The organism is Rhizobium sp. Leaf306, assembly GCF_001423425.1.
GTDB classification, from domain to species: Bacteria; Pseudomonadota; Alphaproteobacteria; order Rhizobiales; family Rhizobiaceae; genus Neorhizobium; species Neorhizobium soli.
The window spans coordinates 1-53,906 of the sequence record NZ_LMNX01000009.1 but is presented as its reverse complement, the minus strand read 5'-3'; the positions used below and the strand labels follow the sequence as shown (position 1 = coordinate 53,906).

Below are 53,906 nucleotides of genomic sequence, written 5' to 3'. Positions count from 1 at the left end.
CCAAGAGCCAAACCGTAACCCGGCCCCAATCAGCATCTGCCAATCTTTTTAGGTTTTCACCGAAACGAAGAAGTCCGTCGCTAGCAGCGCCGCCGCCCTCGTTCAGTGAGCGGGTTATAGATCCCACCCCCAGTTCAAGTCAACAGGCCTAGTCGCAAAAACTTCAATAAAAATGCAAGTCGTTGAATTAACGCAATAATTCGCCTTTTAAAGCGCAAGGAGGCTTTCAGGGCCCGGTTTCCCGAACTCCAATCCGTCTGTCGCTCCCCTTGCGGACCACGGATCGCTGGTTCCGGCTTCCTCACCTCCTGCGACGCATCTCCATCCCGGCAATCGCCTTGTGCCGGCGCGGAAAAACATGGCATAGCCACAGCTCGGATTGATATCATCGAGGCCTTGCAAGCCGCCTCTATATAGAGAGAGCCATGACCGTGCGCGTATTAGACGAAGCCTTCATCGCGGAACTGCCAAACTACTATCGCGGCAAGGTGCGCGATAACTACGATCTGCCTGACGGTTCGCGCATCATCATCTCGACCGACCGAATCAGTGCTTTCGATCGGATCCTGACGGCAATCCCGGATAAGGGGCACGTGCTGACGCAGACTGCCCGCTACTGGTTCGATGCAACGGCCGATATCTGCCCCAACCACGTCATCTCCTATCCGGACCCGAATGTCGTCATCGGCAAGCGGCTGGATATCCTGCCCGTCGAGATCGTCGTGCGCGGCTACCTCGCCGGCACGACCGGCACATCGCTTCTGACACTCTATAAGAAGGGTCAGCGCCGCATGTATGGTCTCGAGCTGCCCGACGGGCTGAGGGACAACCAGGTCCTGCCGTATCCGGTGATCACCCCCACCAGCAAGGCATTCGACGGCGGTCATGACGAACCGCTGACGCCGGATGATATCATTGCGCAGGGACTGCTGACGGCCCAACAGTGGGAAACGCTGTCGCGCTATGCGCTGGCATTGTTTGCCCGCGGCCAGGAGCTTGCGGCAAAACGCGGCCTCATACTGGTTGATACGAAATACGAGTTCGGCACCGACACGGATGGTACAATCATTCTCGCCGACGAAATCCACACGCCCGACAGCAGTCGTTACTGGATTGCCGACAGCTATGACGACGCCTTTTCAACCGGCGGCCGTCCAAAAAGCTTCGACAAGGATTTCATCCGCTCTTGGGTGGTCGAACGCTGCGATCCCTACAAGGACGATATTCCGGAAATCCCGGCCGATCTGATCGAGGAAACGGCCAAGGTTTACCGAACCGCGTATGAAACGATCACGGGCGCGCGTTTCGTGCCCGATGAGAGCGGCGAGACGGTGCTGGCGCGCATTCGCAAGAACCTCGAGCCGTATTTCGGTACTTGATCAGCAGCAGTCTCCGGGCGGTATCGGCGGCACACACTTGAGGACATCGTGCGAAGACCAAGGCGCAAGGCGGAAGAGACAAAAGCGGATATCCTGACAGCCGCCGAAGCGTTGCTCAGGAAGAAGGGTTTTGCCGGCTTTTCGATCGCCGACCTTGCAGCCGAATTGCAGATGTCGCCCGCCAATGTCTTCAAGCACTTTCAATCCAAGACGGTGCTTGCGGATGCAATCTGCGACCGGCACACCACCAGGATGATCGGTCGCTTCGACGCGAAGGACGATTCCGTCCCGGCGCCGGCGAGGCTGGGGCTTGTCGCGCGCCGCCTGATGGACGCGCATCTGGCCGATATCAGGGATAATCCGCTGTTTTTCGAAATGCTGGCCATGATGGCAAGTACCGACCTGCCCAGCGGCCGGCATTATCGAAAGCTCATTGAGGATCTCTTCGAAAGCGTCGTTCGCCACGGCTTCGAAACCGGGGTCTACAAGTCCGCACCGGAAAGTACCATCGGGCGGAGCGTTGCCCCTTGCTTTGCAGGGGTCCTCCACCATGTCTTTCTTATACATGCCGACGAGGCGGAGCTGCATGCCCGCTGCGACGGACTTGTCGAACTCGTGAATGCTGCACTGCAAAGCCCGCTTGCAAAGTGACGATAAGTGAATTACGTCACTTCGAGGCTGGGCTGTGGCGGTTCCGCCCCTTGCCATGCTTCCTCCCGCTTCTTGTGGGTTAACCTGTCCCTCCCGAGGAAATCCGGTTCTTCGGAATGCGCAACGACCGGCCCTGGATCCAACGATGACCCGTCGCAAACTGCTTCTCCCCCTCCTTTTCACGGTCTTGCTCGCCTCCTGCAGCGATTCCGATCAGCAGACCGCAAACGCTCCAGCCGGCGGCGCACCTCAGAAGCCGCCGCAGGCCGTCAGTGTCGTCGTCATGCAAAAGGCCGAGCGGCCGATTACCTCGATTTTGCCGGGCCGCGCCGTTGCATTCCAGACGACCCAGATCAGGCCGCGTGTGACCGGCGCCATTCGTGAGATCAGCTTCAAGGAAGGAAGCGAAGTCAAGGCGGGCGACATCCTCTATCAGATCGAGGACAATCTTTACGAGGCGACCGTCGCGCAGGCGAGAGCGAGCCTTTCCAAGGCCGAAGTCAGCATCCCGGCCGCGCAGGCAAACCTCACCCGCTACGAGCGGCTGGTCAACAGCGGTGCGACGCAGATCGAATATGAAAATGCGAAGGTCACCCTGCTGCAGGCCCAGGCCGATGTGGCGCAGGCGCAGGCCGCTCTGCAATCGGCCGAGATCGATCTCGACCTGACCAAGATCAGGGCGCCCTTCGATGGCGTCACGACCATCTCCAATGTCAGCCTCGGCAATATCGTCACCGCCAACCAGACCGACGCGCTGTCGACACTGCGCAAGCTCGATCCGATCTATATCGATCTCATCGATTCCAGCACCAATCTCCTGGAGCTTCGTGCAGCCTTTGCGTCCGGCCGGGTCACCGGCGATCCGCGCAACGCCGAGATCCGATTGCGGTTGGAGGACGGCAAGGCTTACGAACCTGCCGGCAAGCTCGACATGTCGGAAATGGCTGTCAGCGAAACCACCGGCACGTTTCAGATCCGTGCCGTGTTCCCCAACCCGGACAATATCGTTCTGCCCGGCATGTATGTGCGTGCGACGGTGACGCTTGGCAACGAAAACGGCTATCTGATCCCGCAGCGTGCCGCGACCCGCAATGCCCGTGGTGAACTGACGGCGAAATTCGTTGGCGCGGATAACAAGGTAGAAACGCGGACCTTCACGGTGAGCACCACATCCGGCAACAACTGGCTGGTCACCGACGGCATCGCGGATGGCGATCGCCTGATCGTCGACGGGTTCCAGTGGATTGCCGACGCCGCCGCCGTCCAGCCTGTCGAAGTCACGGTCAACGAGCAGGGATTTACTGTCGAGAAGCCGAAGGTTGATGCGCCGAAGCCGTAGAGGTTGAGGTCCGCATCCCGCAACAACGCGAAGAACGCCGCCCCGAATACGGCAAGGAACAAGTGAATGGCCCATTACTTCATCCGGCGGCCCGTCTTCGCCTGGGTTATTGCGATCGTGATCATGCTCGGTGGTGCGCTTGCCATCACCACGCTGTCGATCTCGCAATATCCGGATATCGCCCCGACCACGGTGCGCATTTCTGCCAGCTATAACGGCGCCAGCGCCGAAACCGTCGAGAAATCGGTGACGACGATCATCGAGGACGGCATGACCGGTCTCGACGATCTCACCTACATGAACTCGTCGTCGTCAACGGGACGCGCGACCGTCACGCTGACATTCGGCAACTCGATCATGCCTGATATCGCCCAGGTTCAGGTGCAGAACAAGTTGCAGCTGGTACAGTCGCAGCTGCCTGACGTCGTGCAGCAGTCCGGCATCGAAGTCTCTCGCTCCACCTCCAGTATCCTGATGGTCGGCGCGCTTGTGTCGTCGGACGGCAAACGCAGTTCGGTCGATCTCGGCGACGTGTTCTCGACCCAGATCGAAGATCAGGTGAAGCGCCTGGAAGGCGTCGGCAGCATCAATATCTTCGGCTCGGGCTATGCAATGCGCGTCTGGCTCGATCCCTTCAAGCTGCAGAAATACCAGTTGACGTCGGCCGATGTCACATCCGCGATCGAAGCGCAGAATACCCAGGTGTCCGTTGGTTCGCTCGGGGCGCAGCCCGTGTCGGAAGGTCAGCAGCTCACCGTCACCATGACAGCCCAGAGCCAGCTGACCACCGTCGACGACTTCGAGCGGATCATCCTCAAAGTCGGACAGGACGGCGCAACAGTCAGAATATCGGATATCGGCCGTGTCGAGATCGGCCAGGAAAGCTACGGAGGCAGCTCCCGCTTTAACGGCAAGCCGGCGGCGGGCTTTGCGGTCAACCTCGCGACAGGCGCCAATGCGCTTGATACCGCCGAAAGGGTAAAAACCGCCCTCAACCGGGTCGAGCCGACGCTTCCCGAAAATGTCAGCATCACCTATCCCTACGACACGACGCCGTTCGTCGAGCTGTCGATCGAGAAGGTCATTCACACGCTGATCGAAGCGATCGTTCTGGTGTTCGTGGTGCTTCTGGTCTTCCTTCAGAACCTGCGGGCAACGCTGATCCCCATGGTCGCCGTTCCGGTGGTGCTGCTCGGGACCTTCGGCATCCTGGCGCTGACGGGCTATTCGATCAACACGCTGACCATGTTCGCCATGGTGCTGGCGATCGGCCTTCTCGTGGATGACGCGATCGTCGTCGTCGAAAACGTCGAGCGCATCATGGACGAGGAAGGTTTGTCGCCGCTCGAGGCGACCGAAAAGTCCATGCACGAAATTACCGGTGCCATCATCGGCATCGCGCTGGTTCTGACGGCCGTGTTTATTCCGATGGCCTTCTTCGGTGGGTCGACGGGCATCATCTATCGCCAGTTCTCGATCACGATCGTCTCCGCGATGCTGCTTTCGGCCGTGGTCGCGATCGTGCTGACGCCGGCGCTTTGCGCGACGATCCTGAAGCCGGTCAATCACGAGAAGAAGAACAAGGGTATCGGCGCCTGGTTCAACCGCGGCTTCGACAAGACGACAAACGGCTATGTCGGATCGATCGGGTATCTTCTGAAGCGGCCGCTGCGCGTCATGCTTCTTTTCGCACTGATTGTCGGCGGTTGCGGTCTGTTGTTTTCAAGGCTCCCCAGCTCCTTCCTTCCTCAGGAAGACCAGGGCGTTCTGATGGTGCTCGTCCAGACTCCGAACGGTTCGACGACCGCCAGAACCGAGGAAGTGGTCAAGCAGATCGAGTCCTTCTTCCTCAACGACGAGAAGGACAGTGTCGCTTCGGTGTTCGGTGCGATGGGCTTCAGCTTCAACGGCACCGGCCAGAACAATGCGATGATCTTTGCCAAGCTCAAGGATTTCGACGTTCGCACCGAGCCGCAGCAGGAAGCGGCCGCCGTTGTGCAGCGGGCTCAGCGCCATTTCTTCGGACTGCGTGACGCGCAGGTGTTTGCGCTTCTGCCACCAGCAATCCAGGGCCTCGGCAATTCTAGCGGCTTTTCGATGTACCTTGTCGACAGCGGCAACAACGGCAATCCCGCTTTGACGAGCGCATCGCAGCAGCTGATGCAGATCGCCGGCAGCAACCGCAATATCGGCTCGCTGCGCAGCAACTCGCAGAGAACTGAAACGCAGCTGCAGATCCTGCTCGACCAGGAGAAGCTGGGTGCGATGGGTGTCGACCTCGCTTCGGTCAATTCGATGCTGACCACCATCTTTGCCGGTCGCGACGTCAATGACTTCACGCTCGAGAACAAGCTGAAGCCCGTCTATGTGCAGGGTGATGCGCCTTACCGCATGCAGCCGGAGGACCTCAAATACTGGTTTGCCCGCAACACCGGCGGCGAGATGGTCCCGTTTTCGTCCTTCAGCACCGTCCAGTGGAACACGGGCACGCCGCAGCTTGCGCGGTTCAACGGCGTCAGTGCCATATCGCTTGACGGCGCGACCGGCGCCGGCGTCAGCACCGGTCAGTCCATGGACGAGATGGAGAAGCTGACTGCGGCATTGCCGGGTGGCTACTCCGTGGCCTGGCAGGGCATCTCCTATCAGGAACGGTTGTCTGGCTCCCAGGCTCCCATGCTTTACGGCCTGTCCGTTCTGATCGTATTCCTCTGCCTTGCGGCACTTTATGAAAGCTGGTCGATTCCGTTCTCGGTCATTCTCGCGGTTCCGATCGGCGTCCTTGGCGCATTGGCTGCAGCCTATCTGCTTGGCCAGTCGAACGACGTCTATTTCAAGGTCGGTCTTTTGACGACGATCGGATTGGCGGCGAAGAACGCCATCCTGATCGTCGAATTCGCCAAGGATCGTCAGGAGACAGGTATGGGCGTGCTCGAAGCGACCCTCGAGGCCGCAAGATTGCGCCTCCGTCCGATCATCATGACGTCGCTCGCATTCATTCTCGGCGTGGTACCACTTGCGATCGCAACGGGTGCCGGCTCTGCCGCTCAGAACGCCATCGGCATCGGCGTGCTGGGTGGTATGCTTTCTGCAACACTGCTCGGAATTTTCTTCGTTCCGTCCTTCTTTGTTGTTGTGCGCCGGTTATCAAAGCGTGAAAAACAAGTGAAGACAGTGTGAATCTGTTAACGGATTGCCAGCATCGAATCGCCGCTCGTCTGAGCGGGAGGCTGTGCAGTGATTTGCTCCGCTGTTCGCGGGGCCCCATTCTTAAGCGTTTCGGGACAAAGATATGACATCCATTCGCGTAGCCGCCCCTCTCGTCATGCTCCTCCTTTCCGGCTGCGTGGTCGGACCGAACCATCAGGCGCCGGAAGTGTCCCTTCCTTCGAAGTTTGCCGAGGGTGCGCAGACGAGCAATGGCGACGTTTCCATGAAGGCTTGGTGGACGGCGTTTTCCGACACGCGCCTGAACGGCTACATGCAGACGGGCCTGTCGCAGAACCTCAGCGTTCTTCAGGCCCTGGAACGCATCAATCAGGCCCAGGCGTCCGTCGTCAGTGCCGGCGCCGGCGGTCTTCCGTCGCTCGATATCGATGCGCAGGGCGAGCGCAGCGGCACGAAGGACATCGGCGGGCGGCTCGGTCCAACATCGACCGCACCGCAATCATCCGCCGTCGGTGGAGCCAGCGCGTCCTGGTTCCTGGATCTGTTCGGTCTCTACCGCCGCAGCAAGGAATCGGCTCTTGCCAGTCTCGACGCCGCCTATGCAAGCGTCGACGTTGCGCGCCTGAGCCTGCTTTCGCAGGTTGCCGCAGCCTATATCGATGTGCGCTACTATCAGGAGCGTATCGCGATCACCAAAAAGAACCTCGGTTCTCGCCGTGAAACGCTTGATCTCACCAAGCTTCAGCTGGAAGCCGGTGCTGCCTCCAGACTGGATGTTGTTCAGGCCGAAGGTCTTGTAAACTCGACACTGTCAGAGCTGCCAGGTCTCGAGACCCAGTATCGCACCGCGGCGCATCGCATCGCGACGCTTCTCGGCATGCCAGCGTCCACACTGCTTCCTGAACTGCAGCGCGGTGCCCGCCAGCCGGTCGCCCGCTACAGCACCAAGACCGGCATTCCCGCCGACCTGATCCGCAATCGACCTGACATTCGTGCGTCCGAACGGCAGCTTGCCGCAGCAGTTGCGCAGATCGGCGTTGCCGAAGCACAGCTCTATCCGGCGATTACGCTCGGTGGCTCCATTTCGCCATCCTACACCCGCGTTGCCGGAAGCGGCGAAAGTGGCATCCTGTCCTGGTCCTTCGGTCCGGCCTTGTCTCTTCCGATCTTCGACGGCGGCGCCCTGCGTGCCAACGTCAAGTCGTCCGAATCGTCAGCCCGCGAAGCCTATCTGTCCTGGAAGCAGACGGTTCTCGATGCCGTCGAGGAAGTCGAGAACGCGCTTGCCGCCGTTGCCCGCGATGGCCGCACCGTGGCAGCGCTCCGTGCGACCGTGAAATCCTACGAGGAAGCTCTGCAGCTCGCAACCGCCAGCTATCGTGATGGCGCCTCCTCGCTGCTCGACGTTCTCGACGCGCAGCGCGAAGTCTCCACCGCCCAGGCAAGCCTGGCCCAGGCCGTACAGCAGATGGCGCAGGACTATGTCTCGCTCAACGTCGCACTCGGTGGCGGTTATGCCTTCGGATCACCGACGGCGCAGGTGGCCTCTGCCAAGCTGGTTCTGAAAAACTAAACAGCGAAACAGGATGGACCGGCCGGTTCGCCGGCCCTTTCCTTCTCGCGGGATCGCCAGACAACAAAAAACCTCCGAAGCCTGCGGCTCGGAGGTTTTTTTTATGCTCGAATGAAGCCTGATGCTTCGATCAGTTCTTGGCGCGCTCGACGTAGGAATTGTCTTCCGTGGCAATGACGACGCGGGTGCCGGTATCAACATGCGGCGGAACGGCCGTGCGGATGCCGTTCGACAGGATCGCCGGCTTGTAGGAGGACGATGCTGTCTGTCCCTTCGTGACCGGCTCTGTCTCTACGATCTCGAGCGTGACGTGACGCGGCAGCTGCAGCGCGAGCGCGATGCCTTCATGCATAGACAGGACGCAGGTCATGCCTTCCTGCAGATACGCCTTCTGGTCGCCCATCGTATCCACGTCCACGACGATCTGATCGTAGTTTTCCGGGTTCATGAAGTGGAAGCCTTCGCCGTCTTCATAGAGGAACTGGAAGTTGACGTCTTCGACGAAGGCGCGCTCGACCTGTTCCGTGGTGCGCCAGCGTTCCGACACCTTCACGCCGTCAACGATGCGACGCATGTTGACCTGGGTCACCGGAGTGCCCTTGCCGGGGTGGAAGTTCTCGGCGGTGAGAACCACATAGAGCTTGCCGTCGACGTCGATGACGTTACCCTTGCGGACGGAAGATGCGATGACCTTGACCATTTGAATTCCTTGTTGGCGTGCCGGCTTGTAACTGCCGGGAATGCGTCGTAGAGGACCGGGCGATAACCGGCCTGAAGGACGGATGATCTGTTTTCCGGGCAACTACCGCAAAAACGCGCAAAGTGGAAGCCTTGCGGGCAAGAACCCGCGAAGAAAGCCGAAATGAGCCTGTTTCACTCCGAAGCCCGATCTGCCCCGTGGTGGACACCGGAAAGTCACGCCGACCGGCGTCCTTTCCTGATGGGCCGCAACGCGCTTCAAACGGCGCTGCGGGGTTTCTTCGGCAAGGCGGATTTTATCGAGGTCGACACAGCGACCTTGCAGGTATCGCCCGGCAACGAAACCCACCTTCATGCTTTCGCGACGCAAGCGCTGACGATCGACGGCCGCGCAACGCCACTCTACCTGCACACTTCGCCGGAATTTGCTGCAAAGAAGCTGCTTGCGGCCGGCGAGAAGCGCATATTCACCTTCGCGCATGTCTATCGCAACCGGGAGCGCGGACCGCTGCACCACCCGGAATTCACCATGCTGGAATGGTACCGGGTTGGTGAAAACTACGAGCAGCTGATGGCCGACTGCGCCGACATGCTGAAGCTTGCCGCCGAGACCACGGGAACGAAGCAATTTTCGTTTCGCGGCATGCAAACCGACCCCTTTGCCAAACCTGAGATCGTGACGCTGGCGGAGGCGTTTCTCCGCTACGCCGGGATCGACCTGCTTTCGTCCGTGCAAACCGATGGCGCGACCGATCGCGACGCTCTCGCGTCCGAACTCACCCGCACCGGCCTCCGGGTTTCAGAGGACGATACCTGGGCGGATCTATTCAGCAAGGTCTTGGTCGAGAAGATAGAACCCCATCTCGGTCAGGGTAGCGCGACGATCCTCTGCGAATATCCCATCTCGGAAGCAGCCCTCGCCCGACCCTCGGCCCGCGATCCCCGCGTTGCCGAACGCTTCGAGCTCTACGCATGCGGCGTGGAACTGGCGAATGCTTTCGGCGAACTGACCGATGCGGCCGAACAGCGCCGCCGGTTCGAGCACGACATGGCGGAGAAAGCGCGCATCTACGGCGAGACCTATCCGATCGACGAGGATTTCCTGTCAGCGCTTTCGATCATGCCGCAGGCAAGCGGCGCAGCGCTGGGCTTTGATCGCCTGGCGATGCTCGCAACCGGCGCGACCCGTATCGACCAGGTCCTGTGGGCGCCCGTCGCCGAGGTTCTGCCGTGAGCGTGGCGCGTACCTTGAAAACGCCCGAGGAACTGGCCGATGCAGGTCTGATTGCGCAAGACCGTCTCGACGGCATCCGTGCCGTCGCCGGCAGTTACGCGATCGCGCTGACGCCGACGGTCCTCTCGCTGATCGACCCGACCGATGACGCCGATCCGATTGCACGACAGTTCGTGCCCGACGCGGCCGAGCTTGTCGGCACACCGGACGAACGGGCCGATCCGATCGGCGACGCGGCGCATAGTCCGGTCAAAGGCATCGTCCACCGCTACCCGGACCGCGTCCTTCTGAAGGCCGTGCACATCTGTCCTGTTTATTGCCGTTTCTGCTTTCGCCGTGAAATGGTTGGCCCGCAGGGGGATGGAACGCTTTCGCCGGACGAACTAACGGCCGCGCTCGACTACATCCGCACTCATGAGGAAATTTGGGAAGTCATCCTGACCGGCGGCGATCCGCTTGTCCTGTCTCCGCGCCGGCTTTCCGTGATCATGGTTGGATTGGCTGAAATCGAGCATGTTAAAATCGTGCGCTTTCATACGCGCGTGCCGGCGGTCGAGCCCGAGCGGGTGGATGCGCCGATGATTGCGGCGCTGAAGGAAAGCGGCAAGACAATCTATGTGGCGCTCCACGCCAACCATCCCCGCGAAATGACTGAGGACGCGCGGGCTGCCTGCGCAAGGCTGGTTGACGCCGGCTTTGCGATGGTCAGCCAGACGGTCCTGCTCAAAGGCATCAACGACGATCCGAAAGTGCTCGGCGACCTGATGAAGGCTTTCGTCGAAACGCGCATCAAACCCTATTACCTGCACCATCCGGACCTGGCGCCAGGCACAGGCCATTTCCGGATCGATATCGCCGAGGGCCAGCGAATCGTTTCGGCTCTGCGCGGCACCATTTCCGGACTTTGCCAGCCGACTTACGTGCTTGATATTCCAGGCGGCCACGGCAAGGCGGTCATCGGCGAAAGCGCTGCGCGCCCTGAAGGCGGCTGCTACTCCGTCAGCGATTTTCGCGGCAACGAACACACCTATCCACCGACGTGAATTGCGTCCGCGTTCTGTGATTCACGTGAAATATTGACGGCTTACCGCCCGCAGGAAGCATTTTCCGACATCGCTTTCAAAAGCGTTGCCATCTGCGGCTTGTCGACCGTGCGAACCGGCTGGATGTTGAGGATCTCGTCTTCCGGCCACCAGTCACCGGCTGCCCAATAGGCCCAGCCCAGCCACGCATCCGGGTTGCTCTCGACGACCTTGACCATATCGACCAATGCCGACTGGCATTCCGGCTGGCGCGGAACGGCAAATTCACCCAGCAGGCCGCGCCGGTTGTTCTGCTTCAACCAGGTGCCGACGTCGGAGAGCGCCTTGACCGCATCGGCGGCACGCGAGCATTCGTCATTCTTGCCGGAGAAATCCTGATCAAGATACTGGTGCACCTCGAAAACGTAATTGTTCTGCGGGTCGACGATCGCCGACATCGCGGCAGCGTTGGTGGTGCCGTAATCGCCGGCAGACCAGCTATGGGCGCCGGTCCAGGCCGTGCCGGGAACAAGGATCAGACTGGCGGACCCGGCCTGCCGGATGGCCGCGATCGCACCGTTGGCGGCGGACACCCAGTCTTCGGCTGCAATACCATGCGGTTCGTTCATCAGACCGAACGCAATGTCTGCCTCTGTGCCAAACCGTACCGAAAGCCTGCGCCAAAAGTCGGCGAACGCGCTTTGCGGAACGTTGTCCGTCCCGATCAGATCACCCTTGTAGCGAGCGTAGTTGTGCGGATCGAGAATAACGACCATCCCGGCTTTGCGTACAAGCTCGACAGTAGCCGCAAGCCGCTTGGCCTCAGCCCGATCGAACGACGCATAGAGCTTGGGCTGCAGCCTTTCCCATAGAAATGGCAGCCGAACGGCTGTGAAGCCCTTGCTTGCAAAATAGCGGATCGTTTCGGCGGAAGGGTAAGTGTAGCCTTTACCGTAGGCATCGCCAACCTTACCGAATTCGGCACCGGCGAGATTGATGCCCCGCATACAGGTCGTGGCAGCGGAAACCGGCTGCGTCGCGAGACTGGCCGCACCGATCAAGGCGATTCCCCTCAAGGCAATGCTTCTGAGGTTTCTACCCAACCAGGCCTTACCCTGAAACCGCCCCGCATATCTAGCCACCAGCATTCCTCCCGTATCTTACAAAATCCGACGAAATAAATATTCGAAAATATTGAATGACAAATGCGCGGCGGACCAAGCACCGCGACGGTGATCAACGCGTGAAAGGCGCAAAAGGACCGGAATTTTTGACGTCCTTGCCTAAGCTGCCGTTTGTAAGGGTGGAACGTTCCATTGCTTTGAGCCGGAACGGAAAAACGCCTCCGTATTTCTGTTCTTTCCTGCGCCTTCGGATATGGTCCGCCGGCGTGGTTATGTCTACAAGGATCTCCGCCAAGTGCAGACCAAGGAGTTATCGATGAAGAGCTATGTACTGACCGTCACCTGCCGTTCTACTCGCGGCATTGTTGCTGCGCTTTCCGGCTTTCTGGCGGAACAGGGCTGCAACATCATCGACAGCTCGCAGTTCGACGATCTGGATACCGGCCGGTTCTTCATGCGCGTCTCGTTCATTTCCGAAGAAGGCGTCGGTCGCCCGGCAATTGCCGAAGGCCTCAAGCCGATCGCCGAAAAGTTCGAGATGGAATGGGACATCTTCGATACCGAGGAGCGCATGAAGGTGCTTCTGATGGTGTCGCGCTTTGGCCATTGCCTCAACGATCTTCTCTACCGCTGGAAGATCGGCGCGCTGCCGATCGATATCGTCGGCGTCGTCTCCAATCACTTCGAATACCAGAAGCAGGTGGTCAACAACGATATCCCCTTCCACCACATCAAGGTGACGAAGGAAAACAAGCCGCAGGCCGAGGCCCAGTTGCTTGATGTCGTCGAGGCAGGCGGGGCCGAACTGGTGGTGCTCGCACGCTACATGCAGGTCCTGTCGGACCAGCTGTGCCAGAAAATGTCGGGCAAGATCATCAACATCCACCACTCCTTCCTACCGAGCTTCAAGGGTGCAAACCCTTACAAGCAGGCCTATCAGCGCGGCGTGAAGCTGATTGGGGCGACAGCCCATTACGTCACCGCCGATCTCGACGAAGGCCCGATCATCGAGCAGGACACGGTGCGCATTACCCACGCGCAATCGCCCGACGATTATGTCTCGCTTGGCCGTGATGTGGAAAGCCAGGTTCTGGCCCGCGCGATCCATGCGCATATCCACCACCGCACCTTCATCAACGGCAATCGCACGGTGGTCTTCCCGCCGAGCCCCGGCTCCTACGCCTCCGAGCGTATGGGGTAATCCATCCGAGTCATCTAATGCTTTGATCCGACTGTCGGTTTACCGACGGTCGGCGCAGCGCCGGATAACAACGTGTCACAATAACTTTAGCCGGTCTCATCTTGTCGCAGACGAGGCCCGCACCTATTTCCTGGCTTGTCGAAGGACAGGCCATCGCGAATGAAATTTCACATTTCCGCCGCGATACTGTCATCAGACAGAAAAATATTTCCTTTAAAAGGATTTTCGTTGATCGCATTCTGCGAGTCACCTAAAGTCCACTTTCGATCGACGGACGTTTTCCGTCGGCATTTTACGCAACGCCATGAGGGAGAGTGACATGATTAAACCTGCTTACGTCGCCGCCTGCGGTCGGTTCGCGTATAAGATGCTAGGCACGGAGCGTAGCTCCCTTCCGTGCTGTCGAATGTAGACCTTTCAGTTCTTTCGTTCCTGAAAATCCATTCGCCAGTGCTGCGCTTTAGGCAGCAAACGCGGGAGCATGCCATGCAGAAGCAAGTTATAGAATTCGGCGGCGAGCCCGTCGGTATCGTTATCCCGGATGAAGACCGGTTGAAATTCATTGCCGTGAAGTTTCACGTCATCGATCTCGATGAGCAGCGTTTCAATTCGCCCGACGAAGTGAAAACGGCCATTCGCGAGTTGGTGCGTGCACGCGCGAATGCGCCGACGGCGCTTGCCTGATCAAACCTGATCGTCGAGACAGAAAAGCCGCCCTTGAGGCGGCTTTTCTATGTAAGGCATCACGGATCAGAACGCCGTGAACGTCATCGTCGTCAGCGACCGCTCGATACCGGGGATCGAGGCAATCTTCTCGTTGACGAAGCGGCCGATTTCATCGTCGCCGCTGATATAAACTTTCAGAAGCAGGTCCCAGTCGCCGCTGGTGGAATAGAGTTCGGAAGCCAGCTCGGTCTTGTAGATCGCATCGGCGACCTCGTAGGTCTTGCCGGGCTTGCAGCGAAGCTGGACGAATATCGGTTTCATCAGGGTCTTCCCGTCGGTCGGTCAAAACAATAACAATCTCACGGACTATTGGCCGATAGCGCCGGTGATCGCAAGTGATCCGCCTCGATCTCGCGCGAGATCCAGTCGCGAAACACGGCAAGCGGCGGGTAGGTTGCGCGGTCGGGTGGATAGGCGAGATAATACTGGCCCGTCCCCATCGATCCCCCGGCAACCGCCCCCACCAGCAGCCCCTGCTGCAATTCGCGTTCGATCAGGAAGCGCGGCAGCAGCGCCGTGCCGAGACCTGCGACGGCCGCCTCGACCATGGTCGCGAACTGGTCAAACAGCATGCCGTGCAGTGCGTCGAACTCGGTTGTCGCTGTGCGGAACCACGTCTCCCAGGCATCCGGCCGGCTGTTGAGGTGAAGCAGCGGCGCATGCACCAGATCACCCGGTGCCTGGATGGCATGCTTCCTTAGGAAAGCCGGGCTGCAGGCCGGGATCACATCCTCGTCCATCAGGAATGTCAGGGCAGCACCCGGCCAGCGCGCCGAGCCGAAATGGATCGCCGCATCCAGCGTATCGAACCGGAAATCGAACGGCTCGAGCCGCGTGGTCAGGTTGACGACGACGCCGGGATGAAGATCGAGAAACCGGCCGATCCTTGGCGTGAGCCAGCGCGTGCCGAAAAACGGCAGGATGCCGAGATTGAGCGTTCCACCGGACGGATTGGCCCGAAGGTTCAGCGACGCATTGGAAATCCGCCGCAACGCCTCGCGCACCTCGCGTGCATAGGCATCGCCGGCCAGCGTCAGCCGGATCGTTTGCCGCTCGCGCAGGAACAGCGCCACGCCCAGCTGTTTCTCCAGCGCTGATATCTGGCGGCTGACGGCGCTCTGGGTCAGGCCGAGTTCGTGCGCCGCCGCAGTGACGCTGCCACTGCGAGCCGCCGCCTCGAAGGCGGCAAGAAGCGAAAACGATGGAAGAAACCGTCTTGGCGGGAGCATTGTCATTCCTCCCGCGAATGACCTGTTGAGATTATGTCGATATTCATTGGGAAACCGGTTCTGTAAAGTCTGCAAAACATAAAGTGCGGGAACTTTCGATGCTCGACGACCAGCGCTCCCACGGCCTCTGGGAAAGAACTGCTCCTGCGGCTCCTTCCACTCTTCCTCTGAGAGGATCAACGTCGTCGGACGTGGTGATCGTCGGTGGCGGCTATACCGGTCTCTCCGCGGCCCTGCATCTGGCGGAACGCGGCGTCGCCGTCGTCCTTTTGGAAGCAGCCGAGATCGGCTTCGGCGGTGCCGGCCGCAATGTCGGGCTGATCAATGCCGGCATGTGGGTCATGCCCGACGATTTCCCGAAAGAACTCGGCGATCTCTACGGCGAACGGGCACTCGACCTGCTCGGCAACGGCCCCTACCTCGTCCGCGAACTAATCGAGAAGCACGCCATCGCCTGCGAGCTCGAAACCAACGGCACGCTCCACTGCGCTGTCGGTGACAAGGGACTGCGGGAACTGGAGGAACGCGCGCGCCAATGGCAAAAGCGCGGTGCCCCGGTCACCATGCTGGATGCCGCAGAGACCGAACGCCGGATCGGCACGAACGCCTATTCGGGCGCGCTCCTCGACATGCGCGCCGGCACGCTTCAGCCGCTCGCCTATGCCCGCGGCCTCGCCCATGTGGCCATCAGGGCCGGGGCGAAACTCCACACGGCTAGCGCCGTCATCGAGACGTCCGAGGCCGATGGCAAGAAGATCGTCAAGACTGCTGACGGCGAAGTTCACGCCGACTGGATCATCGTATCGACCGACGCCTACAGCACCGGCCCATGGGCGCAGATACGGCGCGAACAGGTGCACCTGCCCTATTTCAACCTGGCAACAAAGCCGCTGTCCGCCAACCTGCGCGGATCGGTCCTGCCGAATTCCGAAGGCTGCTGGGATACGAAGGAAGTCCTGTCCTCCTTCCGGATGGACCAAGCCGGCCGCCTTGTCTTCGGGTCCGTCGGCGCATTGCGCGGAACCGGCCTCGACATCCACAAATCCTGGGCACGGCGGTCGCTGAAGCGGCTTTTCCCGCAGCTTGGCGACGTGGAATTCGAAGCCGAATGGCACGGCAAGATCGGCATGACCGACAACGCCCTGCCGCGCTTCCACAAATTCGGCCGCAACGTCATCGGTTTTTCCGGCTATAATGGCCGCGGCATCTCGCCGGGCACCAATTTCGGCAAGGTTCTTGCCCGCCATATCCTCGGAGAGATCACCGAGGAAGACCTGCCGCTGCCGCTGACAGGCATCACCGAACCAGGCTTTCGCACCATCAAGGAAGCCTATTACGAGGCCGGCGCCCAGATCGCTCATTTCACGGGCGAACGCTTCTGACCCCGAACGAATATCGGCGGACCTGTTGTCAAACCGGCCCCGATTTGTAGATTGACCCCAAATTTCGATATCCGGAGACCGACATGACGCTCGCCAAACTCGACCTCGTCGCCGAAGTGGACAAGATCTTTGCTGATCTCGGCGTCACAGCCGACCAGTACAAGGGCGGGACGCTCACCGTCCGCTCGCCGATCACGGGCACGGAAATCGGCAAGCTGCCGGAAGTGAGCGCAGACGATGCGAGAGCAGCGATCGATGCCGCGCATCAGGCCTTCCTCGAATGGCGCCTTGTGCCGGCGCCCAAGCGCGGCGAACTGATCCGGCTGCTGGGCGAGGAACTGCGTGCCGCCAAGACTTCCCTCGGTCGCCTCGTGTCGATCGAAGTCGGCAAGGTCACATCCGAAGGTCTTGGCGAAGTCCAGGAAATGATCGACATCTGCGATTTCGCAGTCGGCCTGTCGCGCCAGCTCTACGGCCTGACGATCGCAACCGAGCGTTCCGAGCACCGGATGATGGAAACCTGGCACCCGCTCGGCCCCGTCGGCATCATCTCCGCCTTCAACTTCCCCGTCGCCGTTTGGTCATGGAATGCAGCGCTTGCCCTCGTCTGCGGCAATTCCACCATCTGGAAGCCTTCGGAAAAGACCCCGCTGACCGCGCTCGCCACACAGGCGATCTTCGAAAAGGCGCTGTCCCGCTATATCGCCGATGGTGGAAAGGCCCCTGCGAACCTCTCGACCCTGCTGATCGGCGGTCGCGAAATCGGCGAAATCCTCGTTGATCATGACAAGGTGCCGCTGGTGTCTGCGACAGGCTCCACCCGCATGGGCCGCGAAGTCGGTCCGCGGCTGGCCAAGCGCTTTGCCCGCTCCATTCTCGAACTCGGCGGCAACAATGCCGCGATCGTCAGCCCGACGGCCGATCTCGATCTGACCCTCCGCGGTGTCGCCTTCTCCGCCATGGGCACGGCCGGACAGCGCTGCACGACGCTGCGGCGCCTCTTCGTCCATGACAGCGTTTATGACGCGCTCGTGCCCCGGCTTGCCAAGGCCTACCAGTCGGTCACCATCGGTTCTCCGCTGCAGGACGGCAATCTCGTTGGCCCCCTGATCGATCAGGCAGCCTTCGACAAGATGCAGGCAGCACTCGAGGCAGCCAAGGCCGCCGGAGGCACAGTGGTTGGCGGTGAGCGCGTGCTGGATGGCGAGGCGGCTGATGCCTATTACGTGCGCCCGGCCATCGTTGAAATGCCTGATCAGACCGGCCCGGTCAGAGACGAAACCTTCGCGCCGATCCTCTACGTCATCCGATATCAGGACTTCGACGAGGCGATTGCGCTGCATAACGATGTGCCGCAGGGCCTGTCCTCCTCGATCTTCACCAACGACATCCGGGAAGCCGAAGCCTTCGTTTCCGCGCGCGGTTCCGATTGCGGCATTGCCAATGTGAATATCGGTCCCTCGGGCGCGGAAATCGGCGGCGCTTTCGGCGGCGAGAAGGAAACCGGCGGCGGCCGCGAATCAGGCTCCGATGCGTGGCGCGCCTATATGCGCCGCGCCACCAACACCGTGAACTATGGCCGCAGCCTGCCGCTCGCGCAGGGCGTCAAGTTCGATATCGACTGATGCTCGCATGGTGGCGCCATTGAACCTCCTCACCGATATCGAGGGCGTGGCCGTTGGCCACGCGACCGATCTGCAGCTTGGCTCGGGCGTCACCGCGATCATCTTCGATCAGCCGGCGATCGCCTCCGGCTCGGTTCTCGGCGGCGCACCGGGTGGGCGCGAGACCGCCCTTCTCGACCCGTCCATGACGGTGCAGACAGTCGATGCCTTCGTTCTCTCGGGCGGCTCGGCCTTCGGGCTGGATGCAGCCGGCGGGGTGCAGGCGGGCTTGCGCCGGATCGGCCGCGGCTTTCCCGTCGGGTCTGCCAGGGTGCCGATCGTGCCGCAGGCAATCCTGATGGATCTTCTGAACGGCGGCAACAAGGACTGGGGCCTCCATTCGCCCTACCGCGACATGGGCTACGACGCCTTCTGCGCCGCGCAGAAAGGTGCATTCGCGCTCGGCACAGTCGGGGCCGGCACCGGCGCCACGACCGCGACCGTCAAGGGCGGCATCGGTTCGGCAAGCGCAAAGACCGCGTCCGGGCACACGATTGCCGTCCTCATGGCCGTGAATGCCATGGGCGCCGCAACGGTCGGTGATACCAAGCACTTCTGGTCGGCACCGTTCGAGCAGGATGACGAGTTCGGGGGTCTCGGCCTTCCCTCGACATTCACAGCCGACCACACGTCCCTGCGGATGAAGGGCGTGACGTTGAAGGCGACGACGATCGGCGTGGTCGTCACCGATGCAGTTCTGACCAAGGCGCAGGCGCACAGGCTGTCGATCATGGCGCATGACGGACTGGCACGCGCCGTCTTGCCAGCACATCTGCCGGGAGATGGCGACACGATCTTTTCGGCAGCCACCGGAAAAATCCCGATGGAAGACATGGGGGCCTTCGCCGAACTCTGCCATCTCGCAACCCTGGTCACGGCAAGAGCCGTTGCTAGGGGTGTATTCGAGGCGACCGCGCTGCCAAACGCTAACGCCCAACCCGCCTGGAGCGACCGGTTCGGCGGCTAGAAGCCTCCGAGTGCCGCTTCCAGCCGAGACCAGTCCTTCTCCTCAGGCAGCCCCAGCCGTAGATCGTCCGGACGCTCGCTAAAGCGGCGCGTGATGATCCCGTGTCGGCCTAGGTGCTGGAACAGAGTCTGGGCACGCCTGTCCCGTATGAAACGAAACAATGACGTGCCGCCGAAGACCGGAATGCCGGCAGCGGACAGAGCTGCGTCCAGCCTTGCCGCATCTGTGCCGAGCCTCACGCGCATCGCAGCCTGCCAATCGGCATCGGCCAGCGCTTCGCAAGCCACATGCAGAGCCGGACCGGAGACCGCCCAGGGCCCGAGCCTCTCCTCGATCCTTGCCATGAGATCGGCTTGGCCGATCGCAAAGCCCAGCCGCAGGCCGGCCATGCCATAGAACTTGCCGAAAGAGCGCAGCACGATTAGCCCGCCCTCGCCGACAGCGCTGGCAACACTCTGGGCTTCCGACACATCCATGAAAGCTTCATCGACGACGAGCAGTCCGCCCTTCGCGCGCATGATTTCGGCCAGCGCCAGAATGTCGTCCGTCGAAACGATCCGGCCGGTCGGATTGTTCGGGTTGACGATGACGGCGAGACTGGCTGTCGCGAGATGGTCGAGATCGTCCGTCTCCAGAACCTGAAAGCCCGCCATTGTCGCGGCACGTGCATGTTCCGCATAGGTGGGCGACAGGATGGCGGCCTTTCCGGTCGCTCCGACAAGGCCGGCGATGATCGGCAGCAGGATCTGCGTGCCCGGCCCGGCCACGATATGAGCGGCTGACGGAGCCCTATACGCCTCAGCTGCAACCGTCTTCAACCTCTCGAGCGAAGAAGGCTCCGGCAGACGTGCAAAAACATTGCCGGGGATCGGCGTATGCGGATAGGAATGCGGGTTGATGCCGGTCGATAGATCGATCCACGGCTCGGGTGCCCAAGGAAACAGCGCACGCGCCATGGCGAGGTTGCCGCCATGCTGTATCGGACTGCCCAACTCAGAGATCGCCAACTGCATGTTCCTTCTCGCATTCTTCGCCCTGATCACCGAACGCATCGTCGGCTATCCGGACTGGCTGTTCAAACGCGTCGGCCATCCCGTCACCTGGATCGGCCGGCTGATATCGGCACTCGACAGTCGATGGAACCGTGAGGGCGATGATTTCGCCAGCCGCAAACGCATGGGCATCCTCGCGCTCATTGTCCTCATCGGCTGCACCGTCGCCGCCGCGCTGGCGATTGCCGCCGTTCTCATGCTTTTGCCCTTCGGACCGATCCTTCTCGTGCTTGCCGCAGCCAGCTTGCCGGCCCAGAAAAGCCTCGAGACCCATGTGGAAGCCGTGGCAACCGCGTTGCGCTACAACGGGCTCGACGCCGGACGCAAGGCCGTCTCGATGATTGTCGGCCGCGATCCGGAAAAGCTCGATGACGCCGCGGTTTGCCGTGCCGCGATCGAAAGCCTGGCCGAGAATTTTTCCGATGGCGTGGTCGCCCCTGCCTTCTGGCTCGGCATCGGCGGCCTGGCCGGCGGCGCGGCCTACAAGGCTGCCAATACCGCCGACAGCATGATCGGCCATCGGTCTCCGCGTCATGAAGCGTTCGGCTGGGCCGCGGCCCGGTTCGACGACCTGATCAATCTGCCGGCCTCGCGCCTGACGGCGGCGCTGTTCGTTTTGGCCGCGATCTTCGTCAAGGACGCCTCGCCCCGCGATGCCATACGTGCGATCCGCCGGGACGCCAAGCATCATCGTTCGCCGAATGCCGGCTGGCCCGAAGCGGCGATGGCGGGTGCGCTTGGCATCGCGCTCGCGGGTCCCCGCAGTTACGGCGGCCAGATGATCGAAGCCCGCTACATGGGAGAGGGTAACCGGACCAACCTGAATTTCGACGACATTACCCGCGCCCTCAAGCTTGCGCGCGTGGCGGATGCGCTGCTGATCGGCCTGTTCGGCCTCCTGGCGCTGCTCATCTGGCAATTTTGAGCAGTCCATCGATATCGAGATGCTGCTCCATATGCACGGCAAGGCGATCGAGAATGGCATCGACATTGGCCTCGTAATTCAGGCCCGACACGGTGCCCCCGAGACGCGACAGCCAGGCCGAACGCTGGCGATCATCGCAAAACAGTCCATGCACATAGGTGCCGACCACCCTGCCATCCGCCGATGACGCACCTTCCGCATGACCGGCAATGCTCGAAAACGGGCGCGAACAGTCGGCGCCAGTGGTATGACCCGTATGCATTTCGTAGCCGGCGAATGATATTCCGTCGGAGCTGACGCCTGTAACCGCCTCCAGCCGCTTCGACGCCGAAAGCACGGTTTCGACATCGAGAAGCCCCAGCCCCTCCGCCGAACCGGGAGGACCTTCCGATCCCTCGGGATCCGATATCCGTCTGCCAAGCATCTGATACCCGCCGCAGAGACCGAGAACACGACCGCCTCGCCTGAGATGAGCCACGATATCGGTATCGAAACCGGCCTCCCGCAGCGCCGCCAGATCCGCGATCGTGGCCTTCGAGCCGACCAGAAGCACGAGATCGCAGTTCCCAGGAATGGCGTTGCCGCGCCTGACACGGATGAGCTCGACATCCGGCTCCGCTTCCAGCGGGTCGAGATCATCGAAATTGGAAATATGCGGCAGGATCGGCACCGCGATCCGCAGTTTCGCACCGGGCTTGTGTGCGAAGGCCTGGGTAAGGCCGAGCGCATCTTCCGCCGGCAGGAGCGCGGCATCTGGGAAATGCGGCAAGAGGCCGATCGACTGCCAGCCGGTAAACGCACCGATCATCCGCATGCCCTCGGCAAACAAGGCCGGATCGCCGCGAAAGCGGTTGACGATAAAGCCGTGGATCATTGCCGCGTCATCGTCATCGATGACGAGTTTCGTGCCGGCAAGGCTCGCGATCACGCCGCCCCGGTCGATATCGCCGATGAGAACCACCGGGACATCGGCAGCGCGGGCAAAACCCATATTGGCAATGTCGTTCTGGCGAAGGTTGATCTCCGAAGCGCTACCTGCCCCTTCGACGAGGACGAGGTCTGCCTTGGCTTTCAGGATCTCGAAGCTCTCAAGCACCCGCGAAAGCAGCCTCGGCTTCAGAAGCTGGTATTCGGCAGCCTTGGCATTGCCCTCCACCCTGCCCTGCACCACCACCTGTGCCCCGACTTCGCTCTGGGGCTTCAACAGAACCGGGTTCATATGGACACTGAGCGGCACGCCGGCAGCCCTTGCCTGCAGTGCCTGCGCCCGGCCGATTTCGCCGCCATCGGCGGTGACCGCGGCATTGTTGGACATGTTTTGCGGCTTGAAGGGCAGGACACTCAAGCCCCGCAGCGTGAAGACGCGGGCAAGCCCGGCAACGACCAGCGACTTGCCCACATCCGAGCCTGTCCCCTGAAACATGAGAGCGCGAGCCACCACCCGTCAGAACTCGATGCCGGCCTGGGCTTTGACACCGGCCTTGAAGTGATGCTTGACGAGCGTCATCTCGGTCACCAGATCCGCCGCCTCGATCAGAGCCGGCTTCGCGTTACGGCCGGTGACGACGACGTGCAGATCCGCCCGGCGCGCCTGTAACTGAGCGACGACCTTGTCGAGATCGAGGTAATCGTAACGCAGGGCGATATTGAGTTCGTCGAGAATGACGAGGCCGATCGTCTCGTCCGCCATCAGTTCGAGTGCCATGCCCCAGGCCTTCTCGGCAGCGGCGATGTCACGCTTGAGATCCTGGGTTTCCCAGGTAAAGCCCTCGCCCATCGTGTGCCAGGCGATGCGGTCGCCGAACACCGCAAGCGCCGGCTGTTCGCCGGTCGACCAAGCGCCCTTGATGAACTGCACGATCCCGACGCGGCGGTTGTGGCCGAGCGTGCGCAGCGCCAGCCCGAAGGCCGCCGTCGACTTGCCCTTGCCGGAGCCCGTATGAACCATGAGAAGCCCCTTCTCGACGGTCTTCTCCGCGACTTCGGCATCCTGAACCGCCTTGCGGTTCTCCATCTTGGCGCGGTGACGCTGCTCGGTGGTCTGATCGATTTCCTTCAACGGACTGCAAGCTCCTTGGACGTGGTCGAGATTTCCTCACCGGCACGAAAACGCTCGCGAATGACGCCGGAAAGCGCCCCGAGAACGGCCCAGAAGACGAGGTTCGTCGCGTAGACGGCATTGACGAACCGCGCATGCAGGTCCATCGGCACCGCGGTGTCATGGCTCGGCGGCAGCGGTGCGCCGATGATGTGCGGAGCAACGAGCAGGACGACCGCCAAAGCCGCAAGAAGGGCGGAACGGGTATAGGCAAGCAGGCCAAGGGCCAGGGCAGTGCAGACGGCTGTCGCAATCCACCAGATCTGGCGCGGGCCGAGCTCAGCGACGGGCATGCCCGGAAGTTCCGGCGGCAGACCGAGGCCGGGTGCAAGACTGACGGTGAGGAACCCGGCAATGCCGAACATCAACCCGCCGCGCCACCCGCCAAACCCGCCGAGTGCTTCGGCGATGGCGATGGCAACCAGCGCAAAACCGATTGCCGACAGAGCATTGGCCGCTGCAGTGTAGGCAAAGCGCTCGAGCCCGTCGGCCGGCGCCCATGCCTCTTCGGCGTGATCGTGCGCAGCGGAAGCCGGTGCTGCAGTGCCTGCGGCCGTATCCGGAGCCGCAGTATGGCTATGTCCGGCACCGTTGCTGTCGACATGTTCATACGTCTCTGCCGCGATGATAAGCGGCACGACCGAAAAGCTTTGCATCACAGTCATCAGGAGCCCGGACAAAAGCCCTGCGATCACCGCCGTGAGGACGATGTTACGAAACAGCGACATTGGGAAAATTCCTCTTAGTGGCAGGGAAAGGCCAGCGAGTGGCGCGTATCGTGGGCCGCATTGTGCACGGCCTCGATATGCGAGAAGCCGACAAAGCCGACGATGAACAGGCCGAGTATGGCCGTCATGCCGAGAGGAATGATTTTCGATGCGGAAACGCTGGCTGCACGGGCAGCAGAGTTCGTAACCATGGACGTCGTCTTTCTGCCCTCCACCCGAGGGCTTTCACTGTACCTATCGTCTCCGGCAGGTCTCCTGGCTCGCGGATCGAACGCCTCTGACCCGCCTTCCCGGATGTCTCCAGTGGCATATCGGGCAGAGACTTTCCGCTTACAGTTGCGGGGGCAGCCGCGGGTTTGACGCCAAGATGTCGTCGCACCGCATTCCCTTCGATGAGCCCTCTCGGGCACCAAAGACGTGATCACTATAGACGGTTTCCCCAGACGGGCAATCGGCTTTGCAACATTGACACTGCCCTGCGACAAGGCTTAGGTGACTGCGATACGGTCCCTTGCCGGCAACGGTAGGGGCTAAGAGAGAATGCGGTGCGAACCCGGGATCGTCTTTAAGATTCCATGGTTCAATGCCGCGGCTGCCCCCGCAACTGTAAGCGGCGAGCCATCCTGCCACTATGGCCACTGGAGAAATCCGGGAAGGCAGGCGGATGGTGACGACCCGCGAGCCAGGAGACCTGCCGTTCGAAAACGTGCCTTTCCGGGCGGGGTGCTCCGGAAAAGCTTCTTTCACTCTGCAGGATAGGCTTGCCTTCCTGTCGTGCACCCCGATGTTATTGACTTGGGCGGTAGTGCGACACGATGGTGATTGACGAACGAAAAGACGAGCGCGACGCGGCCGCAGACGGCCTTGCCGGCGAGCCGGATGTGACGATTTTCGTCTGCACCAATTGTCGCGAGGCATCCGACAGCGAAGCGCGCCCGGGCATCGTCCTGATGGACGCCCTTCGCGAGGCTGCCGCCGGCAAGCCGCTTTCCGTCAAACCCGTCACCTGCCTTGCCAACTGCGAAAAAGGCCCAAGTGCTGCCTTCAACCATCGCTCCGGCTGGTCCTATGTCTTTGGTCATCTGTCGCTCGACACGGTCGAGGACATCTTGGTCGGCGCGATGATGCTGGCTGACGACGAGCGCGGTTTACTTCCCCTTCGCGGCCGCCCCATGTGCCTTCGCGGCAAGGGCATGACGGCCCGCATTCCCCCATTCCAGCACCACGAGGACCTGCCTTCATGAGCGTTTCATTCGACCGCGTTCCCTGCACCGTGATCACCGGGTTTCTCGGTGCCGGCAAGACCACGCTGATCCGTCACCTGATCGAAAACCTCAAGGGCAAGCGCCTCGCGATCATCGTCAACGAGTTCGGCGATGTCGGCATCGATGGCGACGTGTTGAAGAGCTGCGGCATCGAAAGCTGCCCTGACGACAACATTATAGAGCTTGCCAACGGATGCATCTGCTGCACCGTCGCCGACGACTTCGTTCCGGCGATCGACCAGATCCTGGCCCGCGAACCGCGCGTCGACCACATCCTGATCGAAACCTCCGGCCTTGCCCTGCCGAAGCCGCTCGTCCAAGCCTTCCAGTGGCCGGATGTGAAGGCCCGCGTCACCGTGGATGCCGTCATTGCCGTGGTGGACGGTCTGGCGCTTGCGCAAGGTCGCGTTGCCGATGATCACGAAGCGCTGGAAGCGCAGCGCAGCCAGGACAGCTCGATTGACCACGACGATCCGGTCGAGGAAGTGTTCGAGGACCAGATTGCCTGCGCCGATATGATCGTGCTGACCAAGACCGACCTTCTCGACCAGGCATCGCTTGCCGCCGCCAAGGGCCGCGTCCAGGCGCATCTGCCGCGCGCGGTCAAGATCGTGCCGGCCGCAAACGGCGCCGTCGATCCGAGCGTGCTGATCGGTCTCGGTCTTGCCGTCGAGGACGATATCGAAAACCGCAAGACGCATCACGATGACGAGCTGGATCACGATCACGACGATTTCGACAGTTTCGTCATAGATATTCCAGCCGTTGCCGATGCGGACGAACTCGCTGCCCGCATTTCCGCCACGGCGGAAGCGGAAAACGTGCTGCGCATCAAGGGGTTTGTCGACGTCGCGAACAAGCCGATGCGCCTTCAGGTGCAGGCTGTCGGTTCACGCGTGAACCACTATTTCGACCGCGCCTGGGGTGCCGGCGAGACCCGCCAGAGCCGCCTCGTCGTGATCGGCGAAAAGGGGATGGACCGGGCTGCGATCGAAAAGATGCTGGCGGCATAAGAGGGCTGTAGAAGGAAAAGGATGCATATTCTCGCCACCACCTCGTCGTCGCTCGACGACCTGATCGAGCCGGTCGACCTCAACCAGTCGCCGGCAGATGTGGTGGTGCTGTCTTTTTCCGGCAGTGACCTGAACGGCATCGCAGCGGGTTGGAGTAATGGCAAGGCGAGCCTCTGCCTCACCAATATCTCCGACCTTCGCCACCCGATGTCCGTCGACCTGTGGCTGGAAAAGACCGCTGCCCATGCGCGCTTTATCCTCGTGCGCATTCTCGGCGGCTATGATCGCTGGGCCTATGGCGCCGATCAGCTGTCGCGGCTGGCGAAGCGCAAGAAGATCCCGCTCGCAATGCTGCCGGGCGAATGCAGCATCAGCGATGACCGCCTGGCCGCTGCCTCGACCGTGCCCGATGCAACGCTGATGGACGTTCTCGCCTTCTTCCGCGAAGGCGGGCCGGACAATATGCAGCTTCTGGCGCGCCGGCTGGATGCGCTGGCAAGCGGCGACACGCAAAGCTTGCCGACCGCGACGCCGCTGCCGAAGCGGGGCTTCTACAAGCCCGGCCACGGCATCTCCACGGCCGACGAGCTTACTGCGGGCTTCCCGCCCCATGCGCAGCGGCTGCCGATCCTGTTCTACCGCTCCACCTTGCTTGCCAACGATGCAGCACCGATCGACGCGATGTATGAAGCACTTGCCGCCCGCGGTTTCGCACCGATGCCGATGTTCGTCGGCGGCTTGAAGGATGCAGAAACCATCGGCTTTGTCGAACAAGCGATCGCAGAGCTCGATCCGGCGGCCATTCTCACCACGACAGCCTTTGCAAGTGCGACCGACGACAACGGCGACACGATTTTCGACCGCTCAGGGATTCCCGTCTTCCAGCTGGTCACCGCAACGACTCGGCGGGACGGATGGATGGAAGGCCGCCGCGGCCTCAACCCTTCTGATCTTGCCATGCATGTCGTGCTGCCGGAACTGGACGGCCGCATTCTCGCCGGCGCGATCTCGTTCAAGGCCGGCGACAAGACGGCCGATCTCATCAACCAGCCCGAACCTGACCGTATCGAACACGTCGCAGACCGGATCGCCGCCTTCCTTGCGATGAAGACCGTGTCCCGCGCCGAGCGAAAGCTCGTCATCCTGATGCCGGATTATCCGAGTGCGCCGGGCCGCACCGGTTATGCCGTCGGCCTCGATGTACCGCAAAGCGTTCTGACGATCCTCAGCACGCTATCAACAGCCGGCTATTCGGTTTCCGATATCCCACAAACCCCGCGCGCGCTTCTGGATCTGCTGGCCGCCAGGACGGCGCAATATCCGCTGGCAACCTACAGCCCTTCAGCTGGAATCGATGCCGCCTGGGGCGAACCGGCAACGGATGCGGATCTGGAAGACGGTGCCTACCGTTTCCGCGCCGCGCAGTTCGGCAACGTCACGGTGGCGCTTGCCCCGGATCGGGGCCGCGATGCCGACCGCCGCACTGACTATCACAGCCCCGACCTGCCGCCGCGCCACGCCCTCAACGCCTTCGGTCAATGGATGCGCAACGCCGTAGGTGCCCATGCGATCGTTCATGTCGGCGCCCATGGCACGCTGGAATGGCTGCCGGGGAAAACCGTGGCGCTTTCGAAAGACTGCTTTCCGGAACTTGTGACCGGCGGCCTGCCGGTCATCTATCCGTTCATCGTATCCAATCCCGGCGAGGCCGCCGTTGCCAAACGGCGCATCTCCGCAGTCACCATCGGTCACCTGCCGCCGGTTCTGGCAGGCGCCGGCCTTTCGGACGAACAGACGAAACTCGAGCTGCTGGTCGATGAGTACGCGCAGGCGGACGGGCTGGACAGGCGCCGCCGCGACAGGCTGGCGAAACTGATCGTCGAGACTGCCGGCGACTGCGGACTGGCATCCGAGGCCGGCATCACAGGTGATGACGACCCCGACACGGCGCTCAGCCGCATCGACGCGTTTCTCTGCGACCTCAAGGACTTCGCCATCAAGGACGGCCAGCACGTGTTCGGCGAAATCGCAGCCGGCGATGACGACCCGCTGCGGATCGCCAGTGCCGGAACCGAAATGCAGGCGCTGCTCGATGCGCTCGATGGCCGGCATATTCGCCCCGGTCCGTCGGGCGCACCATCACGGGGCCGCCGCGACGTGATGCCGACTGGCCGCAATCTTTACGCCAGCGATCCGCGCACCCTGCCGACCCCGACCGCGTTCGAACTGGGCAAGCGCGCCGCCGACGAGATTTTGCGCCGATACCTGCAGGACCATGGCGACTGGCCGAAAAGCCTCGTCTTCGACCTCTGGGGTAGCGCTTCGCTGCGAAGCGGCGGCGAGGAAGTAGCGCAGGTTCTGGCGCTGATGGGTGCACGACCCGTCCAGGACGCCGCAACCGGCCGCGTCACCGGCATCGAGGTTCTGGCGCCGGCAACACTCGGACGCCCGCGCATCGACGTCAGCCTTCGAATTTCCGGCCTGTTCCGCGACATGTTTCCGGCACTGATCGCGCTTCTCGATGCCGCTATGCGGGCGATCGCCGCGCGCGAGGAAGCCCCGGGCGACAATCCGCTGGCGGAAGACGCGCAGACGCTCGGCCATGTGCCCGCGCGCATCTTCGGTTCGGCCCCCGGCACCTACGGTTCCGGCATCGAGGAAAAGCTTGCCGATGGCAGCTGGGGCGAACGCGAGGAACTCGGCCGTCTCTATCTCGACGCCACCAGCCACGCATTCGGCGGCGCCGATGGCGATGGCGTCCACGTTCCCGGCGGGTTTGCCGAGCGGATCGGAAGCGCCGACCTGCTTGTCCATACCGGCGATGATCCCGGCCGCGATCTTCTCGATGGTTCCGCCGACGTTGCCTTTATCGGCGGCTTTTCGGCGGCCGTCGCGGCGCTCGGCGGCAAGGCAGATGTGATCGCGCTCGACACGACCGATCCGCAGAAGCCGAAAGCGCGCTCCATTTCCGAGGCCCTGACCCGGGTCGTGCGCGCCCGTGCCGTCAACCCACGCTTTATCGCCGGCCAGATGCGCCACGGACCCCGCGGTGCAGCCGAACTGGTCGAAACCGTCGACCGGCTGATCGGCTTTGCCGAGACCACCCACGCCGTTCCGCAATCGCTGATTGATGCGACCTATGACGCCTATCTGGGTGACGAAAAAGTCCGCGACTTCCTGTTGTCCCAGAACCCCGAAGGCGCTCGCTACATGGGCCTGAGGTTCCGCGCCGCGCTCGATCGCGGCCTCTGGCATCCGCGCCGCAACGCGGTGGATGCCGAGCTGGAAATGCTGGCAGACGACTGCGAAAGGCTGGTCGCATGACGGCAATTGCACGCGACCGAGCCGATCCGGACATGAGACGCGGCGCCTGCCCTGCCCTGTCTGCGCCGATGATGACGGGCGACGGCCTTCTTGCGCGCGTGCCGCTGACCGCTGCAATTGCGCCAGAGCAACTGGCCGATCTCTGCCGTTTGGCAATGCGTCACGGCAACGGCATGATCGACATTTCAGCCCGCGGCAATCTGCAGATCCGCGGCCTCAGCGAAACTTCCGCGCCGCGTCTCGAGGCCGAGGTGCGGGCCATGGACCTGCCGCTACGCGATGGCCTTGCCGTCGAAGTGCCGCCGCTTGCCGGTGAGGACGCAACCGAAATTGCCGGTCCGCGCCCGCTGGCGGATGCAATCAGAGACCGCGCCCGTGACCTCCAAGGCCTTGCGCCAAAAACGTCTGTCATCGTCGATGGTGCGGGTCGCCTGAGACTGTCCGGTCTGATCGCCGATATCCGGTTGGTCGCGGCGGAAGCGGATGGCGAAATCCGCTGGAAGATCCTGCTTGGCGGCACCGAAGCTTCCGGGCGTGTTTTCAATGTTTTCGCTGAAACACAGGCCATCGAGGCGACAGTCTCTCTGCTCGAAAAGCTCGCCTCGCTCGGGAGCGATGCCCGCGGTCGTGACATCGCTTCAGCCTTGCCGGTCAACGATTTCACTGCCGCAACCGTCTCCCCCTTCACGCTGCATCCCTTGTCGGACGGCACGTTCGCGACCGGCATCGGCCCAGCTTTCGGCCAGACCCATGCCGAAAACCTGATCGCCCTCTGCAACGAGGCCACCCGCCTGGACATCCGCACCGTCAAACCGGCGCTCGATCATTCGCTCCTGTTCTCCGGCAGCCAGGCCACGTGCCGCACATTGACGGCATTTGCCGCAGACACCGGTTTCGTGACGTCGAGCACCGATCCGCGCGGCCATATCGCCGCCTGTACCGGACGCCCGGCCTGCCGTTCCGGCACCATTGCCACCCACGAGATCGCCACGCGCGCTGCCGCGGAATGCACCGATCTTCTGGACGGCTCTTTCAAGCTGCATGTGAGCGGCTGCCCCAAGGGCTGCGCCCATCCGCAAGCAACGGCACTGACGCTGTGCGGCATGCCGGATCACGTTTCGCTGGTTGCCTCGGCGAAAGCGAGCGGCCAACCCTTTGCTTCCATCGCTTTTGCCGATACCAACGCCACGCTTCGCCGCCTTGCCGATCTGGTCCGATCGGAACGGCGATCGGGGGAAAATTCCGCTGCCTGCCTTGCCCGGATCGGTCCGGACCGGCTTCGCCAGGCGGCCATACCAGGATGACCATGACCAGTTACGACTATATCCACGAAGGCGATGCGATCTATCTGAAGTCCTTTGCGATCATCCGCGAGGAAGCCGACCTTTCCGCATTTTCGGAAGAGCAGGCGGATGTCGCAGTCCGCATGATCCACGCCTGCGGCCTGGTCGAGGCGGCCGAACATTTCCGCTTCTCCGACGACTTCGTTTCTGCAGCCCGCAATGCGCTGCTGGCCGGCAAGCCCATCTATTGCGACGCGTTCATGGTGGCACAGGGGGTAACCCGGGCAAGGCTACCTGCCGACAACGAGGTGATCTGCACGTTGCGTGACAGCCGCACGGTCGAACTGGCGAAAACGATCGGCAATACACGATCGGCAGCGGCACTGGATCTGTGGGACGCAATGGAAGGTTCGGTGGTCGCCATCGGCAATGCGCCGACGGCCCTGTTTCACCTGCTGGAACTGCTGGATGCCGGTGCGCCGCGCCCAGCCGCAATCATCGGCATGCCGGTCGGCTTCGTAGGCGCGGCCGAATCCAAGGAAGCCCTGATGGAATCAGCGCATGGCATTCCCTATGCCGTGGTGCGCGGCCGCATGGGCGGCTCTGCCATGACGGCGGCCGCCGTCAACGCGCTGGCGAGGACAGGCCTTTGAACCCCGAGAGTATAAAGGGCAGACTGATCGGCGTCGGCACCGGACCGGGTGATCCGGAACTGATGACGCTGAAGGCCGTGCGTGCCATCAATGAAGCGGATGTGCTGGCGTTCTTCTGCAAGAAGGGATCCTCAGGCAACGGCCGCACCATCGTCGACGCCCATATCCGCCCGGGCACGATCGAGCTGCCGCTGGTCTATCCGGTCACGGTTGAGACCCACAAGGACGAGGCGGACTACAAGACGCCGATCAACGATTTCTTCGATCGTTCGGCCGAAGAAGTCGCAGCTTACCTTGATGCCGGAAAGACCGTCGCCGTTCTGAGCGAAGGAGACCCGCTGTTTTACGGGTCCTATATGCATCTGCATGTGCGGCTGAATGATCGCTATGAGGTCGATGTGATTGCCGGCGTCACCGCGATGTCCGGCTGCTGGTCGATGACGGGCCTGCCGCTGGTGCAGGGAGACGATATCCTGAGCGTGCTTCCCGGCACGCTATCCGAGGAAAAGCTGATCGAGCGTCTCGCCGATACTGATGGCGCCGTGATCATGAAGGTCGGGCGCAACCTGCCCAAAATCCGCCGGGCGCTCGCCGCCGTCGGCAAGCTTTCAGGCGCGCTCTATGTCGAACGGGGCACCATGGCCAACGGCGCCTCGGAGCGGCTGGAAACGCGCGACGAAAGCCCGGCGCCCTATTTCTCGCTGGTGCTCGTTCCCGGATGGACCAACCGTCCGGGACCCGATCATGGAGCGGCAGAATGACGGGATCGCTGACCGTCGTCGGCCTCGGCCCCGGCAATCCGGACCAGATCACCCCGGAAGCGCTGTCGGCGGTTGCGTCGGCAACCGATTTCTTCGGCTACTTTCCCTATATCGACAGGCTGAACCTGCGACCGGACCAGCGCCGCCATGCCTCTGACAATCGCGAGGAGCTGGCACGCGCCAAGGCGGCGATCGACATGGCAGCGAGAGGCGGCAAAGTCTGCGTCGTCTCGGGTGGAGATCCCGGCGTCTTCGCCATGGCAGCGGCCGTCTGTGAAGCGATCGACGAAGGCCCTGCAGAATGGCGCGACATCGATCTATCCATCGTTCCTGGAGTCACCGCCATGCTGGCGGTTGCGGCGAAGGCGGGAGCGCCTCTCGGCCATGATTTCTGCGCGATTTCGCTCTCGAACAACCTGAAACCCTGGGCCATCATCGAAAAGCGTCTCGTCGCCGCGGCAACGGCCGGCTTCGTCATGGCCTTCTACAATCCGATCAGCAAGGCGCGGCCGCATCAGTTGGACGAAGCCTTCGACATCCTGCGCGCCAACCTGCCGGGCACGGTTCCGGTCATCTTCGGTCGCGCCGCCGGCAGGCCTGACGAGGCTATCCGGATCGTGCCCTTGGCGGAAGCTCAGGGCGACATGGCCGACATGGCGACCTGCGTGATCGTCGGCACGACAGAGACCAAGCTGATCGAAAGAACCGGCAACCGACCGATCGTCTATTCGCCGCGCTTCCTGCGGGAGAGCGTCCAGTGACGCACCCGGTCGACCAGCGCGTCCACGCTTGTGGCACACGGCACATCCGGCAGCTCTGGGCGGTCGATCAGGATGACGTCGATTCCGAGGCGCCGCGCAGCGCTGATCTTGGCCACACTGGCACGACCGCCACTATTCTTGGAAACGATCAGGTCGATGCCGTGCTCCTCAAGCAGCCGGATCTCGTCCCCCTCGGAAAACGGCCCGCGAGCAGTGATATAGGTCACATCCGGCAGGTCGAGCGGCGGATCGACCGGATCGACGCTGCGCACCAGGTATTGATGCTGTTTCCTCACTTCGAACGGCAGCAGTTCCTGCCGGCCAAGCGTCAGGAAAACCTTGCGCGGGGCGATGTCGAGCGCGGCAACTGCCGCCTCGATACTGCCGACCTCCTGCCAGCGATCGCCGTCCTGACGCGACCAGGCGGCACGCCGCAAAGCCAGGATTTCTACACCGGACGACGCCGCGGCTTCAGCGGCATTGCGGGAAATCTGCGCCGCGAACGGATGTGTCGCGTCGATCAGCAGATCCACGCCTTGCTCACGGATGAAGGCATCGAGACCTCCAGCACCGCCGAACCCGCCGATCCGCACAGGCACCGGCTGTTCCGCCGGCGCCTTGGTGCGCCCGGCAAGCGAAACAAGGATCTGGTATTCCGGGTCGGTCGCCAACCGGCCGGCGAGCGCCTTTGCCTCCGTCGTGCCGCCCAGAATGAGGATGGAGTAAGTCAAGTTGCCTCCTGAATCAGAGATGAGAGCTTTAAACCAAAGCCGCTGGCTGTCCATCGTCGGCATCGGCGAGGATGGCGTGAAGGGTCTCGGCGAGAACGCCTGCGACGCGATCACAGCCGCCACCGTTGTTTTCGGCGGAAAGCGGCATCTGGAGCTCGCCGCATCCCTCATCACCGGCGAAGCGCGACCCTGGCCGACGCCCTTCGATCCAGCGATGCGCGATGTCGTCGCCCTGCGTGGAAAGAGGGTCTGCGTACTCGCCTCCGGCGATCCCTTCTGCTTCGGCGTGGGTGCAACCCTGTCACGCCATGTGCCGGCCGACGAATTCGTCTCCTATCCGTCCTCGTCCGCATTTTCGCTCGCAGCGTCGCGTCTCGGCTGGCCGCTGCAGGAGATCGAGACTGTCTCGCTCCACGGTCGCCCACCGGATCTCATCCGCCCTCTTCTGCACCCAGGCCGGCGTGTGATCGCGCTGACCTCGGATGAACGGGGGCCTGCGGAACTGGCGGCGCTCCTGACGGAGAGCGGCTTCGGGAAATCGCAGCTGACCGTGCTCGAAGCGCTTGGCGGCCAAGCGGAGCGCATTCGCAAGGTGCAGGCGGACGGATTTGCATTGCAGGATATCAACGTGCTGAACGTCGTCGCAATCGACGTTGCTGCAAACGGACCGGCGCGCGTTCTGCCGCTAGGCTTCGGCCTTGATGATGCGCTGTTCGAACATGACGGTCAGATCACCAAACGGGAGATCCGCGCCTTGACGCTATCGGCTCTTTCGCCCCGGCGCGGCGAGCTGCTCTGGGATATCGGCGCCGGATCCGGCTCGATCGGCATCGAATGGATGCTGGCCGACCCCTCGATGAGGGCGATTGGCGTAGAAGCCCATCCCAAGCGCGCCGCTCGCATCAGGCGCAATGCCGCACGCTTCGGCGTGCCGGGCCTCGTCGTGGTCGAGGGCGAAGCACCGTCGGCGCTCCATGGCCTCACCCCACCGGATGCGATCTTCATCGGCGGCGGCGGCAGCGAACCTGGTGTTTTCGAGACGGCCGCTGCAGCGCTGAAATCCGGCGGCAGGCTCGTTGCCAACGCCGTGACGCTGGAGATGGAAGCGGTGCTGCTGACCGCAAAAGCCACGCTCGGCGGCAGCCTCATCCGCATGGATGTCTCGCGGGCCTCACCCGTCGGGTCGATGCAGGGCTGGAAGCCGGCCATGCCGGTCACGCAGTGGACTTGGACAAAAGGAACAGAACCATGATCGTCGCCGGTTTGGGTTGCCGCAAGGGCACCACACGCGCAGACCTTCTGTCCGCTCTCGATGCGGCCTGCACTGAGGCCGGTATCATCAGGGGATCGATTGGGGCACTTGCCACCGGAGAGATCAAGCGGCAGGAACCCGGCATTCTGCAGCTGGCCGAAACGCTGGGCATTCCGCTTCACATCGTCAGCGACCAGGCGTTGCTCGACGCCGAGCCGAGAACGAAGACCGTTTCCCGCCACAGCCTTGCCCAGACGCCGTCATCCAGCCTGTCCGAAGGTGCGGCGCTTGCGGCTGCGGGAGAATGGTCCGAAATCATCGTGCCGCGGCTGATATCCCAGGGCGCTACCTGCGCCTTGGCGCAAACGAAAGACTATCCATGACCGTCCATTTCATCGGTGCCGGCCCCGGTGCCGCGGATCTGATCACCGTCCGCGGCCGCGATATCCTCAGCCGCTCGCCGGTCTGCCTCTATGCAGGCTCGATCATGCCGAAGGAACTGCTGGACTATTGCCCGGCCGACGCACGGATCGTTGATACCGGCTCTCTGTCGCTTGACGATATCGAGGCCGAATATGTTGCCGCTCACCAGGCCGGTAAGGATGTGGCCCGCCTGCATTCGGGCGATCTTTCGGTCTGGAGCGCCGTGGCCGAACAGATCCGCCGACTGGAAAAGCACGGCATCGACTACACGCTGACCCCTGGCGTCCCCTCGTTTGCCGCCGCCGCAGCCGCGTTGCGGCGGGAGCTGACAATTCCCGAAGTCGCGCAAAGCCTCGTCCTCACACGCATCTCCGGTCGCGCCTCGAAAATGCCCGAGGGCGAAACGCTGAAAGCCTTTGGCGCGACAGGTGCAACGCTTGCGATCCATCTCGCCATCCATGCACTGGACAGGATCGTCGAGGAACTGACGCCGCTTTACGGTCCCGATTGCCCGGTGGCGATCGTCGTTCGCGCCTCATGGCCGGAAGAGCGCATCGTCACCGGCACGCTTGCCGATATTGCGGCGAAACTGGCCGCAGAACCCGCCGAGCGCACCGCGCTCATCTTCGTCGGCAAAGGGCTGGGAGCGACGGATTTCGTCGAGAGCCAGCTATACAATGCAGACTATGTACGACGTTTCCGCCCCGGCTGGGATCAGCTCTCTGCGGCTAAGGACCCGGAATGATCGGACGGCGTGAATTCCGTTCGTCCGGCAAGCTGCCCGTGCCGGTCGAACACCAGGATCTCCAGCGCGATCTTAGGGTCGCCGAGCGACTTTGCGGCGGTCTTCCAGGCAAGCGCGGCAATGCGGTCACCGAGCTTCAGACCACGCGCGCCAGCCATCTCGAACGCCTGCGCGACGGTGTTTGCAGCGATGATCCGCGCAACGAGATCGGCATCGGCGCCAGCGTCTTCCGCCACCTTGGCAAGCGCTTCGAGATCGGCAAGCCCGCGCTTGGAATGCACGTCGAGCATGCCCTGGGCGAGCTTGGTCATCTTGGCGACGCCGCCGGCAACGGTTACCTTCGGCACCGGATGGCTGCGGATATATTTCAGCATGCCGCCGACGAAATCGCCCATGTCGATCAGCGCGACGTCGGAAAGGCCATGATAGGCCTGCGCCGCCTTTTCGGACGTATTGCCGGTGGCGCCGGAAATATGATCGAGGCCGGCCGCGCGCGCCACATCGATGCCGCGCCAGATGGAATGGATCCAGGCCGAGCACGAATACGGAATGACGATCCCGGTCGTACCGAGGATCGATATTCCGCCGACAATGCCGAGCCGGCCGTTAAGCGTCTTCTCGGCGATCTTCTCACCGTCGGGCACCGAAATCTCCACCTCGAAATCGGCGCCCTCGCCGGCAACCTCTGTTATCGCCTGCGCAATCATCTGCCGTGGCACCGGGTTGATCGAGGGTTCGCCGGGTGGCAGCGGCAGACCGGGCCGCGTCACCGTACCGACGCCAGGTCCTGCCCTGAACGTGATGCCGCTTTTCGCCGCGCCGCGCCGCACCGTGCTGATGATCAGCGCGCCATGGGTGACATCTGGGTCGTCGCCGGCATCCTTGATGATGCCAGCCTTGGCGAAACCCTCGCCCACCTCTTCGATGGCCAGCGCAAAACCCGGCCGTTGGCCGCTGGGCAGGGTCACCTCCACCATCGCCGGAAATTCGCCTGTCATCAGCGCCAGACAGGCAGCCTTCGTGGCGGCCGCAGCGCAGGTTCCCGTGGTCCAGCCACGTCGCAGGGTCTTGCTGTCAATATCGATGCCGGCTTCCATGGCCGTTTCTATAGCCCGGCCTTCACCGGCCGGCAAAAGGTTTGCACTCCATGCCCATGAATGAGTTGATCGAAACCATCGTCGAAGCACCGGAATTTGCGCCCGGCCATGTCTGGCTGGCCGGCTCCGGCCCCGGTCATCCGCGCTATCTGACGCTGGAAGTCGCCGATGCGCTGCAAAGGGCCGACGTGATCGTGCATGACGCGCTGGTCTCCGACGCCGTGCTGGCATTGGCGAAAACACGCGACATGATCTTCGTCGGCAAGCGCGGCGGCAAACCTTCGGTCGCGCAGGACGACATCACCGCGAGGCTGATCGAACTCGCGAGAACAGGCAAACGCGTGTTGCGTCTGAAGGGCGGAGACCCGTTTATCTTCGGCCGGGGCGGCGAAGAGGCCGAAGCGTTGGTGAAAGCCGATATCCCCTTCCGGATTCTTCCCGGCATGACCTCTGCCCTTGCCGCACTCGCCTGCGCCAACATTCCAGCCACGATGCGCGGCATCAGCCGTTCGATCACGCTCGCAACCGGCCACGCCGCCGGCACGCCCGGCGATCTCGACTGGAAAGCTTTGGCAAAGACGGGCGAGCCCATCGTGGTCTATATGGGAGTGAGCACGATCGGCACGATCGCGCGGCTGCTGATGGAGGGCGGATTGGCAGGCGATACACCCGTCGCGGTTCTGATGGCGGCAACCACACCCTTGGAGCGCTCGATGACTGCGACGCTTGCGACCGTTGAAGCAGAAGTGCAGCGCCAGGATTTCCAGGCGCCAGCGCTGATCGTGATCGGCAGGATCGTCGATATGCAGGCGGTTCTTACGGGACCTGCATCATGACGGCCCGCGCCCTGATCATCGGCGCACCGCGCTCCGGCTCCGGCAAGACCAGCGTCACCATCGGCCTGTTGCGTGCCTTCCAGCGGCGGGGCATCAAGGTGCGTGGCATCAAGACCGGGCCTGATTATATCGATCCCGGTTTCCACGAAGCGACAACCCGCCTGCCCGGGCTCAATCTCGACAGCTGGGCCATGGCCCCCGATCTTCTGCGGCATCTGGCACGCGGCCAGGCAGAGGATGCGGACCTGATTCTGATCGAAAGCGCCATGGGTCTTTTCGACGGCATTCTAGGCGAACCCGGTCGCTCAGGCGCAGCGTCCGATCTCGCGCGCCTGTTCGGCCTGCCGGTTCTGCTGGTGCTCGACGTGTCAGGCCAAAGCCAGACGGCGGCGGCCGTCGCCTGCGGCTTCATGCATTATGATCCGACCGTGAAGATGGCAGCCTGCGTGCTCAACCGGGCCGGAAGCGAGCGCCACAGAAAACTCTCCGGCGACGCCATCTCCGCGATCGGGCTTCCAGTTGTCGGCACGATTTTGCGCGATCCGACCCTGACCCTGCCCGAACGCCATCTGGGCCTCGTGCAGGCAAGCGAACATCCGCAGATGGACGCCCATATCGACCGGCTGGCCGACGCGATGGAACAGTCGCTGGATCTCGACGCGATTTTCGAGGCAGCACGTCCGTTCGATATCGCCTCCGGGACGACCGAAAAGGCATTACCGCCGCCAGGTCAGCGGATAGCACTTGCCGAAGATGCCGCCTTTACCTTTCTCTACCCGCATATCAAGCGGGAATGGCACGCGATGGGGGCCGAGATCGTCCACTTCTCGCCGCTTGCCGATGAAGCGCCTCCGGCCGACTGCGATGTCTGCTGGCTGCCGGGCGGTTATCCCGAACTGCATGCGGGACGGCTTGCGGCGGCTGACACGTTCAAGACAGGGCTGAAGACCTTCTCGGAGACGAAGCCGGTCCACGGCGAATGCGGTGGTTACATGGTGCTTGGCGAAAGGCTGGAGGATGCCGACGGCGTCAGCCACACCATGACCGGCCTGCTTTCCCATTCCACAAGCTTTTCCAAGCGTAAGATGAACCTCGGCTACCGCCAGGCGCGCCTGATGAGAGAAAGTGCCATTGGTAAAATAGGCGACGTGGTGCGGGGCCACGAATTCCATTATGCTCGAGTGATCGAAGCCGGAACCGACCAACCTCTCGCTATGATTGCAGATGGTCGAGGCGACGAAATAGGTCCGTCGGGCGGTTTCCGGGGAAGGGTGACCGGCACGTTTTTCCATGCGATAGCGCGCGATTAGCAGGATTTGCCTCCCTTTCGAAAGGCGCCTAATTTTCGCAACCCATGGGGGGTTGCTAAATGTGTCGCATCGAAGGCACTTAATGTCGTAGCGAAGGCTCACCCACGCGGCAACGCGACCGTAATCTCCATCACGCCTCAACGGGCCTTCGATCGCTAAGCAGACTATTTCCCGAGGCATAGAGCTCGCACGATAAGAGCCGGGGACTGCATCAGAAAGGAAGTTATGTCGGCCGCAACCGAACCATTTCCCACGATCGACGGAATAATGCGCAAACCGCTGTGGAAGAGGAAACCCGGCGAGACAGCGCAGACTACGAACGCAGAAAACTGCATCGAATAAAAGGGAACAGGGAAATGAACGACATTACGAAATATCTCGCCGGCCGGGTCACCACCGGTGGCATGAACCGCCGCGAATTCATGGGCCGCGCCATGGCAGCGGGCGTGACGCTGGCTGCAGCAAGCCAGCTCTACGCAACCAGCGCCTCCGCACAGGCCCCCAAGAAGGGCGGCAACCTGAAGCTCGGCCTCGAGGGTGGTGCCGCGACCGACAGCATCGATCCCGCCAAGGCGACCTCCCAGGTGATGTTCACCGCGGTCCGCACCTGGGGCGATACGCTGGTCGAAACCCATCCGGAAACCCGCGCACCGGTTCCATCGCTTGCCGAATCCTGGTCGCCATCGCCGGACGCCAAGACCTGGACCTTCAAGATCCGCAAGGGTGTACAGTTCCACGACGGCAAGGAGATGACCACCGACGACGTCGTCGCGACCCTGAAGCGCCATAGCGATAGCAAGACCGAATCCGGTGCAGCCGGCGTTCTGAAATCCATCAAGTCGATCGAAAACAAGAGCGGCGATCTGGTCGTGACGCTCGACAGCGGCAATGCCGACCTTCCCGCGATCTTCACCGACTACCATCTCGTCATCCAGCCGAACGGCGGCGTCGACGCGCCGAACGCCGGCATCGGCACCGGTGCCTACAAGGTGAAGAGCTTCGAGCCTGGCGTTCGCATGACGTTCGAGAAGAACACCAGCGACTGGCGTTCCGACCGCGGTTATGTCGAAACGGTCGAAATCATCACCATGAACGACGCAACCGCCCGTATCGCGGCCTTGTCGTCCGGCCAGGTGCAGTTCATCAACCGCGTCGATCCAAAGACCGTGCCGCTTCTGACCCGCGCCCCGACGGTGCAGCTTCTGACCACGTCCGGCGGCGGCCACTACGTTTTCATCATGCATTGCGACAAGGCGCCGTTCGACAACAACGATCTGCGCATGGCCCTGAAACTGTCCATCGACCGCGAGGAAATGGTCAAGCGCATCCTCGGTGGCTACGGCAAGGTCGGCAACGACTTCCCGATCAACGATACCTATGCACTCTTCCCCGAGGGCATCGAGCAGCGCTCCTACGATCCGGACAAGGCGAAGTTCCACTTCAAGAAATCAGGCCATAGCGGCTCGGTGCTTCTGCGCACGTCGGAAGTTGCCTTCCCGGGCGCTGTCGATGCGTCGGTTCTCTTCCAGCAGAGCGCGAAGAAGGCCGGTATCGACATCGAGATCAAGCGCGAGCCGGGTGACGGCTACTGGTCGAACGTCTGGAACGTGCAGCCGTTCTCGGCCTCCTACTGGGGCAGCCGCGCCACGCAGGACCAGTTCTATTCCGGCGCCTATCTGTCTTCCGCCGACTGGAACGACACCCGCTTCAAGAACGAGAAGTTCGACAAGCTGCTGATCACCGCCCGCGGCGAACTGGATGAAGCCAAACGCCGTGAAATGTACCGCGAGATGGCGGTGCTGGTGCGCGATGAAGGCGGCACGATCCTGCCGATGTTCAACGACTTCGTGAATGCGGCGTCGAAGAAGCTTCAGGGTTACGTCAAGGACATCGGCAACGACATGTCGAACGGCTATGTCGCGACCCGCGTCTGGCTCGACGCCTGATACCCGACAGGGGCTTGTCCAGCCCCGCCGATGAATATGGACCGCAGGAAAACCTGCGGTCTGAACCCTTCATTTCGGATACGGGATCGCGCCATATGTCCAATTCCACAGAGGCTGGCGGCTCGCCGGCCCGCAGCTTGAGAGAGCGCTTTCCGCTGCTGAGCATTATTGCCCAGCGCATGGTGCTTTCGCTGATCCTGCTTCTGGCAGTGTCGGCTCTGATTTTCGGCGGCGTCGAAGCGCTGCCCGGCGATTTCGCCTCCACCTATCTCGGCCAGTCGGCGACACCGGAAGCTGTTGCCAACATCACCGCCGAACTCGGCCTCGACCGGCCCCTTGTCACCCGCTATTTCGACTGGCTGGGCGGCGTCCTGCAGGGTGATTTCGGCACATCCTGGGCAAGCCGCAATTCTGTCTCCGAACAGGTCGGCAACCGGTTGGGCAATTCGCTTTTCCTCGCTGCCTTTGCGGCCGTCATCGCCGTGCCGCTGGCAATCTGTCTCGGCATGCTCTCGGTGCATTTCCGGGATCGCATTCCGGACAAGATCATCAACGTGATCTCGCTTGCGGCCATCTCGCTTCCGGAATTCTTCGTCGGCTACCTGCTGATCCTCTATTTCGCCGTCAATTTCGGCATCGCCACCTTTCCGGCCACCGTTTATCAGGGCATGGGCTTTCTGGAGCGCCTCCAGACGATCGCCCTGCCGACCGCGACACTCGTTCTCGTCGTGCTCGCCCATATGATGCGCATGACGCGGGCGGCGATCCTCTCCGTCATGTCGTCGGCCTATATGGAAACCGCAGAGCTCAAGGGCCTGTCCGGCTGGCGCGCGATCGTCAAGCATGCGGCGCCCAATGCGCTCGCCCCAATCATCAATGTCGTCGCCTTGAACCTCGCCTACCTCGTCGTTGGCGTCGTGGTGGTCGAGGTCGTGTTCGTCTATCCCGGCATGGGTCAGTACATGGTCGATGCTGTGACGGTGCGCGACATGCCGGTCGTCCAGGCCTGCGGCCTGATCTTCGCGGCCGTCTACATCCTCCTCAACATGTTGGCGGACATTCTCGCGATCATCGCCAACCCCCGTCTGAGGCATCCACGATGAGATTGAGAGAAATCCCCATCACCGCCTGGGTCGGCCTGTTCGGTATCGCGCTCGCACTCTTCTGCGCCCTGTTCGCGCCTTGGATTTCCCCTTACGGCGAGACCGAAGTCGTCGGCAATGTCTGGCAGGAGGCCGATGCGCAATTCTTCTTCGGCCTCGACAATCTCGGCCGCGATATCCTCTCGCGCCTGATCTTCGGTGCGCGCACGACGCTGATTGTCGCTTTGGCGGCAACCGTGATTTCCTTTTCGCTCGGGATCATCCTGAGCTTTACCGCCGCCGTTTCAGGTGGTCTGGTCGATACGGTGTTTTCCCGCTTCAACGACCTGATGATGTCGATCCCGACGCTAATCTTTGCGCTCGTGGTGCTGGCCGTGCTGCCGCAACACCTGATCGTACTCATCCTGGTGATGGCGATCCTTGATTCCACCCGCGTGTATCGCCTTGGCCGGGCCGTGGCGCTGGATGTGGCCGTGATGGAATTCGTGGAAGCGGCAAAGCTGCGCGGTGAAGGCAAGATCTGGATCATCTTTCGCGAAATTCTGCCCAACACGCTCTCGCCGCTGCTGGCCGAATTCGGCCTGCGTTTCGCCTTTGCGATCCTGTTTCTCTCCACCCTCTCGTTCCTCGGCCTCGGCATCCAGCCACCGACCGCCGACTGGGGCGGCATGGTGAAGGACAACAAGGACGGCATCATCTTCGGTATTCCCGCAGCCCTAGTGCCTGGAACCGCGATTGCGGCCCTCGCCGTCTGCGTCAACCTCGTGGTCGACTGGCTCCTGAAGCGAACCTCCAGCCTGAAGGGAGGCCGCGGCGATGCATGAAGCTTCATCCCATCTCCTCTCCGTCCGTAACCTCAAGATCGAGGCGACCAGCTATCCGCCGGGCGAGCCTGCCAAGCGCATCACCATCGTCGACGACGTCTCCTTCGATCTTGCCAAGGGCAAGGTTCTAGGCCTGATCGGCGAATCCGGTGCTGGCAAGTCGACGATCGGGCTCGCAGCTTTAGGCTACGGCCGCGGCGGTGCCGAGATCACCGGCGGCGAAGTGAAACTTGATGGCACCGACATCCTGCAACTGGGCAAGGGCGGCATCCGCAAGCTGCGCGGCGCCCGTGTCTGCTACGTGGCGCAATCGGCGGCCGCCGCATTCAACCCCGCCCACAAGCTCGGCGATCAGGTCATCGAGGCCACCGTCAAGCATCGCCTGATGAGCAAGGAAGAGGCCCGCAGCCGCGCCCTCTATCTGTTCCAGGTTCTCGGCCTGCCCAACCCCGAAACCTTCGGCGATCGCTTTCCGCACCAGGTTTCCGGCGGCCAGTTGCAACGCGCCATGACGGCCATGGCGCTTTGCTCCAAACCCGATCTGATCGTGTTCGACGAGCCGACGACCGCGCTCGACGTGACGACGCAGATCGACGTTCTCGCGGCGATCAAGCACGCGATCGAGGAAACCGATACGGCAGCGCTCTACATCACCCACGATCTGGCCGTCGTCGCGCAGATCTCCGACGACATCATGGTGCTGCGCCACGGCAAGATGGTCGAATACGGTCCCGTGCAGGAGATCATCGAGGCACCGAGACAGGATTACACCCGTGCGCTGGTCAATGTGCGCCAGGCAGCCCGCGAGGAGGCAGTTGACCAGACCGAAGCGGTTCTCAGGGTCGATCATGTCAGCGCCCAGTATTCGAACGGGTTCAAGGTGCTGCACGATGTTTCCCTGCATCTGTGCAAGGGCCAGACGCTTGCGGTCGTCGGCGAATCCGGCTCGGGTAAGTCGACGCTGGCGCGCGTCATCACCGGCCTGTTGGCGCCTAGCAGCGGCGCGATCACCTTCGAGGGCCGGCCGCTGACGCCGTTGCTGAAAAGCCGGCCGAGAGACGACCTGCGCCGCATCCAGCTGATCTACCAGATGGCCGATACGGCCATGAACCCGCGCCAGACGGTGCGCGACATCATCGGCCGTCCGCTGACCTTCTATGACGGCCTGCGTGGCTCGGCCAAGACCGCACGCGTCAAGGAACTGCTCGACCAGATCGAGATGGGCACCGGCTTTATCGATCGCTATCCGGCTGAGCTTTCCGGCGGCCAGAAGCAGCGCGTGGCAATTGCCCGCGCCCTTGCCGCAAGGCCCGAGCTCATCCTATGCGACGAACCCACATCGGCGCTCGATCCGCTGGTGGCGGAAGGGATCCTGAAGCTGCTGATGAAGCTGCAGGAAGAACAGCAGCTGTCTTATCTGTTCATCACCCATGACATCGCAATCGTGAAGGCAATCGCCGACTCGGTCGCCGTCATGCATCGCGGCAAGCTCGTCCGCTTCGGGCCGAAATCCCAGGCGCTGTCGCCACCGTTCGACGACTATACCGACCTTCTCCTCAAATCCGTGCCCGAGATGCAGCTCGGCTGGCTGGAGAAAGTGCTTGCGACGCGGCGGATGGAAAGTGCGGGAAATTGAAGATCGATATTTGAGAGCGCATGACCATGACTGACCGTTCCTTCACCGTCATCGAGAACCAGTGGATCAGGCTTGCCGACGGTACCCGACTTGCCGCCCGCATCTGGATGCCTGACAATGCGGACGCCGATCCGGTGCCGGCCGTGTTCGAGTTTCTGCCCTATCGCAAACGGGATGGGACCAGTCCGCGCGACGAATCCACCTACCCGGTGTTTGCGGCAGCTGGCATCGCCGGCGTTCGCGTCGACATCCGCGGCTCCGGGGAATCCGACGGCGTCATCGACGGTGAATATACCGAGCTGGAGCTTGCCAATGCCTGCGAGCTGATCGCCTGGATTGCACAACAGCCCTGGTCGAACGGCAGCGTCGGCATGATGGGCATTTCCTGGGGCGGCTTCAATTGCCTGCAGGTGGCCGCGCTCAGACCACCGGCGCTCAAGGCCGTGATCTCGATCGCCTCGACCACCGACCGCTACAATGACGACATCCATTACAAGAATGGCTGCCACCTGTCGGCCCAGCTGTCCTGGGCAGCCACCATGCTTGCCTATCAGTCGCGCTCGCCCGATCCCGATATCGTCGGCGACCGCTGGCTCGAAATGTGGATGGAGCGGCTGGAAAACGAACCCTTCTTCCTGGAGGAATGGCTTTCCCACCAGCGCCGCGACGGGTTCTGGAAACACGGCTCCATCTGCGAAGATTATGCGGCTATCGAAATTCCAGCGCTCGTCATTGCCGGCTGGGCGGACGGGTATCGCAACACGCCGCTGCTCGCCGTCGAAGGGCTCGGCGACAAGGCGAAGGCACTGCTCGGCCCCTGGGTTCACAAATATCCGCATTTCGCCTGGCCGAAACCGCGCGCCGATTTTCATGGTGAGGCGATCGCTTTCTGGAGCCGCTGGCTGCGGGGTGAGGAGAACGGCATAGAAACCCTGCCCCAGGTTCGCGCCTATATTCTCGACGGCCCGAAACCGGCGGTGCGGCGCGATGTCGATCCGGGCTTCTGGGTCTCCAAGCAGCACTGGAGCGCACCGGAAAGCGAGTGCTTCTACGTCGACCAGTTCGGCTCGCTGCTGGAGGGGATGCCGATCCCGCATGCACCGGCGCACGAGAACTATCTGAAGTCACCGCTCGACACCGGAACCGCAGCCGGCGAATGGTTTACCCTCAAACCCGACGCGGAACTCGCCGGCGACCAGCGCAGCGACGATGCCGGATCGTTGGTCTTCCAAACCGCGCCGCTTGACGAGGCCAAAACCTATCTCGGACGTCCGAGCATCACCTTGACGCTGCGCGCCGATGCGGAACTCGCCAATCTTTGCGCCCGGATTGTCGATGTGCATCCCGACGGCACCGCGACCCGCGTTTCCTTCGGGGTGATCAACCTCACCCATCGCGACGGCAATGAGGATCCGCAGCCGCTCATTCCCGGCCAACCGGTCGAGATCCGCCTCGATCTCGATGCCTGCGGATACCGGTTCGGCGAGGGCCACCGAATCCGGCTATCGCTCTCGACCGCCTACTGGCCGATGATCCTGCCGCCACCTGTCGATCCCGGTGTGACGATCGATATCGCTTCGCTTGGCCTTGCCATGCCGCTTCTCGGCGATCACGAGACATTCGAGATGAAGCAGCCGGCGAACCCGGATCCGCTGCCGAAATATATCGAGCACGCGCCCTCCACTACCCGCCGCAGCGTCACCCGTGACCTTGCTGAAAACCAGACGCGCTACGAAGTGGCTGAAGACACAGGCCTGTTCGAACATCCGGGCACCGGCCTTTCCACCCGGCAGTTGCGCGAGGAGACCTGGTCGATCGACCCGACCGATCCGCTGTCGATGACGGGCACTTCGGTCTGGACCTGCGACATGAGGCGCGACCGGTGGTCCGTCCGTACCGTCTCCACGGCAAAACTCGCCTGCACGGCAACCGACTGGCTGATCAGCGCTTCGGTCCTTGCCTATGACGGAGAGAAGAAGATCTTTGAAAAGACCTTCGAGAAGGCCATTCACCGCGATCACATGTAGGCGTCGCCCGCCGTGGCTGGCGGCCTACGCCGATGTGATTTGACGCCGGGCCGGTATCCCTGAGACAGTCCATGCGAACAGGAGGAGTTCTCATGGCAGTCTTCGCAAATCGTCTGGCGGCGGCAATGCTGAGCGCCGTCGTGATGGCGTTTCCGGCATCGACACTGCGTGCGCAGGAGGCCGCCGTTGCCATTCCGGCGCCGGCGATCGACGAAGCCGCGAAGGGCGATGTCGAGAAGGCCATCTTCGCCGGCGGCTGCTTCTGGGGCGTTCAGGGCGTCTTCCAGCATGTGAAGGGCGTGAGCAACGCCGTTTCCGGCTACTCCGGCGGCGACCAGAAAGGCGCGACCTATGAGACGGTAAGCTCGGGCAGATCGGGCCATGCGGAGGCCGTCGAGATCACCTTCGATCCGAAGCAGGTAAGCTACGGCAAACTGCTGCAGATCTTCTTTTCCGTCGCCCACAATCCGACCCAGCTGAACTACCAGGGTCCTGACCACGGGACGCAGTACCGCTCCGCGATCTTCACCACCAGCGACGATCAGAAAAAGGTAGCCGAGGCCTATATCGCCCAGCTCGATGCGACGAAACTGTATCCAGCCGCCATCGTTACGAAAATCTCCAGGCTTTCCGCCTTCTACCCTGCCGAAAAATATCACCAGGATTTTCTGACGCTAAACCCCAGCTATCCCTATATCGTCTATAACGACATGCCGAAGATCGATAATCTCAAGGCGATCTTCCCAAGTGCATTCCGCGCCGATCCGGTTCTGGTGTCAAAGGCTAAGAGCTAGCCGCCGCCATCTGCCGCACGGCCTCGCAGAGCGCCGCGAAACCGCTGCGCGCGCCAGCACTCATGTGGCGGGCACGCAGCCAGGCATGCACCATCTGCGGCTCCTCGCGGAACGTCGCCTCGACGCCCGCCTCTCGTAGCCGTCGCTCATAGAGCTTACCATCGTCCCGCAACGGATCGAAATGCGCAACGGTGATATAGGCCGGCGGCAGGCCGGATAGGTCGCGAGCCAGAAGCGGATGCGCGACGGGTTCAATTTCTGGCGCCTTGAGGACTGCGCGATAATAGGCGACATCGGCCGTGGTGAGGCCCGGCGCATAGGCCATCTCACGGTAGGAGCCCGACACAAGATCGCCGCCGAGGGCCGGATAGATCAGCACCTGGCCGGCAATCCCAGAAAGTCCTTCGTCCCGCGCCCGCAACGCAAGCCCCGCCGCAAGATTGCCGCCGGCGCTGTCGCCGATGAGCACGACCTTTCGGCCCTCGCCCAAAAGCTGCTTCAGCACGCCGAAACAATCGTCCGTCTGGGCCGGCCAGACATGTTCTGGCGCAAGTCGGTAATCGACCGAGACCAGTTCCGCCTGGGCAAAATCGGCAATCTCCGCACAGATCGCGTGGTGACTTTCCAGCGACCCCACCACGAACCCGCCGCCATGCAGGTAAAGAAGAACAGTTTCGCTACTGATCATCGCGGGTCGGTAACGCCGGATGGGCACGACGAGCATCTCGTCCTGAAACGTCAGACCTTGCGGCAGCGGCCGGTCGAACCGGGCGCAGAGCGCATCATACCAGCCCCGCTGCTGGTCGATCGGCGCATCCACGGCATCGGCAGGATAAAAGCGATCGCAGATATTGAGAAATTCGAGGATCCCCGGCTCTTCCGGAAACGGGCCGGACTTCTGGTCGCTCTCTGACATCGGCAAGGCACTCCCAAGGAATGCGGGATACTATGCGCAACCTTCGCCACAGGGCAACAACGGCAGTGCGATCACCAACTACTCCGTGCTGATCTTCGCCTTGACGAAGACATCGTAGCGGGTGCTTTTCCCCAATATCTGATGGGACGGTTTGCGCACGCCCGCCATCGGATCGGCGCGCAACGGCCACTTCAGCACGACCCGGTTTTGGGCCGCCTCCAGCGCGACCTGCATGAGCTGCACCGAATCCGCATCGGTCCCGACGATATCCCGGATCAGCCGCATCTCTTTCTTGACGAGAGCCGTTTTGTCGCGTGGCGGATGCATGGGATCGATCAGGATCACCTGCGGCTTCATCTGCGGCAGCAGAACGCAGGAATCCCCATGCACCAGCGTCATCCGGGACACGGTTTCCGCATGACGCCCGCCTTCGGCCCTCGCCCGTTCGAGCCCTTCCAGAAGCAGCGCATGCATCGTTTCGGATCGCTCGATCAGCGTGACGCGCGCGCCGAGCGATGCCAGCAGAAACGCATCGCGGCCAAGACCCGCCGTCGCATCGACAACATCAGGGATCGTGCCGCTCGAAAACCCGACGGCCTTCGGCAGGTCCTGTTTGCGGCCCTCGCCGGAACGGAAACGGTGACCGACTGCGCCGCCGACAAAATCGACGATCAGCGGCGTTTTCTCGAGGTTTTGTGCCAATGTCCGATCTCAGAAGGGCGTTGGAGCGGTGAACGTGACGTCCGAACCGTCAGGATGGCGGAAGCTTAGTTCTTCGGCATGGAGAAGCAAACGGTTCGCAGCCAGAAGCGCATCGCCATCCGCGTAGAACGCGTCGCCGAGGATGACGTGACCGAGCGCTTTCATATGCACGCGCAGCTGATGGGTGCGGCCCGTCAGCGGATACAGCCGCAGCCGCGTCCTTTTCTCGCCATATCCCATCACCTGCCAGCGTGTCTGGGCAGGCTTGCCGTGATCGGTGTCGACGCGGTGGCGCGGCTTGTTGTCTGGATCGATCGCCAACGGCAGATTGACCACGCCTTCCGCCTGCTCAACCCTTCCCCAGACCTCGGCCACATAGGATTTCCGCGTGGTGCGCCCTTCAAACTGCGCTGCGACAAGCGCATGCCCCCGGCGGTTGAGCGACATCACCACGACACCGGATGTATCCTTGTCCAGACGGTGCACGATCAGCGCCTCCGGATACTCTTTCTGCACCCGCGTCAAAAGACTGTCCGACAGCGCCGGATGCCGCCCGGGCACCGAAAGCAGGCCGCTCGGCTTGTTGAACACAAGCAGATGCGCATCGCGATGCAGCAGCGAAAGATAGGGATCCTGCGGCGGGTTATAGATCGGATCGGCATCTGAAAGCACGTTCATGGCGACCATCTACCAATGATTCCGTCGTGGCGGAAGCTCCCCAACAGCGCTCCGCAGCAGGCCGATGGCGAAAACCGGGCCGAAACACTTGCAAATCCCGGTCCGGTTCTGAACTGTCGCTTCCGACACCTCACGCAAGACCGCATCGACATCCCCATGGCCACGAAGACGACCCTCAACGCGAAGAACCTTGAAGCGCTCGGCACGCAACGGCTTGCCGAGCTGCTGATCGAGATCAGCATGGGCAGCGCCGCAAACAAGCGCAAGCTTCGAATGGAACTGGCCGGCAGCCACAGCAGCGAAGAAGTGGCGCGCGAAGTTCGCAAGCGGCTCGGCAGCATCGCGCGCGCCCGAACCGTCATCAGCTGGCGGCGGGTAAAATCGACGAAGGCCGACCTCGAAACCCAGCGCAAGACGATCGTCGAGACCGTGGCACCGGACGATCCGGGCGAAGGCTTCGAGCTGATCTGGCAGTTCCTTGCCCTCGGTGAGCCGATCTTCGACAGAACGGACGATGCGAGCGGCGCGCTGCTTGCAAGTTTCCATCAAGCCTGCAGCGATGCTGGCATCATCGCCAGCGGATCAGGCATCGACCCCGATATTCTTGCCGACAGGGTTCTGGCGGCGGTTCAGAACAATGGCCACGGCCAATTCGACCCGTTCATTCCAGCCATGGCCCCGGCCCTCGGCACTCAAGGCCTCGACCGCCTGAAATCGCTGCTTGTGCAGTGGTTGAACGAGCCCGACGAAAGCGCCCGGGAAAGCATCGGCACCACCTCACCGAGGCACGACCGGCATGATGAGACGACAGTGCGTATCGCGCTTCAGGCAATCGCCGATGCCACAGGAGATGTGGATGCCTACATTGGCGAACAGCCGGAGAAAACCCGACGGATACCGGCAATCGCTGCCGAAATAGCTCGCCGTCTCCTCTCCGCAGGGCGCGCCGAAGAAGCGCTGCAGGCGCTCGATGGCGCCGAAATAACCGGTTCGCCAGACCGCGAGATCGAATGGCAGCTCGCCCGCGCCGAGACGCTGGAAACCCTGGGACGCACCGAGGAAGCCCAGGCCGATCGCTGGCGATGGTTCGAACAGTCGCTCAGCGACATTCACCTGCGCGCATTCTTGAAACGCCTGCCGGACTTCGACGATATGGACGCCGAGGAAAGAGCGTTTGCCTATGCCCAGACTTCCCCGGATGTTCACCAGGCCCTCGCCTTCTTCCTGCGCTGGCCGGCACTCACCCAGGCAGCACGACTCGTGACAACCAGGACGGCAGAACTGAATGGCGATCTCTACGAACTGATGACATCAGCTGCCGAGATGCTCGCCCCCCATCATCCGCTCGCCGCAACCCTGATCCTGCGCAGCATGATCGACTTCTCGCTCGATCATGGAAAAGCCAGCCGCTACAAGCACGCAGCCCGGCACCTCGGCACAGCCCAAGCCCTCGCGCCCCATATCCTCGATCCCGGCACGCTCATGTCCCACGCGGCCTATGTCGCAGCGCTAAAGCGCCTGCACGCAAACAAGCGTGGCTTCTGGAACCATGTGGCGTGAGGACTTGGTAGCGTTAGGCAAATCTGCCTTGTCCGGCACCCAATATGGCGCCGGACAAGGGTAGCGGGCTGCACTCGGCCGGTGAGATCACGCGGCTTTCGTCAGGTCCCCATGCGGATCCAGCACGTATTTGACCGCGGCCCCCTGATCGAAGCTTTCATAGCCTTGCGCCGCCTCATCAAGCGAGATGATCTTTGCGTTGACGATGTCGGCGATCGGCAGACGGTCGTGAAGGATGGCTTGCATGAGCTGACGATTGTATTTCAACACCGGCGTCTGGCCCGTGTGGAAGGACTGGGCCTTCGCCCAGCCGAGACCCAGCCGAAGCGACAGACTGCCCTTTTTTGCGGCGTCATCCACCGCACCAGGATCTTCCGTCACATAAAGGCCGGGAATGCCGATGGAGCCCGCCGCGCGGGTGATCTCCATCATCTGGTTCAAAACGATAGCCGGCTGTTCGCCACCCGAATGTCCGCGGGCTTCGAAACCGACAGCATCGATGGCGCTATCGACCTCGTCTGTCCCAACCACCTCGGCGATCATGTCCCCGAGCCGGTCGCTTTTCGACAGATCGATCGGCTCGAAGCCGACCTTTGCGGCGTGGGCAAGACGATCCTTGTTGAAGTCTCCGATCATCACGACCGCTGCACCGAGAATGCGCGCTGACGCCGCAGCCGCAAGACCGACCGGACCGGCGCCCGCGACATAGACCGTCGACCCGACCCCGACGCCTGCCTTGACCGCCCCATGAAAACCAGTCGGCAGGATATCCGACAGCATCGTCAGATCGCGGACCTTCGACATCGCCCGGTCGCGATCCGGGAATTTCAAAAGATTGAAATCGGCATAGGGAACAGTGACATAACGCGCCTGGCCGCCGATCCAGCCGCCCATATCGACATAACCATAGGCGCCGCCCGCGCGCGACGGATTGACGGTGAGGCAGACGCCCGTATCCTGCGACTTGCAGCAGCGGCAGCGGCCACAGGCGACGTTGAAGGGCACGGAAACGATATCACCGATCTCAAGCATCTCGACATCGACGCCCTTTTCGATGACCTCGCCGGTAATTTCGTGGCCAAGCACGAGACCCGGCAAGGCCGTCGTGCGCCCGCGCACCATATGCTGGTCTGACCCGCAGATATTGGTGGAAATCACTTTCAGGATAACGCCATGCTCGATCCGGCGTCCATCCGGCGCCTCAAGCTTGGCGTCGTCGATATCCCTCACCTCGACCTTGCCCGGCCGCAAATACACGACACCTCTGTTCCTGCTCATGCCCATTCCTCCTCTGGGTTAGACGGAAAGCCAATGCTGCTCGCCGGCAGTTCGCTAGAAGCGGCACTTCCGCCGCATTCCCTGATCTCTTCCTCCTCGAAAAGATCAGGCGAGCAAAACAATGTACCTCAACCCCAGCAGCAGACCACCATCATTCCCATTCGACTGCCGCGACAACGACATGCGGAGATGCAATGGCGACGAGTGGCGATTTGGCGAGGAAGACTTCCGAATAGCGCACAGGTCAGAGCGCCCGAAGAACAGACAAGACGTCATTCAGGAACGCCGCTCCGACGTGGAAACGCTGTGACTGCGTTAAGGCAGATGGAGGTGTGTTAATTTCTATGACGAACGGTAAGCAGAGGTTGCTTCGAGCGCGGAACACACCCGATGGTACAAGGGCGCAGGCGAGAGATTCCACAGGGTAATGGGAGCCTCACGGCTTAAGGTTCGGCATGGCGGAGAGGGTGTCCGAACCGCATCTTCTCCAAGGCGTTTCAGAACGATGCAAAGTGGTTCAATATCAATGCGTTAAATCACTTGAGCGTTTCACTGAGACTCACCGCGTTACCTGTTATTCCACCCCCAAAGTGGGTCCGCAGGAGAACAGGATGCCAACAAATCAACTTACCGACAAACGTATTTGAATAGCCCCGAGTTTCCTAGACACCCTCGGGTTAAGTTTTCTGCTGCTTTTCGAACTCTACGGGCGACAGCATCCCGTTTCTGACATGTTTGCGCTTCGGGTTGTAGAACATCTCGATATAGTCGAACACGTCCTGCCTGGCTTCGTCTCTTGAGCGATAGACCTTCCGGCGTATCCGCTCCCG

The 53,906-nt window shown here is 62.1% G+C and carries 48 protein-coding genes and 2 riboswitches; of the genes, 32 read left to right on the top strand and 16 right to left on the bottom strand.

All coding sequences use genetic code 11. The features are described from left to right. The first annotated feature begins 431 nt into the window (after nucleotides 1-431). The 5 genes from ASG19_RS23345 (at nucleotide 432) to ASG19_RS23325 (ending at nucleotide 8,107) form a co-directional block, all read left to right on the top strand. Nucleotides 432-1,379 (top strand): phosphoribosylaminoimidazolesuccinocarboxamide synthase, encoded by a 948-nt coding sequence (locus ASG19_RS23345; protein WP_062463670.1) that lies wholly within the window; start codon nucleotides 432-434, stop codon nucleotides 1,377-1,379. Between the two features lie 48 nt (nucleotides 1,380-1,427). Then, nucleotides 1,428-2,030, top strand: a complete 603-nt coding sequence (locus ASG19_RS23340; protein WP_062463649.1) for a TetR family transcriptional regulator — start codon at nucleotides 1,428-1,430, stop codon at nucleotides 2,028-2,030. 145 nt (nucleotides 2,031-2,175) lie between these two features. After that, the gene (locus tag ASG19_RS23335) at nucleotides 2,176-3,369 is read left to right on the top strand and encodes an efflux RND transporter periplasmic adaptor subunit (RefSeq protein ID WP_062463646.1); all 1,194 of its coding nucleotides are present in this window, start codon (nucleotides 2,176-2,178) and stop codon (nucleotides 3,367-3,369) included. A 66-nt stretch (nucleotides 3,370-3,435) separates the two neighbouring features. Then, entirely contained in the window at nucleotides 3,436-6,546 is a 3,111-nt protein-coding gene (locus ASG19_RS23330) for an efflux RND transporter permease subunit (RefSeq protein ID WP_062463643.1), read from the top strand. 112 nt (nucleotides 6,547-6,658) lie between these two features. Further along, nucleotides 6,659-8,107, top strand: coding sequence for an efflux transporter outer membrane subunit (locus tag ASG19_RS23325; protein ID WP_062463641.1), 1,449 nt, complete (start codon nucleotides 6,659-6,661; stop codon nucleotides 8,105-8,107). A 130-nt stretch (nucleotides 8,108-8,237) separates the two neighbouring features. Here ASG19_RS23325 and efp read toward each other — a convergent pair whose 3' ends face one another. Further along, nucleotides 8,238-8,807: an elongation factor P gene (efp, locus tag ASG19_RS23320; RefSeq protein ID WP_062463637.1), complete on the bottom strand. Its 570-nt coding sequence runs from the start codon at nucleotides 8,805-8,807 to the stop codon at nucleotides 8,238-8,240. 162 nt (nucleotides 8,808-8,969) lie between these two features. Here efp and epmA point away from each other — a divergent pair, with 162 nt between their 5' ends. Together epmA and ASG19_RS23310 are read left to right on the top strand one after the other, a co-directional pair. Beyond that, nucleotides 8,970-10,040 carry an EF-P lysine aminoacylase EpmA gene (gene epmA, locus ASG19_RS23315; RefSeq protein WP_062463635.1) on the top strand — a complete coding sequence of 357 codons (1,071 nt, stop codon included), beginning with the start codon at nucleotides 8,970-8,972 and terminating at the stop codon, nucleotides 10,038-10,040. Further along, entirely contained in the window at nucleotides 10,037-11,083 is a 1,047-nt protein-coding gene (locus tag ASG19_RS23310) for a lysine-2,3-aminomutase-like protein (protein ID WP_062463632.1), read from the top strand. The genes epmA and ASG19_RS23310 overlap by 4 nt, the downstream gene beginning before the upstream one ends. Nucleotides 11,084-11,124: 41 nt before the next feature. On the opposite strand, the gene ASG19_RS23305 is transcribed toward ASG19_RS23310, so the two are convergent. Beyond that, the gene (locus ASG19_RS23305; RefSeq protein WP_244476271.1) at nucleotides 11,125-12,138 is read right to left on the bottom strand and encodes a glycoside hydrolase family 5 protein; all 1,014 of its coding nucleotides are present in this window, start codon (nucleotides 12,136-12,138) and stop codon (nucleotides 11,125-11,127) included. Nucleotides 12,139-12,502: 364 nt separating this feature from the next. Between ASG19_RS23305 and purU the strand changes: the two genes are divergently transcribed. Together purU and ASG19_RS23295 are read left to right on the top strand one after the other, a co-directional pair. After that, nucleotides 12,503-13,387, top strand: coding sequence for a formyltetrahydrofolate deformylase (purU, locus tag ASG19_RS23300; RefSeq protein WP_062463629.1), 885 nt, complete (start codon nucleotides 12,503-12,505; stop codon nucleotides 13,385-13,387). A gap of 486 nt (nucleotides 13,388-13,873) precedes the next feature. Continuing rightward, nucleotides 13,874-14,071: a hypothetical protein gene (locus ASG19_RS23295; protein ID WP_062463626.1), complete on the top strand. Its 198-nt coding sequence runs from the start codon at nucleotides 13,874-13,876 to the stop codon at nucleotides 14,069-14,071. Between the two features lie 66 nt (nucleotides 14,072-14,137). Here the strand turns inward: ASG19_RS23295 and ASG19_RS23290 are convergent, their stop codons facing one another. Together ASG19_RS23290 and ASG19_RS23285 are read right to left on the bottom strand one after the other, a co-directional pair. Next, the gene (locus tag ASG19_RS23290) at nucleotides 14,138-14,374 is read right to left on the bottom strand and encodes an Lrp/AsnC ligand binding domain-containing protein (protein WP_062463623.1); all 237 of its coding nucleotides are present in this window, start codon (nucleotides 14,372-14,374) and stop codon (nucleotides 14,138-14,140) included. A gap of 38 nt (nucleotides 14,375-14,412) precedes the next feature. Next, nucleotides 14,413-15,348, bottom strand: coding sequence for a LysR family transcriptional regulator (locus tag ASG19_RS23285; protein WP_156466601.1), 936 nt, complete (start codon nucleotides 15,346-15,348; stop codon nucleotides 14,413-14,415). 92 nt (nucleotides 15,349-15,440) lie between these two features. On the opposite strand from ASG19_RS23285, the gene ASG19_RS23280 reads away from it, so the two are divergent. The 3 genes from ASG19_RS23280 to ASG19_RS23270 all read left to right on the top strand — a co-directional run bounded on the left by ASG19_RS23280 (nucleotide 15,441) and on the right by ASG19_RS23270 (nucleotide 19,355). Further along, a complete protein-coding gene (locus tag ASG19_RS23280; protein WP_062463617.1) occupies nucleotides 15,441-16,724 on the top strand; it encodes an FAD-binding oxidoreductase in 1,284 nt (427 codons plus the stop codon). A gap of 83 nt (nucleotides 16,725-16,807) precedes the next feature. Beyond that, nucleotides 16,808-18,349 carry an aldehyde dehydrogenase family protein gene (locus ASG19_RS23275; protein ID WP_062463614.1) on the top strand — a complete coding sequence of 514 codons (1,542 nt, stop codon included), beginning with the start codon at nucleotides 16,808-16,810 and terminating at the stop codon, nucleotides 18,347-18,349. A 7-nt stretch (nucleotides 18,350-18,356) separates the two neighbouring features. After that, nucleotides 18,357-19,355 (top strand): P1 family peptidase, encoded by a 999-nt coding sequence (locus ASG19_RS23270; protein WP_062463611.1) that lies wholly within the window; start codon nucleotides 18,357-18,359, stop codon nucleotides 19,353-19,355. Here the strand turns inward: ASG19_RS23270 and cobD are convergent. After that, nucleotides 19,352-20,368 (bottom strand): threonine-phosphate decarboxylase CobD, encoded by a 1,017-nt coding sequence (cobD, locus tag ASG19_RS23265; protein ID WP_062463608.1) that lies wholly within the window; start codon nucleotides 20,366-20,368, stop codon nucleotides 19,352-19,354. The genes ASG19_RS23270 and cobD overlap by 4 nt on opposite strands. Here cobD and cbiB point away from each other — a divergent pair. Then, nucleotides 20,367-21,332, top strand: a complete 966-nt coding sequence (cbiB, locus tag ASG19_RS23260) for an adenosylcobinamide-phosphate synthase CbiB (RefSeq protein ID WP_062463605.1) — start codon at nucleotides 20,367-20,369, stop codon at nucleotides 21,330-21,332. The genes cobD and cbiB overlap by 2 nt on opposite strands. Here the strand turns inward: cbiB and ASG19_RS23255 are convergent. The 4 genes from ASG19_RS23255 to ASG19_RS23240 are packed head-to-tail and all read right to left on the bottom strand — an operon-like array spanning nucleotide 21,316 to nucleotide 24,349. Further along, complete coding sequence (locus ASG19_RS23255) at nucleotides 21,316-22,773, bottom strand: cobyric acid synthase (RefSeq protein WP_062463603.1); 1,458 nt, start codon at nucleotides 22,771-22,773, stop codon at nucleotides 21,316-21,318. The two genes, cbiB and ASG19_RS23255, sit on opposite strands and share 17 nt — an antisense overlap. A 3-nt stretch (nucleotides 22,774-22,776) precedes the next feature. Then, nucleotides 22,777-23,391, bottom strand: coding sequence for a cob(I)yrinic acid a,c-diamide adenosyltransferase (cobO, locus tag ASG19_RS23250; RefSeq protein ID WP_062463600.1), 615 nt, complete (start codon nucleotides 23,389-23,391; stop codon nucleotides 22,777-22,779). Next, nucleotides 23,388-24,158 carry a CbtA family protein gene (locus ASG19_RS23245; RefSeq protein ID WP_062463597.1) on the bottom strand — a complete coding sequence of 257 codons (771 nt, stop codon included), beginning with the start codon at nucleotides 24,156-24,158 and terminating at the stop codon, nucleotides 23,388-23,390. The genes cobO and ASG19_RS23245 overlap by 4 nt, the downstream gene beginning before the upstream one ends. 14 nt (nucleotides 24,159-24,172) lie before the next feature. Next, nucleotides 24,173-24,349 (bottom strand): CbtB-domain containing protein, encoded by a 177-nt coding sequence (locus ASG19_RS23240; protein ID WP_062463594.1) that lies wholly within the window; start codon nucleotides 24,347-24,349, stop codon nucleotides 24,173-24,175. A 36-nt stretch (nucleotides 24,350-24,385) separates the two neighbouring features. Then, nucleotides 24,386-24,587: riboswitch (cobalamin riboswitch) on the bottom strand. A gap of 58 nt (nucleotides 24,588-24,645) precedes the next feature. Next, nucleotides 24,646-24,872: riboswitch (cobalamin riboswitch) on the top strand. Nucleotides 24,873-24,976: 104 nt separating this feature from the next. On the opposite strand from ASG19_RS23240, the gene ASG19_RS23235 reads away from it, so the two are divergent. From ASG19_RS23235 to ASG19_RS23205, 7 genes are read left to right on the top strand one after another with little or no spacing between them, the layout of a single operon-like run. Further along, complete coding sequence (locus tag ASG19_RS23235) at nucleotides 24,977-25,402, top strand: DUF1636 family protein (RefSeq protein ID WP_244476270.1); 426 nt, start codon at nucleotides 24,977-24,979, stop codon at nucleotides 25,400-25,402. Beyond that, nucleotides 25,399-26,436 carry a cobalamin biosynthesis protein CobW gene (gene cobW, locus ASG19_RS23230; protein ID WP_062463585.1) on the top strand — a complete coding sequence of 346 codons (1,038 nt, stop codon included), beginning with the start codon at nucleotides 25,399-25,401 and terminating at the stop codon, nucleotides 26,434-26,436. The genes ASG19_RS23235 and cobW overlap by 4 nt, the downstream gene beginning before the upstream one ends. A 21-nt stretch (nucleotides 26,437-26,457) precedes the next feature. Further along, nucleotides 26,458-29,760, top strand: a complete 3,303-nt coding sequence (cobN, locus tag ASG19_RS23225) for a cobaltochelatase subunit CobN (RefSeq protein WP_062463582.1) — start codon at nucleotides 26,458-26,460, stop codon at nucleotides 29,758-29,760. Then, a complete protein-coding gene (gene cobG, locus ASG19_RS23220; protein ID WP_062463578.1) occupies nucleotides 29,757-31,064 on the top strand; it encodes a precorrin-3B synthase in 1,308 nt (435 codons plus the stop codon). Before cobN ends, cobG begins: the two co-directional genes overlap by 4 nt. Nucleotides 31,065-31,066: 2 nt before the next feature. Continuing rightward, nucleotides 31,067-31,696 carry a precorrin-8X methylmutase gene (locus tag ASG19_RS23215; RefSeq protein ID WP_062463575.1) on the top strand — a complete coding sequence of 210 codons (630 nt, stop codon included), beginning with the start codon at nucleotides 31,067-31,069 and terminating at the stop codon, nucleotides 31,694-31,696. Further along, nucleotides 31,693-32,457: a precorrin-2 C(20)-methyltransferase gene (locus ASG19_RS23210; protein WP_062463571.1), complete on the top strand. Its 765-nt coding sequence runs from the start codon at nucleotides 31,693-31,695 to the stop codon at nucleotides 32,455-32,457. The genes ASG19_RS23215 and ASG19_RS23210 overlap by 4 nt, the downstream gene beginning before the upstream one ends. Beyond that, nucleotides 32,454-33,218, top strand: a complete 765-nt coding sequence (locus tag ASG19_RS23205) for a precorrin-3B C(17)-methyltransferase (protein WP_062463568.1) — start codon at nucleotides 32,454-32,456, stop codon at nucleotides 33,216-33,218. The genes ASG19_RS23210 and ASG19_RS23205 overlap by 4 nt, the downstream gene beginning before the upstream one ends. On the opposite strand, the gene ASG19_RS23200 is transcribed toward ASG19_RS23205, so the two are convergent. Continuing rightward, the gene (locus ASG19_RS23200) at nucleotides 33,182-33,949 is read right to left on the bottom strand and encodes a cobalt-precorrin-6A reductase (RefSeq protein WP_062463566.1); all 768 of its coding nucleotides are present in this window, start codon (nucleotides 33,947-33,949) and stop codon (nucleotides 33,182-33,184) included. The genes ASG19_RS23205 and ASG19_RS23200 overlap by 37 nt on opposite strands. 19 nt (nucleotides 33,950-33,968) lie before the next feature. Here ASG19_RS23200 and ASG19_RS23195 point away from each other — a divergent pair, with 19 nt between their 5' ends. The 3 genes from ASG19_RS23195 to cobM are packed head-to-tail and all read left to right on the top strand — an operon-like array spanning nucleotide 33,969 to nucleotide 36,369. Beyond that, the gene (locus ASG19_RS23195) at nucleotides 33,969-35,201 is read left to right on the top strand and encodes a bifunctional cobalt-precorrin-7 (C(5))-methyltransferase/cobalt-precorrin-6B (C(15))-methyltransferase (protein WP_062463563.1); all 1,233 of its coding nucleotides are present in this window, start codon (nucleotides 33,969-33,971) and stop codon (nucleotides 35,199-35,201) included. Beyond that, the gene (locus tag ASG19_RS23190) at nucleotides 35,198-35,584 is read left to right on the top strand and encodes a cobalamin biosynthesis protein (protein WP_062463559.1); all 387 of its coding nucleotides are present in this window, start codon (nucleotides 35,198-35,200) and stop codon (nucleotides 35,582-35,584) included. Before ASG19_RS23195 ends, ASG19_RS23190 begins: the two co-directional genes overlap by 4 nt. Further along, nucleotides 35,581-36,369: a precorrin-4 C(11)-methyltransferase gene (cobM, locus tag ASG19_RS23185; RefSeq protein WP_062463556.1), complete on the top strand. Its 789-nt coding sequence runs from the start codon at nucleotides 35,581-35,583 to the stop codon at nucleotides 36,367-36,369. The genes ASG19_RS23190 and cobM overlap by 4 nt, the downstream gene beginning before the upstream one ends. On the opposite strand, the gene ASG19_RS23180 is transcribed toward cobM, so the two are convergent. Further along, nucleotides 36,339-37,454 (bottom strand): cobalt-precorrin-5B (C(1))-methyltransferase, encoded by a 1,116-nt coding sequence (locus ASG19_RS23180; protein ID WP_062463664.1) that lies wholly within the window; start codon nucleotides 37,452-37,454, stop codon nucleotides 36,339-36,341. The genes cobM and ASG19_RS23180 overlap by 31 nt on opposite strands. Before the next feature lie 62 nt (nucleotides 37,455-37,516). Between ASG19_RS23180 and cobA the strand changes: the two genes are divergently transcribed. The 8 genes from cobA to msrA all read left to right on the top strand — a co-directional run bounded on the left by cobA (nucleotide 37,517) and on the right by msrA (nucleotide 47,942). After that, the gene (gene cobA, locus ASG19_RS23175; protein ID WP_062463553.1) at nucleotides 37,517-38,302 is read left to right on the top strand and encodes a uroporphyrinogen-III C-methyltransferase; all 786 of its coding nucleotides are present in this window, start codon (nucleotides 37,517-37,519) and stop codon (nucleotides 38,300-38,302) included. Then, nucleotides 38,299-39,612 carry a cobyrinate a,c-diamide synthase gene (locus ASG19_RS23170; protein WP_062463550.1) on the top strand — a complete coding sequence of 438 codons (1,314 nt, stop codon included), beginning with the start codon at nucleotides 38,299-38,301 and terminating at the stop codon, nucleotides 39,610-39,612. The genes cobA and ASG19_RS23170 overlap by 4 nt, the downstream gene beginning before the upstream one ends. 356 nt (nucleotides 39,613-39,968) lie before the next feature. After that, nucleotides 39,969-41,558, top strand: a complete 1,590-nt coding sequence (locus tag ASG19_RS23165) for an ABC transporter substrate-binding protein (RefSeq protein WP_062463547.1) — start codon at nucleotides 39,969-39,971, stop codon at nucleotides 41,556-41,558. A gap of 95 nt (nucleotides 41,559-41,653) precedes the next feature. Next, complete coding sequence (locus ASG19_RS23160; RefSeq protein ID WP_062463661.1) at nucleotides 41,654-42,661, top strand: ABC transporter permease; 1,008 nt, start codon at nucleotides 41,654-41,656, stop codon at nucleotides 42,659-42,661. Further along, on the top strand, nucleotides 42,658-43,485 hold the full coding sequence (locus tag ASG19_RS23155) for an ABC transporter permease (RefSeq protein WP_062463545.1): 828 nt from the start codon (nucleotides 42,658-42,660) through the stop codon (nucleotides 43,483-43,485). The genes ASG19_RS23160 and ASG19_RS23155 overlap by 4 nt, the downstream gene beginning before the upstream one ends. Next, the gene (locus ASG19_RS23150) at nucleotides 43,478-45,121 is read left to right on the top strand and encodes an ABC transporter ATP-binding protein (protein ID WP_062463542.1); all 1,644 of its coding nucleotides are present in this window, start codon (nucleotides 43,478-43,480) and stop codon (nucleotides 45,119-45,121) included. Before ASG19_RS23155 ends, ASG19_RS23150 begins: the two co-directional genes overlap by 8 nt. Nucleotides 45,122-45,141: 20 nt before the next feature. After that, the gene (locus ASG19_RS23145) at nucleotides 45,142-47,148 is read left to right on the top strand and encodes a CocE/NonD family hydrolase (protein ID WP_200933945.1); all 2,007 of its coding nucleotides are present in this window, start codon (nucleotides 45,142-45,144) and stop codon (nucleotides 47,146-47,148) included. 92 nt (nucleotides 47,149-47,240) lie between these two features. After that, entirely contained in the window at nucleotides 47,241-47,942 is a 702-nt protein-coding gene (msrA, locus tag ASG19_RS23140; RefSeq protein ID WP_062463539.1) for a peptide-methionine (S)-S-oxide reductase MsrA, read from the top strand. On the opposite strand, the gene ASG19_RS23135 is transcribed toward msrA, so the two are convergent. The 3 genes from ASG19_RS23135 to ASG19_RS23125 form a co-directional block, all read right to left on the bottom strand. After that, nucleotides 47,932-48,858, bottom strand: coding sequence for an alpha/beta hydrolase (locus ASG19_RS23135; RefSeq protein ID WP_062463536.1), 927 nt, complete (start codon nucleotides 48,856-48,858; stop codon nucleotides 47,932-47,934). The two genes, msrA and ASG19_RS23135, sit on opposite strands and share 11 nt — an antisense overlap. A 78-nt stretch (nucleotides 48,859-48,936) precedes the next feature. Next, complete coding sequence (locus ASG19_RS23130; RefSeq protein WP_062463532.1) at nucleotides 48,937-49,560, bottom strand: class I SAM-dependent methyltransferase; 624 nt, start codon at nucleotides 49,558-49,560, stop codon at nucleotides 48,937-48,939. 9 nt (nucleotides 49,561-49,569) lie between these two features. Next, nucleotides 49,570-50,238 (bottom strand): pseudouridine synthase, encoded by a 669-nt coding sequence (locus ASG19_RS23125; protein ID WP_062463655.1) that lies wholly within the window; start codon nucleotides 50,236-50,238, stop codon nucleotides 49,570-49,572. Nucleotides 50,239-50,394: 156 nt separating this feature from the next. Between ASG19_RS23125 and ASG19_RS23120 the strand changes: the two genes are divergently transcribed. Then, the gene (locus tag ASG19_RS23120) at nucleotides 50,395-51,798 is read left to right on the top strand and encodes a DUF6880 family protein (protein ID WP_062463652.1); all 1,404 of its coding nucleotides are present in this window, start codon (nucleotides 50,395-50,397) and stop codon (nucleotides 51,796-51,798) included. A gap of 87 nt (nucleotides 51,799-51,885) precedes the next feature. Here the strand turns inward: ASG19_RS23120 and fdhA are convergent, their stop codons facing one another. Both fdhA and ASG19_RS23110 read right to left on the bottom strand, forming a co-directional pair. Continuing rightward, the gene (fdhA, locus tag ASG19_RS23115; protein ID WP_062463529.1) at nucleotides 51,886-53,076 is read right to left on the bottom strand and encodes a formaldehyde dehydrogenase, glutathione-independent; all 1,191 of its coding nucleotides are present in this window, start codon (nucleotides 53,074-53,076) and stop codon (nucleotides 51,886-51,888) included. Nucleotides 53,077-53,753: 677 nt separating this feature from the next. Continuing rightward, nucleotides 53,754-53,906, bottom strand: a 153-nt coding sequence (locus ASG19_RS23110; protein WP_156466600.1) for an IS3 family transposase, incomplete at its 5' end; no start/stop codon positions are given.

Bases quoted from the DNA above. Each gene is read 5' to 3' on its own strand.
- ASG19_RS23335 (WP_062463646.1), top strand. From the start codon at position 2,176: ATGACCCGTCGCAAACTGCTTCTCCCCCTCCTTTTCACGGTCTTGCTC.
- ASG19_RS23330 (WP_062463643.1), top strand. From the start codon at position 3,436: ATGGCCCATTACTTCATCCGGCGGCCCGTCTTCGCCTGGGTTATTGCG.
- ASG19_RS23325 (WP_062463641.1), top strand. From the start codon at position 6,659: ATGACATCCATTCGCGTAGCCGCCCCTCTCGTCATGCTCCTCCTTTCC.
- efp (WP_062463637.1), bottom strand. From the start codon at position 8,807: ATGGTCAAGGTCATCGCATCTTCCGTCCGCAAGGGTAACGTCATCGAC.
- epmA (WP_062463635.1), top strand. From the start codon at position 8,970: ATGAGCCTGTTTCACTCCGAAGCCCGATCTGCCCCGTGGTGGACACCG.
- purU (WP_062463629.1), top strand. From the start codon at position 12,503: ATGAAGAGCTATGTACTGACCGTCACCTGCCGTTCTACTCGCGGCATT.
- ASG19_RS23295 (WP_062463626.1), top strand. From the start codon at position 13,874: ATGCAGAAGCAAGTTATAGAATTCGGCGGCGAGCCCGTCGGTATCGTT.
- ASG19_RS23290 (WP_062463623.1), bottom strand. From the start codon at position 14,374: ATGAAACCGATATTCGTCCAGCTTCGCTGCAAGCCCGGCAAGACCTAC.
- ASG19_RS23285 (WP_156466601.1), bottom strand. From the start codon at position 15,348: ATGACAATGCTCCCGCCAAGACGGTTTCTTCCATCGTTTTCGCTTCTT.
- ASG19_RS23280 (WP_062463617.1), top strand. From the start codon at position 15,441: ATGCTCGACGACCAGCGCTCCCACGGCCTCTGGGAAAGAACTGCTCCT.
- ASG19_RS23275 (WP_062463614.1), top strand. From the start codon at position 16,808: ATGACGCTCGCCAAACTCGACCTCGTCGCCGAAGTGGACAAGATCTTT.
- ASG19_RS23270 (WP_062463611.1), top strand. From the start codon at position 18,357: ATGGTGGCGCCATTGAACCTCCTCACCGATATCGAGGGCGTGGCCGTT.
- cbiB (WP_062463605.1), top strand. From the start codon at position 20,367: ATGTTCCTTCTCGCATTCTTCGCCCTGATCACCGAACGCATCGTCGGC.
- cobD (WP_062463608.1), bottom strand. From the start codon at position 20,368: ATGCAGTTGGCGATCTCTGAGTTGGGCAGTCCGATACAGCATGGCGGC.
- ASG19_RS23245 (WP_062463597.1), bottom strand. From the start codon at position 24,158: ATGTCGCTGTTTCGTAACATCGTCCTCACGGCGGTGATCGCAGGGCTT.
- ASG19_RS23240 (WP_062463594.1), bottom strand. From the start codon at position 24,349: ATGGTTACGAACTCTGCTGCCCGTGCAGCCAGCGTTTCCGCATCGAAA.
- cobW (WP_062463585.1), top strand. From the start codon at position 25,399: ATGAGCGTTTCATTCGACCGCGTTCCCTGCACCGTGATCACCGGGTTT.
- cobN (WP_062463582.1), top strand. From the start codon at position 26,458: ATGCATATTCTCGCCACCACCTCGTCGTCGCTCGACGACCTGATCGAG.
- cobG (WP_062463578.1), top strand. From the start codon at position 29,757: ATGACGGCAATTGCACGCGACCGAGCCGATCCGGACATGAGACGCGGC.
- ASG19_RS23215 (WP_062463575.1), top strand. From the start codon at position 31,067: ATGACCAGTTACGACTATATCCACGAAGGCGATGCGATCTATCTGAAG.
- ASG19_RS23205 (WP_062463568.1), top strand. From the start codon at position 32,454: ATGACGGGATCGCTGACCGTCGTCGGCCTCGGCCCCGGCAATCCGGAC.
- ASG19_RS23195 (WP_062463563.1), top strand. From the start codon at position 33,969: ATGAGAGCTTTAAACCAAAGCCGCTGGCTGTCCATCGTCGGCATCGGC.
- ASG19_RS23190 (WP_062463559.1), top strand. From the start codon at position 35,198: ATGATCGTCGCCGGTTTGGGTTGCCGCAAGGGCACCACACGCGCAGAC.
- cobM (WP_062463556.1), top strand. From the start codon at position 35,581: ATGACCGTCCATTTCATCGGTGCCGGCCCCGGTGCCGCGGATCTGATC.
- cobA (WP_062463553.1), top strand. From the start codon at position 37,517: ATGCCCATGAATGAGTTGATCGAAACCATCGTCGAAGCACCGGAATTT.
- ASG19_RS23170 (WP_062463550.1), top strand. From the start codon at position 38,299: ATGACGGCCCGCGCCCTGATCATCGGCGCACCGCGCTCCGGCTCCGGC.
- ASG19_RS23165 (WP_062463547.1), top strand. From the start codon at position 39,969: ATGAACGACATTACGAAATATCTCGCCGGCCGGGTCACCACCGGTGGC.
- ASG19_RS23160 (WP_062463661.1), top strand. From the start codon at position 41,654: ATGTCCAATTCCACAGAGGCTGGCGGCTCGCCGGCCCGCAGCTTGAGA.
- ASG19_RS23155 (WP_062463545.1), top strand. From the start codon at position 42,658: ATGAGATTGAGAGAAATCCCCATCACCGCCTGGGTCGGCCTGTTCGGT.
- ASG19_RS23150 (WP_062463542.1), top strand. From the start codon at position 43,478: ATGCATGAAGCTTCATCCCATCTCCTCTCCGTCCGTAACCTCAAGATC.
- ASG19_RS23145 (WP_200933945.1), top strand. From the start codon at position 45,142: ATGACCATGACTGACCGTTCCTTCACCGTCATCGAGAACCAGTGGATC.
- msrA (WP_062463539.1), top strand. From the start codon at position 47,241: ATGGCAGTCTTCGCAAATCGTCTGGCGGCGGCAATGCTGAGCGCCGTC.
- ASG19_RS23135 (WP_062463536.1), bottom strand. From the start codon at position 48,858: ATGTCAGAGAGCGACCAGAAGTCCGGCCCGTTTCCGGAAGAGCCGGGG.
- ASG19_RS23125 (WP_062463655.1), bottom strand. From the start codon at position 50,238: ATGAACGTGCTTTCAGATGCCGATCCGATCTATAACCCGCCGCAGGAT.
- ASG19_RS23120 (WP_062463652.1), top strand. From the start codon at position 50,395: ATGGCCACGAAGACGACCCTCAACGCGAAGAACCTTGAAGCGCTCGGC.
- fdhA (WP_062463529.1), bottom strand. From the start codon at position 53,076: ATGAGCAGGAACAGAGGTGTCGTGTATTTGCGGCCGGGCAAGGTCGAG.